This window comes from Chitinophaga sp. 22308 (genome assembly GCF_052045305.1).
Classification (GTDB): domain Bacteria; phylum Bacteroidota; class Bacteroidia; order Chitinophagales; family Chitinophagaceae; genus Chitinophaga; species Chitinophaga varians_A.
Genome location: NZ_JBQEOP010000007.1, coordinates 57,672 through 115,342 on the forward strand (window position 1 = coordinate 57,672; position 57,671 = coordinate 115,342).

Below are 57,671 nucleotides of genomic sequence, written 5' to 3' on the forward strand. Positions count from 1 at the left end.
ACAGTGTCAGTATCTGTAAGGGCGACAGCGTTACGTTACATGCTTATGTTCCAGATACAAATGTACCTTTAATACGATGGTATAATGCTCCCAGTGCCGGCAATTTATTATTTACCGGAAGTTACTACAAAGTGAGCCCAGCTGTTACTACGGCATATTATGTTACTTCCGCTTACGTATGTGATTATCCACAGCGAAAACTCGTGGAAGTAATCGTGAAAAATTGCCCGGCACCAGTCCTGTTACTTTCAAAAAAGAACGGCATTTCACCAGACATGACTTTTAAACAGATACAAATATTCCCGAACCCAAGCCATGGAAACATCTGGCTGTCCACTGGTGATAAGGATCTTACCGGCAGCCTGGTAATCGTAAGAGATATAAATGGCAGAGAAATACAACGGGAAACTTTAAGGAAAAATAGCTTTAGTTTTTCGAAGCAAATAGTTACAGGTTTGTATTTTGTTCAAGTTATTACCGTCGGAAAAGAAGTTTATTCAGGGAAGGTATCGCTACAACAATAATATGGATGTAGTTAAAAACAGGAAGTCGTTTCGAAAATAAAGAGACGACTTCCTGTTTAAATTTATGATAGCAGGTATGACAGCCAGTGAAACAATTGTTTCTGCCTGGAAATGGCTATTAGAACCAGATCGGTAGATAAAAATATGATCTTCCATTCCGATAGGGGGTACAGTACGCCTGTCTTGAGTTCAGGAAACATAATTGATCACTGCAATCTGCTTTCTGCCGATACAGCTTAGCTTCATATTCTATAGCTAAAATAGAATATTTTTAAGTCGAGGCGTTAATAACTGCGATTCTAACCTTAAACCCCTATGAATAACCTTTTATGAGTTTTCCGTTCAAGATTTATCTGTCTTTAGCGTTAACGTTGCTATCTTTTCCCATGCCCGGCAGGGGTCAGAGCGTTCCCTGCGATGCTGCAAAAAATCAAACTGTAGAAACAAGTGGACTGTGTGTTGGGTGTTATGCAGACAATCCGGAGTTCGCCGTCGATAATAACCAGGCGACATTCTCAACATTGCATGTGATACTAGGTTTGCTGGATGGTTATATACAACAGCAGCTCATTTTCCCGACAAAAAGCGGCACCGGTGATAGCGTAAAAATATTTCTTACCGCTCCGGTTGGGTTACTGGACCTTACTTTGTTAGGAAGTATATCAGTTGCTACCTATAACGGCGAAGTTTACAATCAGGATAGGATGCCTGTTAACAGTGGATTGCTACAGGCCCGCTTGATAAATGGCTATCAGATATTATTAACATGGGCGCCAACACGTCCATTTGATAAGGTTGAAGTGAGGCTCAATTCAGGCGTGTTACAACTATTAAATGCAATCAACATTAACTATGCCTACCGGATATCTCCGCAACCATTAGCTTTATTGTCAGAGGTGAAAGTATGTACCGGAACGACAGCGGCCCTGGGAGTAAAAAGTCTGGATGGCGTTACATATGACTGGTATAAACAGCCAACAGGTGGAAATCCGATATTTACAGGTATCAATTATAACTCCGGGCCTGTAACAGGAGATAGTCTCTATTATGTACAAGCAACACGTAATAGCTGCCCTAATTTGTCAAGAACACTGATCCGTGTTAGTCCTGCACCTCTTCCCCTGGCACCAGAAGTTAAACCACCTGTTGCTGATATATGTAGCGGAACGCAGGCCACTTTCATCACAGCATCAAGGAAAGGCTTGATACATCGATGGTTTAACCAACCAACGGCAGGGATTGCTTTAGCCGAACAAGATACCTTTACCACAACGATACTAACGGCCAACACCAACTTCTATGCAGAGACCATAGACACAATGGGTTGCGTCAGCCCAAATCGTACCTCCGTTGCCGTTAATATGCTGCCGCCAGGGCCAGGTGTTTCCATGAGCGGCGCCCAAACATTGGGTGGCACTGGAGGAGACCGGCTCTCTGCTATTGTCAAAGGAGTGGATGGAGGATTTTTGGCAGCCGGAAGTACTTCTTCCAATGATGGTGATATTAATGGACAGAATCATGGGCTATTAGACTTCTGGTTAGTAAAACTCGATTCAGTCAATAATAAAAAGTGGGTTAAAACAATAGGAACTTCAGGGCGAGACAGTCTCACAGGGATAGCAGCGACTAAAGACCTGAAATATATCATATGCGGCAACTATAATCTCGGAACGGCAGCAGCTTCCGGACAAATTATATGTATTAATAGCGCCGGTGATATCTTATGGAATAAGGCAACCAACTTACTCAATCAATTTGTAGACAATTTATCAGATGGAAGTAATTGTATCGTCATTGGAACATCTGTAAACAATTTACAGCTTACATTGCTAAACAGCGCAGGTAACGTATTAAAAACAGCTAATTACACTGGCAATTATTCAACTGATCAAATCCAGTTCGCACAAACGGACGATAAAGGATTATTAATTGCCGGAAGTACTTTCTCCGGTTCCATATATGGAAGAGATGCCTTTGTTACCAGAATTGATAGCAATCTGAACCGACAGTGGGAGCAGGTATTTTTAGCTGAAGGGGATGATATAAAAGTAGGCATTCGCCGCACAAGTGATAAATACTATGCGCTAACCAGTATAACCAGGAATAACACCGGGCAGCAGACTCAAGCGAGAGTCATACAACTTACTCCCAATGGAACAGTGCAATTTTCCAAGGTTTTCGGACCGTTTTCATCTGCCGGTATGAATGTAACTTCAGGGAATAGGAAAGACAGCGCTACAAATGCCAATACGAGAAATCTTTTATTATTGTTTGATCGCCCAACGGAACCTGTATTTCAGCCAAGGAAGGAAAATACGGTATTTGCGGTTCCCACAGACTTCCTGGGTGACCAATATGCCAAAGCACTGGGAATACCTGCCATAAGCAATGATGTACTCAACCTTATGGAATTAGACAGTACTGGCAAAATTGTTGCCTGGCAACAGGACACATCTCACTTTTTTATTCCGCAAAGCGCAGTTAGAACATCTGACGGGGGAGCGTTGATGGTCGGTGCCACAACCGGCGCGTCAGGAAAAGCGATTTTGGCCAAGGTAGATCCACCATCCTGTTTGCCAGGTAATCTTCAGTTACTGCCTCAGGACGCCAAGGCATTATTTGTTAAAGAGAACGTACCCGCAGGAAACCTCAATTTAACGGGAAATGATATCATACTGACAGTTTCACCTAACCCCTTTTCTCAAACACTTAACTGTCGTTATGAGGCCATGAAAACAGGAAGGATCGCATTGAAATTAATCAATGTCGCTTCAGGCCAATCCATAATACTGAAAAACGAAACAGCTACAAAAGGCATCTACCATCTACAGATAAATACAGGTCATTATCCGGCAGGTGTATACATTCTTCAGTTGGATCAAGACGGGAGAAAAGACATATCAAGAGTTGTTAAGATTAACTAAGTAGTGATCTCCTCCCGAAAAAATGAAGCGTGGCAAATTGGAAATTTCGGGGGAGGTCAGGGATGTCAGAACTTTCTCAGAAATTCTGATCTGGCATTGGATCGCCGTGTCCTGGTAACAGCTATTACCTCCTTTCCTTTTTTATTCTGGTATTACTAAGAAGGTACGCACCAGCAAAGGCACATAGACCTAAGAACAAATTGTTCCTGTTCAAAAATCAGCCTGGTAAGAGTGGTGGAGGTCTCCATTCTCTTGGTTCACGCGGAGGTTCGAGATGTTCCTGGATTTTATTAGGTGATTTGAGGTATTCCTGGATTTCCGTGTCGAGTTTGTCTTTAGGAATTATGCCGACGTGTTTGTAAACAGGTTTGCCATGTCTGAAGAACATGATCACAGGGAGGCTGGTGATATTGTATTCTTTAGTACGATAGAAATTCTGGTCCACATTTATTTTACCCATCTTTACCTTACCGGCATACTCATTGGCCAGCTCTTCGATGACCGGGCGCATTGCGGCACAAGGGCCACACCATTCTGACCAGAAGTCAATAACACAGAATTTGTCAGAGAACAGCACTTCATCATAGAAGCTGCTATCAGTCAATTCTAAAACCATATATTACTTATCTGATTTAATTGTTATAAGGATTGTATTGATTCTTTATCATCGTCTGTAGCATAGGCTATATAACAGCAAAGACTTATGTTTTGTTGTTTACAGGAATTATTTTTTTATAAAAGTAAGGTTAGTGACGAGTGGTGATGAAGAAGTTGTTGAAAATCCGGAGCTACAGCACGTGCCTATGTTATCAAAAAACATATGCGGAAATAGAATAGGAATAAAAAATATCTACAAATGGCTCAGGATACTATCAATTACAGGGACTAATTTTTCTTCGAAAATTAGGGAACTTGTCTCAGGATTTGAGCTGCCTCCCATGCTAATATAAGCAATGATGCCGGAAGTGTTCAAAATAATATTAGTCGGAAATCCATTTTTTAAGTTGAGCTCGTAACATGCCTCCCTGGATATATGTCTGGGCATAAATGGAAGATTGTATTTCTTTCTGAACGTATCGATAATTGAATCATTTTCAAATGTCAGCGATACGATCCTGAAATTTTTACCTGCGTATTTTTCACTTAGTTTGACAAGATCAGGAAATTCAGTTATACAAGGACGACAATTCGCGAACCAGAGGTTAATCAAACAAACGCCTTCGGGCATTTCTATGCCGGCATTCTTAAATATGGAATCGGCATTGGTTAATTTGAAATAATCCTTGCCGATAAACGGTTTAATACGATTTTCCCAGAGTTGTGATATCGTTAGTTTTCCTTTTTCGGCGGGAGGTTTGTTGTTGTTGACATTGCTTTGTGAATAAGCGGTTGATGTAAACAGGAAAAAAAGGATAATAGGGAGAATGACTTTCATAAACGGGATTAATAGTTATTTACAATAAATAATAACGACCTTTACTAATATACGAATACTTTGGTTTTTTTTCAACTAAACCAGAGTGCCAGACGCCAGCCATAGGAAAATGTCGTTTTTATACTATCCGGGAAAACAGGCATGCGGTACTTTTGCCTTATCAGATATTTTTTTACCCGCTGTAGTACAGGAACCCATGTATAACCCATCCTACCTCCGGCATTTAAATATGTAGAACAAAACGAGATCATCATGAAACACTCAAAAATGTTGAATCCGGTGATAGCCGGTGCCATGGCATTGCTATGCGCGCTCGGCTGTAAAAAATCCTCCACGGAAGTGCCGGTGCCGCCGCCTGCTGAAAAGCCGCAAATTAACGCTGAAGCGGAAGCTATCCGGTCGTTCATCGTTAACAAGTACCAGCTAAACGACGGTGACGTAGGCTACGATAAGAAAAATGGTTTCTTTTCCATCTACCAAATCAATGTGGTTAGTTACGACGATGCTTTAACTGATTACGAAGAAAATAAAAAATAAGCCATGAAGAAACTTCTAATGTTTGCAGCAATCTGCGTGACGGCTTTACAGGTAAAAGCCTCGTTCTTTATACAAGTCTTCAGTATACCCGCTAATCAAAATAGGAACCTGGTTGTTGATCCTTCAAAGGCTACCAATTTTAGGGCAGCATACAATCTGAGCTACGTACCAGATAACATGTTTAATACGATTGTTGTAGATGTGGTATATATTAGTTCTGCAGAAACACTGGTGATTGGCCCGGCAAAAACATACACCGCGACCTCCTCTGCCGGGATTGCTGATAATATAGACGCTACATTACCGGCAAACAAAATGACCGGAAGGATATCCCTAAGGATAAGGTCGTCTTCACCGCAGCCTATGACTATTTATAGCACGAACAGTTATGGCGTTGAAAATGCCATAGTATCACCAGAGGAACTATTAAAACGGAAAATGAACGAGTACCGGCAGTCTATTCTGCCCAGTAGCAAGAATATTTCACTTATTGATCCGCCGGCCGGTTTTGAAAATACTTCATTGGCTCCCGTGTATCTAACCATCACTGAAGATGGCGGGGCATATGATTTGTATGTTGACCAAACGCGTGCTCCCGGCATGCCTTTGTATGATAAGCAGGTAACCGCCGGATATTATGGGCTTAGAAAAGAATTTTTTGCTTTCGCCCAACAGCAGGCAGGAACGGTCCCTGTATACAGGTACGTGAAAAAGGCAAACAGAACTGCCGTGCTTTTTTCTATATATCCGCAGGATGAAACCATCTGGGACAAAACAGGTACTGCTTTTTATGCATACCCTTCACGGATACGGGATGTGCCAACCCCTCCGAAAGAAGTAAAGGGTGCTGTTCATGTTTTCCATGCTGATCCCAATATAGATCGTACTTTCTTTGCTATGTACTTCCCTGATGAAAACAATAAAAACTGGCGGCCTCCTTACATTATTACTCCGGAAGGAATCAAGTTGCGCCTGGGTATGTTTTATGCTGATTTCCTGGCGTTCCCTGCTTATAAAATCAACCCTTGATAAAAGGACCATTATATTTCATGATAAAGCCCGCAACGACGCGGGCTTTATCATGAAAATAATTTCATATTTACGCAGTTCCTGAGATAGTGTCTTAATATCATACAAAGACCGAAGCAGTCCTTCATCTGCTAAAAATGTTTGATCTCTATTCTGTCCATCGTTTCGCCCTTTCCATTGGGCGGAACAGCAAAACCATCAGGTTCATACCTTTTCGTGCCGCTTTGATAGTACCAGTTATTTAAACCACTGATCATTTGTTTGATGTAGTAAATAAACTCTTCTGTTTCTTTTTGATACGGACTGAAATCCGGCAGATGGTTTGATAACGTTACCAATTCATCTACAAATTCATCGTGGATCTTCATGCCTTCGGTGCAGGCTTCATCAAAAGATATTTTATGGTGGTGCTGCAGTAAGGTGATGATGTTGAAAATCTCTGATTCTATCGCAAGCTCCTTGCCGATAGTGGCAAAGTCATTCTGAAGCGCTACAATAATGGCCTGTATCAGAAGAATGCGCTGAATGACGGTATGCTTATAAATAAAGTCTGGTAAAGCAAAGCCCGTTGTGGGACAGATCAGGTCCGCAAATGGGATCATGCCAATTGAATTGGCACGGATTAAATGAAAGAGAGGGATAGGAGGGATGTTCTTACTGATCTTGTAGGGCGATTCTTCCATGATTCCGTCGTTAACAAAGCGGTACTTATAATTCTTTGCCATCCGCTCCAGCCAGAAGTCGGGCATGCCAAGCGCAATCCACTCTTTTCTGTTGGTTTGCATCTGCCGTAATATTCCTTTTTCTTCCGGCCGCGGCTCGTCTCCCATCATGACTTCAAAAATCCGGTCCCTGAACGCCGCAATTTCTTTTACCGGCAAAAGTTCTACATAATCATCAGTCATCGTCATATAAATCGCGAAGCGTGTTGCATGGCGGATTCTGTCTCTTTCGGTGGCAGCTGGTATCATAAAAGGCCCAACATCAAATAACCGCATCTTTCTATATCTTGCCATCGCCTCTTTTGACAGGAATTGGTAGTCGTTGTCATACCACTCGTTTTCTTCTTCATGAAAAGTTCCGGCAAAGGGGCTTTGAAGGGTTGCCCAGGGATATACTGGTTTGGGCACTTTGAATTCCTTGTTCATAAATAATATTGGTTTAAAATGAGGAAAAATTCAGGTTAATCACATAGTTCCTGAGGCATACTGAATAGCATTATCCTAAAGCCTGTTTTACTGTTTGGACGTCAGGAAATCCATGTAGGGAGTTGTATCTGTCGAGTTGGGATGAAATAGACTTCCACCCGTTTAAGGTTATGCTGACATAATGGATCCTGTTTACTACCGCATCCTGCCAGCTCCCGAAGTCAGGTAGAAAATCCTGCAGGTATTGAAATTCCCTCAGATATTCATTATGAATGTGCAGCGCCTCCAGACATGCGTCTTCCAGTGAGATGTTGCGGTTGTGTTGAATGGCTTTTACAACATTGTAGTAAATAGCACCGGTGGCTTCATCTTTAAGCACGGACTGGACCTCGTTAAAGCAGGTCATCATGCGGACGGCCAGTGCTTTCAGGCGTTTTATGCTACTGTGCTGATGTATGAATTCAGGAAGAACGACTTCCGTTTCAAGGTCCAGCAGTTCCAGGAACGGGTACAGGCAAAGCGAATCTTCCCGGATGGCCAGACATTGCTCTTCGGAAGGAAATTCTCTCCGGGCTTTGTAATAAAGCTCCTGTTGAAGACCATCAAAGTACAGCTGAATGCCATGGATGAACCGGTCCATGGATGTTTCGGGGAGAAACCGGACCAGTTCTTCTCTCAGCATGGATAATAATCCGGCAAGAGGAATCGCTGCATCATGGCTGCTGCGTGTACCTTTCAGTATTTCCAGGGTCTGGTCACGGACGTGGTACAATTCCTGAAGATCGCATTCCTCACATCTGTCGTCATTGTAAAGTGTCCATAACATAAGCCTGCACACGGGCTTCAGCCGCTCGGCACTGGCTGTCGGAAACCACTGGGAGGCGATGTGCGCCGTCTTGGTCATTTTGTACTTTTTCCTGGTAGAGGGGGCGTTTTGATAAATTCCCAGATACTCTCCATCTATCCAGTGCTGTTCAGTGATTTCCTGCATGACTTTGGCAAATGGATTTTTGAGCATGGGAAAAGGATAGTGGAACCGGGAGAGGATCGAGGAAATCGCTGTGTTCATACAAATTCGGGTTACTTTGAGGAGGATTGATGATATGCTTAATATCATTGCCATGCTGATAGTATCCTTTTAAAACTGAAGGTCAACTGCCGGTCTTTTACGTTTCGTTTGCGTTTTATTCAGGGACAATTAGTGATGCATATCAGGCACCAGAGTTAACTTTTAAACAGCCTGCCGGCAAGTAGCAGCGCTGGTTATTTTGGCCACCGTCCGGGCTTACAGGCCTGTTGATATAGGACTAACGTTATGAATTTACAAAAAAATACAAAATGCCGCCACTTTCTACAAAAATTTCAATTGACTAATATCCAGTCTCTTCCGGTGAATTGCTTTGTACCAGGCACAAAAAAAGAGGACCGTAGTCCTCTCTCTTTTTAAACTTTATAGTACTGTTCCCAGCCTTTCCTTGGTGGAGGGCCTACCAGCAGTTCGTTGGCGTGTTTGTTATTGGTAATGATTTTCTTTTCCCGGTCGAACTGTAGTTTCTCACCTGTCCACTGCGCCAGTACGCCGAGGCAGAACACCTGGCTGAGCGGACCGGCAATGGCGAATGGCGAACGTGTCTGCTCTTCACCTTTACATGCCAGCAGGAAGTTCTTAAAGTGGTTGGACGGGCTTGCGGGTACTACCGGCAGTTTGTCCGCCATTGCTTTTGCTTTTTCTTCAGGAATGATGGAGAGCGTACTGCCATGAGAGCCTCCTTTAAAGGTAAGTTCCTTACTGTAGATGATCTTACCGGGATTGAGTTTGGCAGGTGCAATAGCCCCGTTGCTTGGAGGTGGGATATTGGGATCGAGCCCTGAAACGCCGTATCCGGCGGGAATGGGCGGCAGGTTGTCCACGCCGTCATACCAGGTGATGTCCAGTGCGGGCATATTTCCTCTTTTCGGGAATTTGAAGGCCAGTGTGGAGGACATCGGGTAGAAGAAGTTATTGTGACCAGTGAGTTTGACCGGGTCAATTTCGTAGGGCAGGCCCAGATCGAGGAATTGATGGGCGGTATCGATGATATGCGCGCCCCAGTCGCCCAGTGCGCCCATGCCGAAGTCGAACCAGCAGCGCCATTGACCGTTTACGAAATCTTTATTATAGGAGTGACCCTGTGTCGCCATCTGCCAGATGTTCCAGTCGAGGGTAGCAGGCGCCTGCTCTGCGGCCGGGAACGAAGTGATATTAGGGTTCCAGCCATGCCAGCGCCGTGGGGAGTTCATATGGGCGGTAATGGCTGTTACATCTTTGATGATACCGGCTTCTGTCCAGGCTTTAAACTGGAAGTAATTGGCTTCCGAATGCCCCTGGTTGCCCATTTGTGTCACTACTTTCGGATGCTTGCGGGCGGCCTTCATCATCAGTTCCACTTCGTTGAAGGTGCGTGCCATTGGTTTTTCTACATACACGTGTTTGCCCAGGCCTATCGCCATCATCGTGATCGGGAAATGTGAGAAGTCAGGCACACCGATGGACACTGCATCAATCTGGTTGCCCATCTTGTCGAACATCTGACGGAAGTCCTGGAAGCGAGGCACATTAGGGAACATCTTCATGACCTCCAGGGTATGCGGCGCGCCCATGTCTACGTCACAAAGCGCCACAATGTTTGCCAGTCCGGTCTTGTAGAGCGCCTGGGCTATCTCTCCGCCTCTGTTGCCGATGCCAATGAAGGCAAGGTTGACTTTTTCATTAGGTCCTATTTTGCGTACATGCGGCTTCGCTGCAGCCATCAGCAGACCTGGTGTAGCGGTGGCCAGGGTGGCCAGCGCAGCTTGCTTCAGGAAACTCCGTCTTGAGTTATTGTGATTCATAGCGTGATTTGTTAAATGCTGGCCCCAAAATATAAAAAAGGTTTTGCAATCGATGGAAATTTTTCGCTCAACTTTATTTAATAGACAGAAAATAATCTTTAATACTTATATTACATAGATATAAATATAGTTAATATTTATACTGTGTAAAAAAAGAATCAACATCGATCAAAAAAGAACAGATAACCCCACCGGGATATGCAGGGCTGTTTAAGACCGGCAGGGCGTTGGGTCGTTCACGTTATAATTGGAAATAACATAACGGCAGGCAATGCCTAAGTTGTCTTATATAGCAGTGTTTTTCTCCGGCCATGCAAATCCTTTTCCTCCGGGTAAATATCTTTCTGTTTCCTGTACATAAAATGTATTCACCCCCTGAACGCCAAGCCCAAAATAGTAGACGAATTTGTCCACATGTTCCTGGTACTCTCCGAATTCCCGATACTCTTTGTGTAAAGTAAGCAGCTCGTCAAGGTCCGCATTATGAATCCGCAAGGTCTCTTTGCAGGCATCTTCCAGGGAAAGGCCATACTGCCTTTGAAGTACAAAAATTACATTAAAAACCTCTGTTCCTTTGGCCAACTCTTTGGGTAAGGAGTGAATATCATTTTGCCATATTATAATTCTCACCATCAGGGTCATCATTCGCTGAAAGACGCAATGGTCAATGATATGATCGGGTAAAACCAAGCCCGATTCAATCTCCCCGAGGACCAGGTAAGGGTACATCAGCACGGCATATTCGCGGATTGCTTTGTAAACAACGAAAGAGGGTGGGGGCTGATTGGCTGCTTTATAGGAATGTTCGACTTCAATTCCATACCTGAATGTCAGATAGAAGTATCGAATGAAACGCTGCATCCATGTTTCAGGCATAAACGCACGGAACTCGTCCCGGATAAGCGCCAGGTGCTGGTAAATTGCATTTTCCTCCGGCAACAGGGCGGCGCCGTTCAGAATTTCCATGCAACGGATACGCTGTTGTTGCTTTTCTTCAAGCGATAAATCTTCCAGCTGATCGTCGAGCACAACATACTGGAGCATAAACCTGTTACAGGGAATGGTTTGCTCGTACGTTAAATCAGGCCACATGCAGGCTGTGCAGGCATGTAGCCGCATTTTTTTGTACTTCAATACCTGTTCAGGTGTCAGGAAAGTATAGTCATTATCGATCCAGGATTCCATATCCCTGCCCATTTGTTCAAGATGTGGGTTGACCAGGTTGGGCCATGGATAGAAATTTAAAGGTAAATAGTCCCTTGGGTTAAATTGTGCTGGCTTCATTACAAATCGTTTTACGGGTTAGGAAAACAGGCGCGGGCTTCTCTGTGAAGGGAAGATATGGGTGTGATCGGAATGCAGTGGGTCTGTCATCATGCCGGTTACATTTTGAAAGGTTATTTTGAGCGTTGTTGACGGAATATTTGAGTATTGGAATTTACAAAAAAGAAACCACATTTTTTTTGACTTTTTTGCGGCATAGACGCAGAGATAATGTACGAAGTAAAACCGGATGCCACGCTGTGAAACCGGCCGGCCTGCTTATTTTACTGCGAAATAATTTCAGTGCTGCGCAAATTATATCGCAATCGTTAATCCAATTTTTTTTGTCTAGTTATGAAATTTATTTACCTTCATGCCGCAATTTTAGTGATAGACTAAATGCCTTGTTCGTGCCAATTCCGAAACCCGATTAAAATCGTATTAAAAAACTGCGGAACCTTGTTTAAAAGCCCTGGGCTTATGAGAAACTCTACCACTTTGACATGATTTTTTAATAGTGACCTGTTATTGTTTGACTTAAGAAGTCATGTGTGTTTAACAAAAAAATATCAGGCTGGCTGAGGTTTTTGCCGTATTGCAAATGCAATATCAGGACCTTCATGCAATGATTTTATGATATCATACACCAGATTGCCAGACACGATGTGTCATGACGTGTGTTTCCATGTTTATAGTCATGACTATAAGCAGGTAAAAATTTTTCCTATTATAAAATACCCTACAGACATGAACTCAAAATTACTATCCAGAAATTGTTTATCGCACCCGTTTCTCTGAGGGTGCCGGCAGTACAACGATTACCACATCAATAACGATATTCATTGATCATGTAATACGATTATCTGCACAAACATACTGACGCTTTTTAACCTGTTGCCAGCTGCTGTAGCCTGTTGGACAAGCATTGTCATTGCTTGTCATAACAGAGAAGGACAGCGTTTTCAGGTACACGCCTGATTTATTTCCTCATCAATTAATGACCGTTAGACCATGCCACTACACGCAACGCACATTCATCCTGCCCAGCGGGATATCCTGATGGATTTACTGATCAATGCAGAAAACTCGACCTACAACGTTGGAGGTGTAACCCGGATCACCGGGCCTCTCCACAAAGAAAAATTCATCGCCGCCGCCGAAACGTTGCCAGCCGTATTTGATGTATACCGGATGCGTTTTGACGTTAATGACCATACGCCACAAGCCTATGTGGACGACAGCTTCATCAGACAGGAAGTCGTATGTATGGATTTCACGGGTACACAGCCGGATGCCGTAGAAAAATGGATACGGGAACGCCTCGAAACACCTTTCATCCTTCAAAAAGAAAATGCGCTCTGCGAACAATACCTGTTGTCCATAGCGCCGGATGAACATTGGTATTTCTGTAAATATCATCACCTGATCATCGATGGTTACGGACTGGCCGCGAGCTACCAGTACGTAGCCAGCCAATACCGCTCCTTACTCCAGGGAACGAAGCTTGACTGGTCGCCGGTTTCCTATGTGTCAGCAGCGGGCGACGCTCTCGCTTACCAACAATCGCCGGCATACCAGGAAGACGCCGCCTACTGGAAAAAGATGATCGGTAAGAAGCCGGTCCAACTGCTGGAACACAGGTACCACCGCGCAGATGGGCATCCACGCCAATGCCGGACCTTCGTCCTGGAATTTACGGCTGAGGAAAAAGCCGCGCTGGAAAACGTGCAACAGGTCACTCAGGCCAATCTGCTCCGGCTGACGCTGGCGGCGCTCACCATTTATTTCGCGAAAACAACTGAACACGCTGCATTTGTATTCGGCACACCGGTACATCGCAGAAAGGATAAAGCATTGCAGCAAATCGCCGGTATGTTTTCCGGTATCACGCCGTTTCAGGGCATTTACCAACAGGAAGATACCGTAGCTGCGCTGCTGGAGAATATTGCCGTTGCCAGAAAAAACGACAACCAACATCAGCATTACCAGATAGCTGACCTGAGCCGTTGGCTGAAACTTAACGGTACAACGGAACAATTGGTAGACATCCTTGTCAACCATGCTAACCTCGACCTCCACCTGGATTTCGGGGAAGATGTTCAGGCTGTTACCCGGGAGCTGACAAGTGAGATCACCCGTTACCCGCTGGAGCTGCTCTGGCGCGATTACGGGAAAGGACAGCCACTGCAACTGAAAGCGGATTATTACCCGTCGCATTTCACAGAAACGGATATACGTTTATTGGTGAAGCGCTTGTTATATATCATGCAGCAATTAGGCGGCACACAGGAGCGGAAACTGGATGAGATAAGTATCCTACCGGAAGAGGAGCAAGCGCTGCTGGCTGCCTTTAACGATAACAATATAGCTGTTGCGCCTTATCATTCTATCCATGCGCTCATAGAAGAGCAGGTGCGGCTCCGTCCAACAGCCGAAGCACTGGTGTTTGAAAACCAAACGCTCACGTACCGGCAGCTGGATGACAAGGCCAACCAGCTGGCGCATTACCTCCGTGAAAAAGGCGTGCGGGAAAATACTTTTGTCCCGGTATGTATGGACCGTTCCGCAGAAATGATCATCGGAATATTGGCGGTGCTGAAAGCCGGCGGAGCCTATGTGCCGGTAGATCCTGCCTATCCGCAACACCGGATCACTTTCATGCTACAGGACACCCGGGCGGCAGTAGTGGTCAGCAATGTGACTGGCAATCTGCCACTGGAACAATACACCACCGCGGAAATTATTGATGTCCGCCAACTGGCGGATGTACTGTCACAGTACCCTGTAACACCGGTAGAAACGGCCCTGCAACCGCAACACGCTGCCTATGTGATTTATACGTCCGGTTCTACCGGCAATCCGAAAGGTGTCACCATAGCACACCAGCAATTGGTGGCTTCCACGCAGGCGAGAATAGCCTATTATGGCAGCACCGGCACAGCATTGCTGGTGCCCTCTTTCTCATTCGATTCCTCGGTAGCGGTCATATTCGGTACGTTGTGTACCGGTGGCAGACTGATCGTATGCCGGGAGGAGACGTTAAAAGACGCGGAGACCGTCAGGGAAATACTCACCCATACCGATATGGTGCTGTGTGTGCCTTCCTATTACCGGTTTCTCCTGGAAGAAGGACTGTTGCAGCATGCCGCCCTGTCCACCGTTATCCTGGCAGGCGAAGCGCTGGAAGTCTCCCTGGCACAGCGTCACTTCAGAGAGGTGAAAAAAGCGGCGCTGTATAACGAATACGGGCCTACGGAATGTACTGTATGGTCGTCTGTGGCACAAATACAACCGGAGGATAAACTGATCACCATCGGGAAACCCGTGGCCAATATGCGGATACATATACTGGATGCTCATCAGCGGGTACTGCCAGTGGGCGTGACCGGAGAATTGTATATAAGTGGCCCGCAGGTGGCAAATGGTTACCTGCACCTGCCGGCAATGACGGCAGAAAAATTTATTACCGATGCTGCAGGCAACCGGCTCTATAAAACCGGAGATACCGGCCGCTGGCTACCAGATGGCAATATCGAATACCTGGGCCGCATAGATGACCAGGTAAAGATCCGCGGCTACCGTATTGAATTAGGCGAAATCGGCCATGCTTTGCAGGAATGCGAAGGTGTTAAACACGCTGTGGCAGTCGCATGGACAGACGAACGGAACAACAAGCGCCTCGTGGGATATGTGACCACCAGCGCGGGTTATAATAAGATGGCCGTATTAAACCGGCTGAAAGAAAAACTGCCGGAATATATGGTGCCATCGGTACTCATTGAACTGGCACAGCTACCGCTGTCGGTCAACGGCAAGGTGGATAAAAAAGCGCTGCCGGCGCCCGAAGCAGGCGACCTTCAGCTGCAGGAATACGTGGCGCCGCGTAATGAAGCGGAGCGGCAGCTGGCGGCAATCTGGCAGGAACTGCTGGGACTGCAACGGGTAGGGATATACGATAACTTCATTGAGCTGGGAGGCGACTCCATCGTATCCATGCAGGTGGTGAGCCGTGCCAGGAGACTGGGACATGAGCTGAAAGCAAAAGACCTGTTCAAACACCAGACAGTAGCCGCGCTGGCGCAGTTGCTGTCCGTGAAAAAAACGGAACACGCCATCGGCGAACAAGGGCAACTGACAGGTACATGCGGGCTGCTGCCTATCCAGTACTGGTACTTCGAAGAAGAAGGCAACAGCCAACCGGCCTCATTTACGCAACAGCTGCTGCTGGAAACAGATAAGCAGCTGTCACCTGTAACACTGGAAGCCGCCCTCCGGCAACTGGTGCAATACCATGATGCACTTCGTTTTACCTATCATCAGGATGCTGATGGCTGGCAACAGTCCTATGGCGCAGCGGAGGCGGTCTTGCGTATTGAGGACTTGCGCGGCATGCCGGACAACTGGCAGCAGCATGTCCCCGTTTGCGTAGCTGAAAGCCAGGCACGCCTGGACATCTTCAATGGTGTGCTGTTGCAGGCCTCCCTGATCCAAACGCCGGCCAACGAGGCCAACAACCGGTTATTGCTGGTAGTACATCACCTGGCCATCGACGGCGTATCGTGGCGTATCCTTCTGGAAGATCTTAACCGCCTGCTGGAGCAACCCACCATGACGGCAGATGCCGTACTGGGCGCCAAGGGCAGTTCCTGCCGTCAGTGGCACGATGCGCTGACAGCCTATGCACAAAGTAGCCATGGTCAGCGGCAGCAACGTTATTGGGAAACGGTGGTGGCTAAATGCGCACCATTACATACCGATCTGACACATACCGGAAAGGTAACTGTATCGGATATACGCAGGGAAACAGTGCGCCTTGAGGCAACGGCTACACGCCGCCTGTTACAGGAAGTGCCTGCGGCCTATAAAACGGAAATCAATGACATCCTGTTGGCCGCGCTGGCCCTGACCCTGACGGCCTGGAACAAAGGCGCAGGCGTACTGGTAGGACTGGAAGGGCACGGCAGGGAGGAGATCGCGCCGGGCGTGGCGGTTAACCGCACCATCGGTTGGTTCACCAGCCAATATCCGGTATGGCTGGAAGCCGCTGCCGGCACGCCTGCCGGCCGGCTGATCAGAGACATAAAAGAGCAGTTGCGGCAGGTGCCTGACAAGGGCATCGGCTACGGCATCAGCAAATATATCGGCAAACAGGCAACCCTGCAAGGCGCTGTGCCCTGGGAAACAGGCTTTAACTACCTCGGCCAGGCAGACAACATGCCTGCGGGACAAGGGGCAGTTAAAACGTCATTGTCTTCCCTGGAAGCCGGCGGAGAGCCGCAACGTATCGTGCCGGAAAAACTGGCTGTCAACAGCATGATTCGTGACGGCGAGCTCGTTATGGAATGGAGCTATAGCCGGCTGCACTTCCATGCGGCCACAGTGGCAGCCATCGCGGCAGACTACCGTCATCACCTGGAAACACTCATCACACATTGTGCAGACCGCAGCCAGCAAGCGCCGGTCGCTTCGCCTTCTGATTACGGACTGGGTGATGTGATGACCAACGATGAGCTGGACCTGTTCCTCGATGCTACGGAAGCAGGCCTTTCCAGGAGATCTCAGGTAGCCGGATTGTACCGGCTCACCGGATTGCAGGAGGGGATGTTGTTCCACGGACTGTATGATGAAAAGGGCGGTGCCTACATCGAACAGTTTGGATGCGAGCTTCCCCATTTGCAGGTAGCGGCATTTCAACAAAGCTGGGAATACCTGTTACAGCATCATACTATTTTCCGCAGCGCGTTCTACGCAAAGATTTGCAGTATCCCGGTGCAATGCGTGTACCATCAGGTTACATTGCCTTTCACAGTGCTGGACTACCGCCACATGACGGAAGCGGCACAGCAGGAAGCACTTGACGCCTGGATGGCGGCAGACCGGAAACTGGGGCTGGACTTTGAAAAAGCGCCTCTGATGCGTATCACGTTATTCCGCCTGCAAGATGACAAATATCGTATGCAATGGACTTACCATCACCTGCTGCTGGACGGCTGGTCATTGCCGGTGCTGCTTGGCGAACTGGTGGAAACTTACGAAGCTATCGTTACCAATAAGCCCCTGCCATCACTGAAGACAGATGAATTCGCGGACTACGTCCATTTCCTGGCAGACAGGGACCTTTCTGCTGAGGAAACCTACTGGCGCGGCTATCTGAATGCGGTGACCGAAGGATGTTTCTTACCGTTTGTTACTACCACGGCTTCCCGTACAAAAGGGGAAGGGCGCTTCCGGGAAACCGGTTTGCATCTGGACGCTGTGGCCCGTCAGCAACTGGAAACGTATACACAACAGCAACGTATTACCCTCAACACGCTGGTGCAGGGCGTGTGGGCGTACCTGTTGTCCCGCTATACCGGCAAGCCTGCCGCCATGTTCGGCGTGACGGTCGCCGGCCGGCCGGATGAACTGCCTGGTGCAGATAAAAAAATCGGCTTGTATATCAACACGCTGCCACTGTACACCGCGTTGGCCAATGAGCAAACAATCGCCGGCTGGCTGCAGGAAATACAGGCGGCGCAGCTGCAAAGCCGTGAACACCAGTATGCGGCCTTGAATGACATCCAACGCTGGACAGGCATCCGCGAAGAGTTGTTTGACAGTCTCCTGGTTTTTGAAAACTATCCGGTGAACCCTGCTTTACAATCTCCCGACTGGAAACTGCAACTGCAACACTTCCAGGTACAGGAACAGGCCAACTATCCGCTAACGCTTCGTGTGATGATGGCTGAAGGGATTGATATCGGCCTGGTATATAACGAAACGCTGCTGGACGGCGCTTATGTCCGGATGATAGCCGCTCATTTTGAACAGGTGCTGATACAGATAGCTACCCGGCCTGTCAATACCATCGCGGATATTACCTTATTGACAGCGGCGGAGAAAACACAGCTGTTGTATGATTTTAATCAGACAACCATCCCTTATCCTGCGGATAGGAGCATCACCACGCTTTTTGAGGAACAGGCGGCCCAAACGCCGGATGCTATTGCCGTGGTATATGATACAACGTCATTTACGTATAAAGCGCTGGATGAAGCGGCTAACCGCCTTGCACACCAGTTGCGCAGTAAAGGATTGAGTGCAGGCACATATGTGCCCTTATGCATGAAACGCTCTGCCGGCCTGATGGTAACGGTGCTGGGGATTCTGAAAGCCGGGGGCGCCTATGTTCCCGTAAATCCGGAATACCCTGCAGAAAGGACCTTGCAGTTACTGGGTGATTGCGACAGCCCGCTGGTGATAAGCGACATGAATTGGAAGGACACCCTGAAAATCGTTGCTGATAAAGAGATACTGTATATAGATGATAATCCTGCCCTGTTGCAATATCCGGCGCATGCATTGGCAGAACAGCCCTCGCCGGAGACAGTGGCTTATGTCATGTATACCTCCGGTTCTACCGGTAAGCCCAAAGGCGTGGCAGTTACACATAAAAATGTGGTGAGCCTGGTGAAGTCGCAGGAGTATATGACGCTCACCAAAGACGATGTCATTCTTTCCGCCGGCTCTCTTTCCTTTGACGCTACCACTTTTGAATATTGGGGCGCCCTGTTGAACGGCGGTTGTGTGGTATTGAGCACGGAAAGCAGTCTGCTGGACATCGAATTACTACGGCAGGAGCTTTATCAGCGCCGCGTTACCAAAATGTTCTTTACCACCAGCTGGTTCAATCAGTTGATAGATATGGACATCACGGTATTTGCGGGGTTGCAGGAAGTGCTGACAGGAGGGGAGAAAATATCGGAAAAACATGCGGACAAATTCAGACGTGCCTGTCCGCATATCGCGCTGACTAACATATACGGCCCTACGGAGAACACGACTTTCTCCCTTTACTACCGTATCCATGAAGCGACAGTTAACGGCAACGTGCCTATCGGCCGTCCGTTGAACAACCGGACAGCGTATATCCTTGACAGTGCAGGGCAACCGGTGCCGGTTGGCGTAACAGGAGAACTTTATGTGGGCGGCGATGGTGTAGCCAAAGGATACCTGGACCCGGAACTGACCGCTGCCCGGTTTATACCGGATCCTTTCACGGATGACCCGGCCGCCAGAATGTACCGCACCGGCGACCTGGCCCGCTGGATGCCTGACGGTAACATCGTTTATATGGGCCGTGTGGATGAACAGGTGAAGATCCGCGGGTTCCGCATTGAACCCGGTGAAACAGAACGCGTGCTCGAAGGCTGCCCTGCCGTTAAACAGGCCGTGGTGACCGTCTGGACAGATAAACAACAAAATAAATACCTGACCGGCTATGTGGTCCCGGAAAACAACTTTGATAAAGAAGCCATACAGGCCTATCTCAAAGAAAGGTTACCGGATTATATGGTACCTTCTTTCCTGATAGCCGTGGAAGCATTGCCACTTACTCCTAATGGGAAAGTGGATAAAAAGGCCCTGCCGGCGCCGGATGACGCCGCGCTCTCAGATGCAGCGTATATGGCTCCCCGTAATGAACCGGAGATCATGCTGACAGCCATCTGGCAGCAATTGCTTGGCCGGGAGCGCATTGGCATACATGACCATTTCTTTGAGTCTGGCGGGCATTCCCTTTTGGCCATGCGCCTGCAATCCGCCATCAGAAAGCAGTTGAAGGCCGAGATACCGGTGAAGACCATCTTCAATTATCCTACCATAGCAGGCCTGGCCGCCTGTATCATGCAACAGACAGGGCCAGTGCAACAGGGAATTACGGCGGAAGCATATACCGGCCCGCAACCATTGTCCTTTGCACAGGAAAGGCTTTGGTTTATCGACCGGCTGAGCGGCAGTATTCAATATCATATCCCAATGGTATTCCGGCTGACGGGAGCGGTCAACGAACAGGCGCTGGAAAGGGCCATCCGGGAGATCGTCAACCGGCATACTGTACTACGTACTGTCATTACCGTTATTGACGAACAGCCGCATCAGCGGATAATGGACCGCGATGGCTGGCAACTGGAAATAATCAGCCGCCAGGAGCTCGTGGGAGATATTACCGATTTGCATGCCTTTGTGAAAGCCTTGATTGATAAGCCTTTCAATTTGTCTGCCGACCATATGTTACGCGGACAACTGATCACATTGGCAGCGGAGGAGCATATCCTCGCCCTGACGCTGCATCACATTGCCGGCGACGGATGGTCCGTCAGCATCTTTGTCAAAGAGCTGATGGAGCTGTACGCGGCATTGGACCAGCAACAAGTACCGGCTTTACTTCCACCGGACATCCAGTATACGGACTATGCCCGCTGGCAACGTGCTTATATGTCAGCAACAGTGCTGGAGCGGCAACAAGCCTATTGGGAGCGCCAGCTGGCGGATGCGCCCACGTTACAATTGCCGCTCGACTATACCCGTCCCGCAGTATTTTCCAACAGGGGCGCCATTATACAGTTCCATATCGACGATACCCTGCGACAACAGTTACAGGCATTGTCGCAGCAGGAGGGAACTACCCTGTTCATGACATTGCTGGCGGCTTTTAATGTGTTGCTTTACCGCTACAGCGGCCAGGAAGATATCACCATAGGCAGTCCTGTTTCAGGCCGTACCCGGCAGGAAACGGAGAGCCTGATCGGTTGTTTTGTCAATACGCTGGCACTGCGCACGCAGCTGCATGATAACCCAACCTTTGCCACTTTGTTGCAACAGGTGAAAAATATGACGCTGGATGCCTATGAGCACCAGGATGTGCCGTTTGAAAAAGTGGTGGAGGCAGTCGTGAAGGAACGTGATCTGAGTTACAGCCCGCTGTTCCAGGTGATCTTTACATTGCAGAACATGCCGGTGGCCACTGATCTCGCCTTGGGCGCCGCGTATTTGCAACCGGAAAGGATCGCGTATACCACGGCGCAGGTAGACCTTAATTTCACCGTAGAAGAAACTGCCGGAGGACTGACAGGCAGCGTGGAATACTGCACGGACCTCTTTAGGGAAGAGACGGTGCTGCAAATGATCAGGCACTTCAAACAACTGCTGGCGGCCATCGTTGGGAGCCCTTCCACAGCAGTAGGCTTTTTGCCGATGTTGTCGGCGGAGGAAGAAACGCAGTTGCTGAAAGGCTTTAACCAGACAGACAGCAGCTATCCAGCTGATAAAAACATCACAGCGCTCTTCACGGAACAGGTAGCGCTGACACCGGATGCCACAGCCCTGGTATTTGACGGTAGGGAAATAACCTACCTGGCGCTGGATACCGCTTCCACACAACTGGCGCAATACCTCGTGGAGGCAGGTGTAACATCCGGCATGCGGGTGCCCGTTTGCATGGAGCGGTCAGAATGGCTGATCACCGCTATCCTGGCGATATTAAAGGCAGGAGGCGCTTATGTGCCGGTAGATCCGCATTATCCGGCAGAACGTATCAGCTACATGTTGGCCGAAAGCGACAGTACGCTGCTACTCACTACCACCACGCATGTAGCAGCGCTGGAGCAGACAGGTAAGGGCATGAAGCTTGTCTGCCTGGACCAGCTGGCTGAAACGCTGGCGTCCATGACGATGTCAACGCCATTGCCAGTGGCGCTTCCGCAGGACCTGGCTTATGTCATTTATACCTCCGGTTCTACCGGTAAGCCCAAAGGGGTGATGGTAAGCCATCAGAATGTGGTGAGCCTTGTGAAAGGAGTGGACTATGTGTCCTTCAGCGCGGCGGATAGTTTATTGTCCACCGGCGCGCCTTCTTTCGATGCCGCTACATTTGAGTATTGGGGCATGTTGCTTAACGGCGGCCGCCTTATTCTCTGCCCGGAACAGCAGTTGCTGGACAACGAGGTACTGAAACGGGAAATTAGCGCTCACCACGTAAATATGATGTGGTTTACCGCCAGCTGGTTCAATCAGCTGATCGATACCGACATCAGTATTTTTGAACCCTTATCGGTAGTGCTGGCCGGTGGGGAGAAACTATCGGAAGAACATATCAGCAAATTAAAACAACGGTATCCCGCCCTCACCGTTATTAACGGTTACGGTCCTACGGAGAACACGACCTTCTCTATTACCTATACAGTAGAAACAGGTGAAGTGAAGGTACCGGTGCCGGTCGGCCGGCCGTTGAGCAACCGGAAAGTATATATCCTGGACAGCCGCCGCCAGATAGTTCCGGTGGGCGTTACCGGCGAAATCTATGTCGGTGGTGCCGGTCTTGCCATAGGTTACCTCAACTTACCGGAGCTGACAGCAGAACGGTTCATCTCCCATCAGTTTGATAACGGCCGCGTCGAACGGTTATATAAGACCGGGGACCTGGGATGCTGGCAGGCAGACGGCAACGTGCTTTGCCTGGGCCGTACAGACGACCAGGTGAAGATACGGGGCTACCGTATTGAACCGGGTGAAACGGAAAGGGTGCTGCAACAGTGTGAATGGGTGGAACAAGCGGTAGTGATGGCGCGTACGAATGCGCAGGGCAGTAAATACCTTGCTGGTTATATCGTGCCGGCAGGTGCCTTTGAAAGAGAGAAAATACAGACTTATCTCAAACAGCTGCTGCCGGACTATATGGTGCCCGCAGCCCTGGTGCCACTGGAAAAACTGCCGCTTACCAGCAACGGGAAGGTAAATAAGCGTGCCTTGCCTGAACCGGACCAGTCCCTGATGCCCGCAGCAGCGTATATGCCTCCGCGTAATGCCACGGAGCTGGCGTTGACAGGTATCTGGCAACAATTGCTGAAGGTGTCACGGGTAGGCATATATGATAACTTCTTTGAACTGGGCGGCCATTCACTATTGGTGACCCGTGTGGTATCTGCCGTACGGCGTGAGCTGAATGTTGAGGTCCCCATACGTGACCTCTTTACTCATCCGACAGTAGCTACATTGGCTGAGCATATCCGTGGTCAGCAACCAGGCGCCGTATTGCCGGCCGTGACCGCATCTCCGCGGGAAGGAAAGCTGCCGCTTTCTTCCGCGCAGGAAAGGTTGTGGTTTATAGACCGCATGGAAGGCAGCATTGCTTACCATATGCCAATGGTGTTAAAACTGGATGGCGATCTGGACGTGACAGCACTGGAAAACGCCCTGAAAACAATTATAGACAGACAAGAAGCGCTGCGTACCGTTTTCCTGGAAGAAGACGGAGAGCTAAGCCAGCATATCCTGCCTGCCGACGGATGGCAGCTGCAGGTGATGGACAGGACCGGGGAAGCTGACCGGGAGAAGGTATTGGAAGAAATTGAAAGGTATTGTAACCAGCCATTCAACCTGGCAACGGATTATATGTTGCGGGTACAGCTGGTGCAACTGGCTGCCCGTGAACACTTCCTTGTAGTGGTGCAGCACCATATCGCATCTGATGGCTGGTCTGTGTCAATATTGCTCAAGGAACTGATACGGCTGTACGAAGCGGAGCATCGGCATCAGCCGCACCAGCTGGAGCCTTTGCAGGTGCAGTATGCAGACTATGCGTTGTGGCACCGGCATCACCTGCAGGGCGCCCTGCTCGATCAGCAGTTGTCGTACTGGAAAGAAAAGCTGGATGATATCACAACACTGCAGCTGCCCACCGATTTCCCGCGCCCTGCCACGGTAAGCACCCGCGGCAACACCTTGTACTATGAGGTGGACGGCACGCTGACAGCCGGGTTAAACCAGCTGTCCAGGCAGCAGGGGGCCACGTTGTTTATGACGATGCTGGCCGCTTTTAAAGTGTTGCTGTACCGCTACAGCGGACAGGAAGACATCTGTGTGGGCAGCCCTATTGCCAACCGTACCCAGCAAACGATAGAACCGCTTATCGGTTTCTTTGTCAATACCATTGCGCTGCGCAGTAACCTGTCCGGTAACCCGGACTTCCTGTCGCTGCTCCGGCAGGTAAAGGCCACTTTGCTGGAGGCGTACCAATACCAGGACGCCCCGTTTGAGAAAATCGTGGAAGCCGTGGTGAGCGACCGTGATATAAGCCGTACGCCCTTGTTCCAGGTGATGTTTATTATGCAGAACCTGCCGGAGGTGCCGGATTTGCAGTTGGACGATGTGCAGGTAACGATACAGCCGGTGCCTAACACCACTTCCAAATTCGATCTGACGGTGGATGTTACCACTACCGCTACCGGGCTGCGTTTCCGGGTGGAGTATTGCAGCGATCTTTATGAGGAGGCTACCATCGCCAGGATGATGGAACATTACCTGGTACTCCTGGAAGCGGTGGTGACAGCGCCTTCCAGACATATAGGAACATTGCCGATGCTTACGGCGGCTGAAGAAAAACAATTAGTACAGACCTTTAATGATACGGCCAGTACCTATCCAGCCGGCATGGCGGTGATAGACCTGTTCGAAGCGCAGGCGCGGCAAACGCCGGACGCAGTGGCCGTTGTTTTTGGAACGGAACAGTATACTTACCGGCAGCTGAATGAAAGGGCCAATCAACTGGCCCATTATCTCCGGAAAAAAGGGGTGGTGGAAAATACACTGATACCCGTTTGTATGTCCCGCTCTCCGGAGATGATCACCGCCATTGTCGGCATCCTGAAGGCCGGCGCCACTTATGTGCCGGTAGATCCGGCTTATCCGGAAGTGCGTATCCGTTATATCCTGGCCGACACCGACTTCACCCTGATGATCACAGATGCGCGCAGCCAGACGGTTTTACCCGCAGACATCGCAACGGAACGGATACTGACATTATCAGCAACAGCCGGCGAAGCGGTACTATCGGGCCAGCCGGTGACGGACCCCGACCGGTATACTTCTCCGGACAAGCTGACTTACCTGATCTATACTTCTGGTTCCACCGGGCAACCGAAAGGCGTGGAAATGCCTGACAAGGCCTTGTTTAACCTGCTTTGCTGGCAACAACAGGAGATCGATACCCGGACGCCTAAATGTATATTGCAGTTCGCCAGTATCAATTTCGACGTGAGCTTCCAGGAGATATTCTTCACGCTCAGTTTTGGCGGCAGTCTTCACCTGGTGGACGAACAACGCCGGAAAGACATGGCCGTCCTGATGGAACAGATCAACTCAGAAAAAATCAATTGCCTCTTCCTGCCTTATGTGGTATTAAAAAACCTGGTGGAATACGCACAGGAAAGCGGTATCTACCCGCAATACCTGCAGGAGGTGGTTACAGCCGGTGAACAGCTCAAACTGAGCAATGACCTCCGGTTGTTCCTGGAAAAAGGCAATACCCGACTGCATAACCAGTACGGGCCTACGGAAGCGCACGTGGTGAGTGCCTACACGATACAGCCGGAAGACTATGCCCACCGGGTATTGCCGCCTATCGGTAAGCCGATTGCCAATACTAAACTATATATCCTGGATGCCAACGGTAATCCCTGTCCGGTTGGAGTGCCAGGGGAGCTGTTCATCGGCGGTGTACAGGTGGCCAAAGGGTACCTGCATCTGCCGGAGCTGACGGCCGAACGTTTTATGGCCGATCCGTTTGATGTGACCGGGGCAGGACGCTTGTACAAAACCGGCGATGTCTGCTGCTGGTTGCCCGACGGCAATATCAACTACCTGGCGCGTAAGGACGACCAGGTGAAGATCCGCGGTAACAGGGTAGAAATAGGCGAGGTGGAAAGCGTACTGGGTCAGTGTGACCTGGTGGCGCAATGTGTGGTGCTTGTAAAAAATGATCAATACGGCAATAAACGGCTGGTAGCCTATGTGGTGCCACAGCAGCACTTCGGCAAAGAGGAACTGCGCACATGGATGCAGTCCAGGCTGCCGGAGTATATGGTCCCATCTCTTTTCATCACTTTACCGGAACTGCCGTTGACCAATAACGGCAAGGTCAACAAACGCGCACTGCCCGAAGCTGACCTGAGCGCGCTCGGCGGCGCAGGGTACGTGGCGCCACGTAACCTAACGGAACAACAGCTGGCTGGTATCTGGAGTGCGCTGTTACAGGTGGAAAAAATAAGTGTGCACGATAACTTCTTTGAGCTGGGAGGCCATTCGTTGTTGGCCATGCGCCTGCAGTCTGCCCTGCGTAAGCAAATGGAAGTGGAAATGGCGGTGAAATCCATCTTTGCCAATCCTACCATCGCGAGGCTGGCGGCGTTTATCCGCCAGCACGGCAAGGGCTTGCTGCTGCCGGCGGTAACGCCACAGCAACGGCCGGAACTGATTCCGTTATCGTATAGCCAGGAACGTTTGTGGTTCATCGATCAGATGGAAGGCAGCGTGCAATACCATATGCCGGTAGTGTTGCGGATGGAAGGCGTCCTGGATAAAGCGGCGCTGGCAAACGCGTTCCGTGACCTGGTGGACCGGCACGAGGTGCTGCGGACTGTCATTGTACAGGTGGACGGGCATTCCGGTCAACAGGTATTGCCTGTGCAGCAATGGCAGCTGCAACAAATTGATCTGTGCGGCCGTCCGCAGGCAATAGCGGATTATCGTTCCCTTGTGCATAGTTTGATAAGGAAACCTTTTGACCTTACCAGGGAGCATATGTTACGGGTGCACCTGATCGCACTGGACGCCAATACGCATATCCTGGTGATGAACATGCACCATATTGCCTCAGATGGTTGGTCTATCGGTATTCTGTTCAGGGAATTGATTGCCCTTTACAAGGGGTATGCTGCCGGCGAAAAAGTGAAGTTGCCCGCACTCGACATACAATATGCGGACTACGCCATCTGGCAGCGGACGTATATGTCGGACGAGGTACTGGCGACGCAGCTGCTTTACTGGAAAGAAAACCTGAAAGGCGTACCGGCGCTGCAACTGCCGACAGACAAAACAAGGCCGGCGATAAAAGGCAAAAACGGCGCTGTGGAACACCTGCATTTCGACCGTGAACTGTCGGAACAGTTGCTGGCCCTGTCCCAACAGGAAGGGGTGACGCTTTTCATGACGTTGCTGACAGCCCTCAATGTGTTATTGTACCGTTACAGCGGGCAGGATGACATCTGCGTGGGCACGCCTATTTCCGGCCGTATCCGCCAGGAGGTGGAAGGCCTCGCCGGCTTCTTCATTAACACGTTGGCCTTGCGCAGCAATCTCGCCGGTAACCCGGAATTCCTTTCCCTGCTGCAACAGGTAAAACAAACGACGTTGAGCGCCTATGAATACCAGGAAGTGCCCCTGGAAAAGATAGTGGACGCTGTAGTGACGGAGCGCGATATGAGCCGCAGCCCGTTGTTCCAGGTGATGCTGGTGTTGCAGAATACGCCGGACATCCCCGAGCTGACATTGGGGGCCGTGCAGTTGTTGGAAGAACCGCTGGACCATATCACGTCTGTCTTTGACCTTAACTTCTGCCTGAAAGAGACGGCAGAAGGGCTTTCCCTGATCATTCAATACAGTACGGACCTGTTCTACGGGGATACCGTGAGAAGGATGGGTAAACATTTTGAGCATTTGTTGCGGTCCATTACCCTTCAACCCGCCACACGCATATGTGCGTTGCCGTTATTGGACGAAGCAGAAGAGCAACAGTTGCTGGAAGGCTTTAACAGCAATATCACCGACGTGCCGCAGGGCGCTTCCCTGGTGAGTTTGTTCTCGGATACGGCAGCGGCTGTGCCTGACGCAGTGGCGTTGATGTTTAAGGATGGTACATTGACTTATAAAGAACTGGACGAACGCTCTAACCAGATGGCCCACTACCTGCGGAGCAAAGGGGTGGTCAGGGACACGCTGGTGCCTTTGTGTATGGAGCGCTCACCGGAGATGATTATCAGTATATATGGTATTATGAAGGCAGGTGGTGCATATGTGCCTGTAGACCCGGAATATCCGGCTGAAAGGATACAGTACATCCTGGAGGATACCGCCGCGGGCATTATGGTCAGCAGCCCTGCTGCCAGCGACAGACTGGGCGCTGCAACAGCAGGTGTTACCCTCGTGATGGCCGCAGACACGGATTTGTTTGCCAATTATCCGGTAACAGCACTGCCGGACAGTCCGGCAGCCGGTGATCTGGCCTATGTGATATACACTTCCGGCTCTACAGGCAAACCCAAAGGCGTATTGGTGGAACATGGCGGCGTAGTGAACCTGGTTTGTCAGCAGGAGGTGCTGCAGATACAAACAGGCTCCCGTGTGTTACAGTTCGCGTCTATCGGTTTCGATGCCTCCTGCATGGAAATATTCAGCGCATTGTCTCATGGCGCCGTACTGGTGCTGCCGCGTAAAGAAGACCTGATGTCTTCCGCCGGATTTGCAACGCTGATCAACAAACGAAAAGTGGAGGTGTTGTTTTTACCGCCGTCCTACCTGCATAGCATGAAAGACCTGTTGGGCAGGGTGAAAACCATTGTGTCCTGTGGTGAGCCGTTAAACCGGGAAGACGGCAGGTTCCTGCAAGCCCGGGGCGTACGGTTTCTTAACGCCTACGGGCCTACGGAAAACAGTATCTGCACCACCTTGTCCGATGACCCTATCCGGGAAGACGGCGTAGTAGTGATCGGAAAGCCGGTGGCTAACATGCAGGTATATATCCAGGACGCGCATGGCGGACTATGCCCGGTAGGTGTGGCAGGTGAGATTTGTGTGAGTGGCGCCGGTCTGGCCCGCGGTTATCTCAACCGTCCGGAGCTTACCCTGGAAAAATTTGTTATCAATCCCTTTGCCGGTGACGGCGAAACCCGGATGTACCGTACCGGCGATCTGGGCCGCTGGCTGCCGGACGGAAATATCGAATACATGGGGCGGATCGATGAGCAGGTGAAAGTACGCGGATACCGTATTGAACTGGGTGAAATAGAAAACGTGCTGCAGGAATGTGAGCAGGTGAATGAAGCGGTGGTAGTAGTGAAAGGAGGAGAGCATGACAATAAACTGCTCGTGGCTTATGTGATACCACAGGAAGAATTCAATAAAGACGCTATTGTTGCCTATCTGAAGCGCAAGCTGCCCGACTTTATGGTGCCGCCGGTGATCATTCCGATGGAGTCGTTCCCGCTCACGCCTAACGGCAAGATTGACAGGAAAGGATTACCGTCGCCAACGTCCCAGATGCTCACCGGGCAACAGCAGGATACTGGTCCAGCCAACGAAATAGAAGAACGGCTGCTGGAAATATGGAAAGAGGTGCTGAACTTACCACGGTTAAGCATACACGACAATTTCTTTGCTGCCGGTGGTAACTCTATCACCGCGATCCGGTTGATCGCCAAGATGAAGGTGGATTTCCAGGTTTCCATCAATGACCTGTTCCAACATCCCACCATTGCCGGTATCTCTAAATATGTGATTTATGAAAAGAATCACTTTAAAAATAAACTGGCGGCATTGATGGCCAGGTTCGATCCGGCGCAGACGGACCACGAAGCCATGCAGGCACAGGCAGCGCAAATGCAGCATATGCTGGCAGAACAGCAACGGCCATACCTGGAAGAAGTGAAAGCATGGCAACAGCTGGACGTCAGCAGCACCACCACTTATCAGCAGATCTTACTGTTGGGCGCAACGGGCTACCTGGGCATTCATTTGTTATATGACCTGCTACAGCGCGATACGCCGGTATGCGTGCTGGTGCGCGCAGAAAGCGATGAAGCGGCCTTCAGCCGGTTGTCGGAGAAGTATGCTTTTTACTTTGGTAAGCCATTGCCCAAAGACCAGGCAAACCTGCGGGTATGGAAAGGAGATATCGCTTTACCGCAGCTGGGCATGGACGCTGCCGTGTTTGAGACGCTGATGTCCGAAACGGACTGTATCCTGAATACGGCCGCCAACGTAAAACACTATGGCAGCTACAGCGAGTTTGAAGCGGTGAACACGCGCTCAGTACAGACGATATTGGATTTTTGCAAAACAGGAAAGAAAAAGGTCATCCATCATATCTCCACTACCAGTGTGGCAGGTATGGCTGCGAAAGACAGTACCGACTACCTCTACACCGAAGCCGATTTGTTCAAGGGACAGGAAGTGCCTAACTTCTATGCCAAGAGCAAACTCGAAGCGGAACGCTTGCTGGACAAGGCCAGGGAAGAGGGAATTGATGTGAACATCTATCGCGTGGGCCACCTGTCATTTCATTCTGCCACGGGCAAGTTCCAGGAGAATATCGATAACAATGCCTTCTATAACCAGATCAAAGGGTTTATTTCCTTCCAGGTGATGCCGGAAGAATTCAATGAGGTGGAATTGTCTAACATCGACCAGGTGTCTGCGGCGATACTGCAGATTTTTGACAAGCCCGCATTGCTGAACAGGAATTACCATGTCCGTAATCCGCACCTGCTCTCTGCTGCTGAGTTTGTGGCTTATCTGAACAGTTACGGGTACGATCTGGAATTGGCCAACACCTATACTTACCTGGAGAAAATGCTGCAATCGTACAATACCAAAAAAGACCTGATAGACCGTTTGTTCCTGCAGGCTGACCTCTTTGGCGATGACAGGCAGGATATCGGGCATCCGTACCAGGTATGTTATGAAGCCACAAATGCCATCCTGAAGAAAATGAAATTCAGATGGGCGCGCTTCGATGAGGAAAAAGTACACCTGATGATTCAGTATGCTGTGGAAGTTGGTTTCTTTGAGCCTGTTCGCAAGAAAATGGCTTCTTTGAGAGATTACTGATGCGTTCAGCGTGACGAGATGGAATATTACAAGGCCTGCGCAAGTCGCAGGTCTTGTTTTTTAGCGGGATGAAATAGGTTGGTGTGTATTAATAATCTTTAACTTGCAGCACGTTATATTTGACGCAACATTACATCTCAAAAGAATATGAAAATAATTGACAAGCTGGCCTGGATAGAAATTAAAAATAAATCTATATTATCTACAAAGTCTTTCGGAAAACAAAAGTATTATATCCCCGGGGGTAAAAGAGAGCAGGGGGAAAATGATGAGCAGGCGTTGTGCCGCGAGGTATTGGAGGAACTTACAGTGGAACTTAAAACGGAAACGCTGAAATTCGTCGGAACGTTTGAAGCGCAGGCAGACAGCCATCCGGACGGTGTTTTGGTGAAGATGACCTGTTACACCGCAGATTATACCGGAACATTAAAAGAATCCGCAGAGATAGAGGAACTCAGGTGGTTAAAGTATGCCGACAAAGATAAAATTTCAGAAGTTGATAAATTGATTTTTGATTTTTTAAAAGACCAACATTTGATTGACTAATGACATAAATAACAAAGGCTTCAAAACTACTTGTTTTGAAGCCTTTGTTATTTATGTCATGTTATGGCTTCACATCTTTGCCTTCTACGAGGAACTTGTGGAGGTTTTCCAGTAAAACATCTGAAGTATTGGAGTTGGTAAAAATAGCATATCCCATTTTGAGGTCTTTGTACACTTCAAACCTGCAGGTGAAATCGCCATTGTTGCCACCATGGCTGAAGGTCTTGCCAAAAGGAGTTTCCCTGATCTGAAGGCTCATGCCCATGTATGCAATATCTTTCGGATTGTGGGGCCTGTCTTCCGGGGGGAAGTCTGAATGTTTCGACATAATGGCGTCATACGTTTCCGGTTTAAGGCCTTTCCGTTCCAGCAAATATAACATGAACCGCGTGAATACTTTTGCTTCTGTATACATGGAATAAGCCATGCCAGGGGTTTCCGGCAGCTCATTTTTACTTGGAATCTTATCGTAGTGGCCATATGCTGCCATCCACTGTAAGGAGTCATTTTTTGAAAAGAATGTATGGTAGAGCCCTATTGGTTCAATTACTTCTTCGTGCAGTACCTGTTCCACTTTCTTGCCGGTAATTTTTTCCACCACCATCTTTAAGTATTCAAAACCCTCACCTGAATAGTTATACGCTGTTCCGGGAGTAAATTTCAGGTCCAGTTTTCCGTCATTATTCATCCAGCGCCAGTTGGGAAAGCCCGTTCTGTGTGTCAGCACGTGTCTGGCGGTAATCAGCTTATAACGCTCGTCATATTCGATGTCTTTGTAAGGAAGATATTCATATAGTGGTTTGTCGAGATCTATCACCCCGCGGTCTGCCAGCCGTTCAACCGCAAAGGCAAATACGGGCTTTGTGATGGAGGCTGCCTCGAACAGCGTATTGTCATTTACTTTTTCTCCCGTCATCGTGTTACTGACACCATAGGTTTTGTGGTAAATCAACCGGCCGTCATTAATTAAGGCCAGCGACACGCCGGGTATGCCATAATACGCTTGATAGGTTTCGATAAAATGATCTATCTGGCTGGCACTGGACGCGGAAAAGTTGAATAATACACCTTTGTCGGGAATCAGGTCAGGGACCGGGGCAGATGATATACGAAATGCAGGCGCCACAGTTTTCCTTCCCGACCGCGCAATAATAGTAATGGGAACTTTCTGCCCGGTAGCGTACACCTGGCCGTTGAACTTATAGTAGGGATCAGGCAGCGCGAGCTGGTATTTTCCTGGTGGCACCGCTATGGTATAATTTCCAAGGCTGTCTACTGCGGCGGTCGTCCAAAACGGGGGATTGTCCAGGGAGATGAACCGAATTACGTCCGGTAGCTTTACGGCTTGTGGTTGGCTCCAGCTGAGTTGTCCGGAAACAGTGGACAGTTCTTTGCCGGCAGGCAGGAAAATAATGTCACCGAGACTGTTGGCGTTCATGTATTTGGATTTTCCCTTTCCCCAGGCAGACCAGGAGATGCTGCCATCGCTGTCTTTGTCGTACACATGAAAATCGAAGCCTATAGATTTGCCTACGGCCAGCTCATTTCCCAGGTGCATACGCCATTCATAGATACGGGTATTGCCCCTGCGGGTCATCGCCACCTCCATCATGTCCCAGCCGGCTTTGCTGGCAAAAGGATCGTAGAAGGCATTGTTGATGGTATGAAGCGTTCTGCTGTACATAAACGACGCCACTCCGGAGCCGGAAAGCAGATGACGGGCATCAATGCTCACCTCCAGCCCGTCCTGGCTGTTCCACCGCACATTTTTGGAGGTGTCTTCCACGAAGTCGTCATCTGTAATGGTAAAAGCGACATACAGTGACTGATTGCCAAGGTCGTAACCCAGTTGGAAATAGCCGGAAAAATCGGAGTCGTCCCGGGGCCTGGTGTCCGACGGGCTTATGGCGATCTTATACCTGACAGCATCTTTGGGCCAGTCAGACAGGTCTCCGTCCACTACGATCTTACCAAGCGGATATGCGTAAGCAACACTCCCGTTGTGGGCGGACAGGCACTTACAAAAAAGCATGCATAAGGCAAATATGCAAATTGGTTTTAGCGATGATAGTGACATGTGTAATAGATTCGGGCCAGGGTTTAAGTGAATTCATAGATAAAGACACCGCTGCCGTGAAAAAGTTGCATAAACCGTGTACTGCCGGCCCGAAATGAACTTATGAAAACCGGGAGGTCACTTCAATTGATCGACCCTGTCAAAAAACTCATTTTGCAGTTCGATGGTTTTAGTATCGGCCTTTACTGCTTTCAGTGCCTTAATGAACTGCGCTATTTCATGATCGCTGATGAACTTCCCCAGTTCAGCGCCGGATTTTGAAGCATCGCCGGCGTAATGGTTAGGGTAGGAGGAATACCACCAGATAGGCGTGTATAGGCCCGGTAATTGTGACCGTTGCTGGTTTACGCCGCTTTCGCCGGAGGCACGGGACATGCGCATTAAATCAGGGCGATAGTGCAGTAAAAGAGATGTTTCGCTTTCGCCACCATGCAGATCGGTGGTTACATCGGTGACGTGTTTTTTTTGGTACGCTTTGACGAATTCCGGGTCGCTTTCCGGCCGGTACAGGTAAACAGCATAGTTGTGGCGCTTGTTCAGCAAGCCCTGCATAAAGAATTCCAGGAATTCAGGGTTGCCGCCATGCCCGTTCAAAATGATGATCTTATCGAAGCCGTTCCGCGCTATCTCGTCGCAGGTGGCTTCCAGTAGTTCCAGTATCAGTTTGTTGGGAAGCGAGAATGTGCCTGGCTGATGCCTGGCTTCGTTGATCTGCCCATAAAAATAATCCGGGAACACAACGGCGTATTCTGATTTCACGGCACGGGCAGCCCATTCGCGTACATGGATCAAGTCGGTGCCAAGCGGTGAATGCAGACCGTGTTTTTCGAGTATGCCGATAGGGAGGATACAGGTCTTTGAAGACTTTTGCAGTGCTGCGGGGAAATCACTGGCTACAAGTTCGTCCCAGCGGGCAGGCAGCTCCTGTGCAAAAAGGCAGTTGAATGCAAGTAAGGCGGCAAGTGTCAGGAAATAGCGTTTCATGTGATTTAAGGTGGTTGACTGTTGATGAATGGTTATCTGATGCGTATAAGATTTACATGAAGATAGTAGATTAATATGTAGTTATTAATGAAATTAATTCATGTATGATTCTTTAATAATGAGTAATAACGGAGCATGAAGCGGGTAGCAGTTTACAGGAATAACCTAATTTTATGGAAAGCGCACCACATGGAAATACCCACCGCACAATACAGAAGACATCGCGTCGGCTATTCGGTGTCAGCAATAATTGGCTTTTTGGCTGCATGGCAGGGCTATTACTGGCTGGCGACGGGTAGCGCCCTTGCATTTTTCGGATGGCTGTTTTTGATCATTGGCATCGTCGCCTGTGTCGGCTGCACCTGGACGGCTATTCGACATTCCCTGGTGCTGGAACTGAACCAGGAAGGGGTCTGGTATAAAGAGCATACATATGACTGGCGTTCCTTGCGCAGCTATGCCATCAGGAAAGAGGTGGGTGAAGGCAGTTTGTTCGTCTACCTGATATTATTTTTTACTGACGGCAGAGAACCTCTGGAGATTCAACTGGATTGGCTGGAGAACAGCGAGTTGATACCGGAACAAATGGAAGTCTACGCAAAACAGTTCGGGGTTCCCTTTGATGGGATTGAGAGGAAAGAGGTATAGGCATTAAACATATTGAATAAAAAAAGCTGTCTCATATTAAAATGAGACAGCTTTTTTATGTTAGTTTGATTTCTAGTGTTTCACCACTTTTATCATTTTGGTTTTGGTGCCTTGTCTGATATTGATGTAATAAATCCCGGGGTCGAGCTGTTGACCTACCTGATAATACTCACCGGTGTTTATCCTCGTGGTATAGATGATGTTGCCGGCATTATTGACAATCGTCAGCAGTGCTGGTGTTTTCGCGGAAGAAGTCATTCTTACATTAAACACACTGCTTGAAGGATTGGGATATACTTCGGTTGTGAAGTCCAGCTCACTGTGTGGATTTAACTTTCCGCCGCCAGGCGCCACCATGGTGGTATTGGCGGTCAGGCTTTGCAGGGTGTCCCCGGGTGAGGTGGTCCGTACTTCAATGGCCGCAATGGCGCCACTATAAGGATCATACAAGCCTTTTTTAGGGTAGAAGAAAACCATGATCAAACCGCTGGCATCTGCTTTTGCGCGGATGGTCCTGGTAATGGCGGTGTTCAGTTTGTTGCCTGCGGCCTGGTATACATTGAAGTCGGTGAGACTGTCCAGTCCATTGGTGGCTTTGACGCTGAACACGCGGTTGTTTTTTTGTGCGTCCTGTGGTTCCACAAAGTGCATACGGACAGCATACACATTGTTGGGCGTGAGGTTGCGCAGGTAATACCGCATCTGGGTCACATTGTCTTTGAATATGCGGATATACTCGTAGACTTGTGGCGGAGCGGGATCGGTCACCTTCGATACGTCCACAGGGCCGTCCACTTTTTGCACCCAGGTATAACCGGCATGCCACAGTTTATCCGTGCCGGTAGGGCCTTCCGGAACATATTGCGCGAAGGTGGTATTGGCATATGGCCCGGCAGGCGTGTTGGTGGTGCCTGCGTTGATGCCCAGTACGGCCGATTTATTTGTCTTTAAAACTTCTATGCAATAATCGTCCACCCATACGGTGCCGGGGCCAGTTTTAGCGATCCAGTACGTCAGTCCTGTTGCGCTGTCAGGCACATTGATGGTATCTCTTATCTGCGCCCAGTTGTCGAGGTAAGCGGGCACATTGTACACGTCTTTTGCATAAGAGGCGTTGCCGATGGCGGCGCCTGTACTGTCTATGAAACCAACGCCATATCCTGCCCACCACGGATAACCATTGGCGTCTTTTTCTACCTTGATCCATTTGGTGAATACGATAATACTGCCGCCTCTTACGGGGATGGCATTTTGCATGTTCAACGCGGTCTTTACGGGACCATATCCCAGTGTGGCGGCTTTGTCGCCGGAATGGCCCTTGCCGCTGACGGCATATACAGCGCCCGGGGTAAGCGCGGTATCTTTATAGGACAGCCAGTTCACCATGCCGCTCTCAAAGCCGTAGTTGGGTATTCCGCCGCAGGAATCAAACGGTACTACCGTTACCGGCAGCGTCGCGGAAATGCCTGAGCCATCGTGGGTATTGGCGGTAATGGTCAGCGTACCCTGTCTGACGGCGGAGATCAGGCCGGTGCTGTCGATGGTGGCCAATGCGGGATTGGAGCTGCTCCAGGTTACTTTTTTTATGGAAGTGTTGGCCGGTATATAGGTAATATTTACCCGGATGGTGTCTTTTTCTCCGATGGTGACCGGCGACGGCTGGAATGTTAAGCCGGTGGCCAGCACATTCGCAATGTGGACATTGGCTTGCGCCACTATGGCCGCGTTGTCTGCTGCTATGGCCCTGATGACAACATCACCCTGTTTGATGCCGGTGATGGTCCCGTTGTTGCTGACAGTAGCAATGGTGCTGTCGGACGTGGTCCAGGTCACGCCTTTGTTGCTGGCTTTGGACGGACTGATAGTCGCGTTCAGCTGCAAGGTGGCGCCCACAGATACGGTGGCGACGGTGGTGTCTAACGTTAACGCTGCTACGGGAATATAGATGACCGTATAGGTTTTGCTGGCGGTGAAACCGCTTTCCACGGATTTGGCGGTGATAGTCACGGTGCCGGCAGCTTTTCCGGTAACGATGCCGTTCATGTCTACGGTGGCTATGGCGTCGTTGGACGACTTGTACACTACGTTCCGGTTGGTGGCGTTGGCCGGGGTGGTGGTCAGCTTCAGCGTGTCTTTATAGTTCACATAGAGGTTGCTGCTGTCTGAGGTGATACTGATTCCCTGAAGCAGGATGATACGCGCCTCGAGGGCCGCTATAGACGCAGTATAAGGGCCGTTAAGGGTACCATTGGGAAAGAAGTATACGACGATGGTGCCATCATTGTCGGATTTTGCTTCCAGGGTGCGCGTGATCACAGTGTTCAGCTTATTGCCGGCGGCCTGGTATACGTTGAAGTTGATGAGGCTGTCGCCGCTGGTCTTCACGCTGAATGTCCGGTTGGCTTTGTCGGCATCGACAGGCTCAACAAAATGCAGGCGCAGTGAGTAGTTGGCGTTGGCGATCAGGTTACGGAAATAATAACGCATCGGTGTTTGGTTGTACCTGGAGATGCGCATGTACTCATATACCTGGCGTGACGCCGGCGATGTTACCTGGCTGAGGTCCACGGTGGCCGTGATTTTGACGTTTCCGGTATAACCTGCATGCCATAGTTTGTCTGTGCCGGCCGGGCCTTCGGGCACATACTGGCCGATTGCCGTAGTCTGGTAGGGTGTGGCGGGGTTGCCGGTACTGCCTGCATTAATGGCTATCACCGTGGTGTTTACGACCAGCTGTACGGTTTTGGTGAAACCTCCGTCTGCGGCTGAAATAGTGAGGGTGGTACTGCCTTGTTTCAGGCCTGTCAGGGTGCCGTTGGCATCCACGCTGGCAACAGTGCTGTCTGCCACCGACCAGTTCAGCATTTTATTGGTAGTGTTGGCCGGTATAACGGCAACGGCTATCTGCCGCGGCGTATTCATGGTGCCATAAACAATGCTGTCTATGGTAACGCCTGTGGATATCACGGGCGGAATGATGGTGATCTGCCGGCTGTTGGTTTTCCCGCCATCGACCGATGTCAGCGTAATTGTGACGACGCCTGTATTGATGGCACTGAGGTTGCCGAAGGCGTCCACTTTGGCTATGCTGGTGTCGGAAGAACGCCAGGTGACGGCCGGATTGGTAGGGTAGGCAGGTGTCAGCTTTGCTGTCAGTTTAATGGAATATCCTTTTACAACCGTGTCTGAGGCGGCATTGATAATTTCCACGGCCTGCACCGGTCCTGCTACCGGCGTACCGAAGTACATGCCATTTCCGTGCACGGAAACGACCATCCGGCCCCTGTTATCGGCAGTAATACTGGGTGCTACGCCCGGCAGGCGGTCCAGGATGGTGGACCAGGTGCGGCCGGTGTCATCTGAACGGAAGGCGCCGTAGGCAATGCCGTTAATGGGAATGGCCTGGCTGGTAACATACAGCGCCAGGTGCGCATTGGGTGTCGTATCAGACAGGGCCACGGCCACCCATTTAGGCTTAAAGGTGTCTCCGCCTACCTTCACGAATGTTTTGCCGGTATCTGTAGTGTGATAAAGACCGCTGTTTTGCGGATAAGCCTCGTTGTGGTAGGCGATCCATACGTCGCCTGTTTTGCCGGGCGTTGTTTCCACATTGGAGGTGGTGGCATAAGCGGAACCATTGGAGTTGTTGCCGCCATTGGCGGTAAGGCCGGCGGCGGCTGTTTTCACGAACGACTTCCCACCATCGGAGCTAACGAAAAACGAACCGCGGTCCCATATGTAGAAATAGTCGCCGTTTACTTTATCCGACGCCAGGTGGTTTTCCCCGGGGTATACCATCCACTGTCCGCCTGCAGGCAATATTCCTGCTGAAAGGCCGGTGGATTTTGTCCAGCTGCTGCCCAGGTCGGACGACCAGTAAACGTTGCCCAGGTTGTTGCCGTCCATTTGCGTGAGCCAGACGATGTTTCTGCGGTTAGCAGATACGGATATGCGTCCACGTAAGCCCGGTGATTTAGGGAAGAGCGTATAGGTATCGCCGCCATCGATGGAATAACCTGAGCGCGAGTCGCTGATGTTGGAAGTGCCGGCGCCGTCGGAACCTACGCGCACAATGAAATTAGGATCGGTGTACTGGAAGGCCACCCCATTCATATTGAAAGCGCTGAAGACGTTGTTATGCAGCGCGGTATTGGACACCGCACCCTCGAATAAAGGCTCCGACAGGGAACGGTGATGGCCGCCGCCCACGTCCGCCGTGGCCGTGAGCAGTACGCTCTTGCCGCTGGGAGGCGCCACCATAGGGCCTGTTACCATGATCTCTTCCAGTCCGACCACACGGATCTTCCAGTCATTGGCGGAAGCGGAAATGTTATCAGTCGACAGTATGTCCAAAAGGTCATTGATCCATACTCTGTCGGGATGAAAAGGGTCCCAGGTGAAGGTATATGGGTTATGGCCGGGCGCATTGTACGATAAACCGTCATTGGCGGAATGCGGGGCTTCTGAATTATCACGGGTGTTGATTTTTCCCTGTGTATAGTAGCCCGGGGCACCGCCTTTATGGGAAATAAAATAGGGATCTTTTTGCCAGCTGCCGCGGGTGCTTACAATGATGTCTTCTGAGTTGGCGGGGTTGACCGCTACTTTGGCAAAAGATCTTTTCTCTTTCGTGGAATCAGGATCTAAATAAATAGGGGAGATGTCCTGCCATCCGCCGCCTTTATATTTGAATACGCCTTTTTTAATACCGTTGAACCTGCCGGCAGAAACGTACAGCGTTCCGTCTGCATGAAGCGTAGCTCGTGTGCCATACACGGGGCTGTTGGGCATCAGGGTGAACGAACCGCCGCCGTCTTCAGATACGTATACGCCGGGTGAGCGGCCGATATAAATCCGCTTAGTGACATTGACGCCGTTGATGTTGATGGTGCCGGCGCTTTTGTCGAAAAGCAGGAAAGAAGAGGTGCCGGCGGTAGGGATGGCGCTTACCTGCGACCAGCTGGCGCCGGCATCTTCTGATTTCCAGGCGCCGGTCTTATCTGTTATCACCCATACCCGGTTGCTGTTGGAAGGGTCTACCTGTATACGGTCCCCGTAAGTCTGTGAGCCGTTGGGATCTACCAGGATGGGCACATGTAAATCGGTCCAGGTATCTCCTCTGTCGGTACTCTTCATTACGGTGCCTGCGCTGGTCCCTCTGCCGGGCGAGGGGCCGGCCACGTGTTCTACAGTGGCATACAGAATGTTGCCGGTGGCATCGTTCGGATCCACGCCGATACTGCCGCAACGTTGACTGAATTCCCAGCTCCAGTATTCGACAGGCATCTTTTTGAACAGCATTAAATATTCCCATTTTTGCAGGTCTTTATTCCACCGGTAAGGAGTGCCCACATCAGTGGTGATGAAATAAAGGTCCGGGACTTTAGGATGCGGCACAAAGTTAGGAAGGGCGCCGGAACCGCCTATCCGCACGGGGTTCCAGATGTACGTTTGTGCCTGTGTGTGCCGCGGTGCGGTCAGACAGACCATCGTTAACAATAGGAGGTGGTAAATCTTTTTCATGTTCATAGTGGAATTTTTAAGGGTCCGGGTGTCTTATAATGTCTGAAGTTCCTGATACGGTGGAACGTAAGGTAGTTGGCGTTATGCTGGTTGTCCGCTCCGCCATCGGCATCGTCAAAGGCTGTTCGTGATACCGCAATAATGTCTTTGTCGTCGAACTGAAAATCGAGGTATTGAAACCCGTGTTTGGCCACATCCGGATGATGCAGCACAATACCGCGTACCCGCCAGTTTTTCAGGTCGGACGACGACATCAGGGCGGCGGTGTTCCTTGTTCTTTCAGGGTTTCCGCCTTTGAAGGCGGTAGGCACATAATTGCTGATGGTCCAGTACTGCCTGCTTACCGGATCATACCTGACGGTAAATTTTTTGCAGCCACCAGGGAAGTCAATGAACCCGGTGGCCGGTGTGAATGATATCTGTTTGCCGGTGCTGTCCACGTCGATGATGGCTGCTTTCTCATCGCCGTTCACACGATAGTCGGTCCGTAACATTGTTACCACGTGCCCATCCGGTGCTGCTACGGCATTGCCTTCCAGCCATCCGCCGAAGTGGCCGCCGAGATAGGTGGAGTCGTATCCGAGCGCGTTGGAGACGGTCCAGTTGCCGGCATCGAGGAGGTCCGCGCCTGCCGGCGCGGAGATGATAAAGGAGTGAAAGCCGCGGCCCCACTGGCCACCGGGGCCGTTAAGATCTTCCAGCGCTTTCCAGATACGTTTTTTGTAGATAAGCACCGGCGTTGCAGCGGCATGGAATTTTCCTTCCAGCAGCCTTCCATGTTGCCTGGTGTCCGGCTGTGTCCAGGTATGGCCACCATCGGATGATTTCCGTATAACGACGTCACCACCGGCAGTTTCAGGCCCTATAATATAGGCTTCCCCGTTATAGACAAATAACTGCGACCATTCCTGGCCGTCTATCTCTGCTATTTTTTGCCAGGATTTTCCTTTGTCCGCGGAACTGAATATCTGTGCCCTGCTCTTGCCTGTGCGGCCCGGACCAAAATATTCATGACTGGCGAGGTAGTGTCCATCGGGCAGTATGCAGATGCTGGGAGAACCTATGTATAGTTTCTCCCTTGCAGAAATGTGCTGAATGACCACTCCCGGTACTTTAGCAGAAGGGTAATCCTGTGCGGAAGAGAAAACGGCCAGTGGCAACAAAGCGATGAAGCCTATCCGCTTTATATGAAGGAGGGCATTAATTCCAGCCATTGCGAATGTCTTTGGCCACATTGGCATTATAGTTTTTCTCCACGTCCGGAATAGGGAACAGCAGGTGTTTGTCCTGGAAAGGCTGCATGCCGCTTCCCGGCTCTGCGGCTTTTTCCGCGTTGATCGTTTGTTTGATAATGCCCCATCTCAGCAGATCGAAATACCGGCACTGCTCTCCGCATAATTCCAGCTGGCGTTCGCGCATCAGTATTTTCATGGCGTTGTCCCTGTCGCCCAGCGTGGCGTACAGTACGGCCTGAGAACGGGAACGAACGCTGTCTATCAGTGCCAGCGGCGCGTTGCCGGTATTGCCTTGCTGGATATACGCTTCCGCCAGCATTAGCATTACATCTGCCAGGCGGATCACCTGCCCGTTGATAGGACTTTTCGGATCACCGTACTTTTCCACGAGGTTGTAATACTCATATTTTTTCCAGCGATAGTCGCCCTGCGGATCGGTGGCGTCAAAAGGGAATGGTTTGGCGCCGGTGGCACATTGCTGGCAATACATAGTTTCTCCGCCTGAAGCGGCGGTGCCATAGAAGGTGGATTTGGCACGGGGATCGGTATACGGGTCACCGGTGGTGGGATGGGGATACGTGAACGCTTTCACGGCGGCATTACTGATGTACACGTTTTTCCAGTCGTTCCAGCCGTATTCCATGGCGCGGCCGGTATGTGTTTGTTTACCTACCTGCTCGGCGCCGTTGCCAAACATATAGTAGGGAGAACCAACGCCCCAGTCGGTCCACTGTTGGTCCATGATTTGAAAAATGTTTTCCGGCGTGTTCTGGTTGGTGGTGCTGAAAACATTATCGAACGAAGGATCGAGTTTGTAGGTATATGGTGCGCCCATCAGTTTTTCGAAAGATGTTTGCGCCTGCGCCCATTTTTTCTGGTACAGGTACACTTTCCCAAGAAGGGCTATCACGGCGCCTTTGGTCACCCTCCCTAATTCTGCGGCGGGATATACGGTGGGCAGTTCTGCGGTGGCCTCAGCTTCTGTCAGATCTTTTTCTACCTGCTTCCACACTTCGGCGGCAGGGCTTCGGGATAAATAGTTATTGTGCAGCGTGGTTTGATAGTCGGTGTAGAGAGGTACATCACCCCATAAGGTCACTAAATGAAAATAGGCGTAGGCCCGCAGGAATTTAACTTCTGCGAGGTATTGATTCAGTTTGGCGCGGTCTGCGGTGGCGGTGGGGTTCCAGGCGGCGGCCCTGTCCAGCACCAGGTTGGTGCGGAAGATCATCCGGTAGAGAGAGCTCCATAAAGCGCTCTGGTCGGCGTTGTTGGTACCGAAGCTGTAATCGCCCAGTTCCTGTTCAGCGCCCAGCAAAAAGCTGGCGCGCTTGGCTTCATTGCCCATCAGGTCAAAGATGTAATAATACTCCCTGGCCCATAGTCCCGGGTGTAATAACGTGGCGTAACTGGCGATGGTGGCCTGGTTCATCGCGCCGATGTTGGTGAAATAGGTATCGTAAGCGTAGGCGCTCTGGTCTACCAGGTCGAGGCGCGATTTTTTACATCCGGAGGAAACCATCGTCAGCCCGGTTATCAGCAGTAATTGGTATATATACTTCTTCATAAAATCACATTTAAAAATTAAAACCCTAATTGAACACCTGCGAGGAACGTTCTTGGCTGCGGCACCTGGCCCTGGTCTATACCGCGTGCAAACAGATAATCCCCCGCCACCTCCGGATCATAACCGGAATACCTGGTGATGGTGATCAGGTTCTGGGCTGCGATATAAACGCGCAGTGATTTAAGCGTGCCTTTGGTGGTGCTGGTTAACGTTGATGCGGGAACGTTATATCCAACAGTGATGTTCCTTAAACGAAGGTAGCTGCCGTTTTCCAGCCACCAGTCGGACGGGCGCAGGTTGCCGTTGCCGGTCACGTTCTGACCTATCCTGGGCAGCGCGGCCACGTCGCCGGGCTTGCGCCACCTGTCGAGGATGTCGGTGCCGGCGTTATGCCCGGTAGACATGAAGCTGGTGTATAGTTTTAAGCCGTTCAGGAGTTTTGATCCGCTGACGCCTGATAATACCAGGTTCAGGTCGAAGTTTTTATAGGTGACGCCTGCATTGATACCGTAGATATATTTGGGGATGGCGCTGCCCAATATCTCCTGGTCTTTGGCGGTGACTACGCCATCGCCGTCGATGTCTTTGTAAATAAAATCACCGGGCAGCAGACCGTCCTGGTACTTTGCGTCCGGTTTGCCTGTTCTTTTGGCTGCTTCAAGGTTGAGCGTATTTATTTCGTCGGCATCCCTGGCCACATGGTCCAGCCGGTAGCCGTAGAAGGCGCCAATGGCGCTGCCGGCGGCGGTATAGGTGGTGGCAGGTACGGGCGTAAAGGCGCCGGCCTGGATAGGTGCGGAAAACTGATCGCCTAATGACAATACTTCGTTGTGGTTAAGAGAACCATTGACGCTTATATTGAAGCTTAGGTTTTTGTTGATCTTTTCCCTGTAACCGATCGTTAACTCAAACCCGCTGTTACGTGCGTCCGCTGCGTTTACTGTTTTTCGTGGCTGCGTGCCCGTTGGGCTCACACCAATGCTGGCAGGCAGCAGGGTGGTGACCAGCAGGCCGCTGCTTTTGCGGTCGTACCAGTCGGCTTCAATGGTGAGGCGGTTATTGAAGAATGCCAGTGCCATGCCTATGTCGATCTGGTTGGTTTGCTCCCATTTTAAGTCCGGGTTGCTGAGCGTGGTGAGCGTGGTGCCGGACACAAATGTTTCCGTACTGCCCAGGGAATATACCAACGCGCCACCAGGCGTGCCCTGGTAGGTTTTGGCGGTATTGAGGAAGTTGGGAATATTGTTGTTGCCGGTCTGTCCCCAGTTGACACTCAGCTTGCCGTCCGACAGCACCGGGATGGAATTTTTAATGAATGTTTCTTCCGAAAAACGCCATGACACGCCGCCGCCGAAGAAATTACCGTAACGGTTGTTGGGGCCGAAGTTGGATGCGCCATCCCGGCGGTAGCTGGAAGTCAGTATGTATTTATCGTCATAGGTATAGTTCAACCGGCCATAATAGGAGATCACGGAAGGGCGCGCATAGTTGGAATAACTGTTGGTGACAGACTGGGAAGAGGCTACGCCTACATTGGGGATATTGTCGTTAGGTTGCCCGGTACCCCTGACAGATGAACCGTTGGTGATGCCCGGGTCTATGTAGCTCTGTCCGGCGATTGCGGAAAACTGGTGTTTGCCCAGCAGCTTGTCGTACGAGAGATAGTTTTCCAGCATGTAGTAGGAATTCTCCGTAAAAGTCAGCATGGATTGGCGCGCCTGGTTCAGGAAATTGGACGACTGGTACTGTTGCTGATAACTGTTGCTGCGGCTGGAGTTGACTTCTGCCGCGAACTGTGAGCGGAGTTTTAATCCGTCAAGGAGCCTTACCTCACCTGACAGCTGCGGGAAAAAAGCCATGGATTTAGTCGTTTGACTTTTCATGGCTATCTCCTGCAGGGGGTTAACGGCATTGCTGAAATCATCGATGTTGGAGAGGATAGAATATCCGCCCTGGATGGATGGGTCCAGAATGGGCTTATAGGGAGCGTATTGTATGGCGTTGATGATATTGGCATAGTTGCCTTTGCTGACATACTGCCGGACGATGATATTTTGTGTGAACCGGAAGCGGCCCAGCGTTTCCTCCAGGCCTACGCGTGCCTGGAACCTTTTGTTGGTGGCGTCGGTCAGGATAGCCTGTTGATCTATATAGGAAGCAGATACGCTATAGTTTACCTTTTCACCGCCGCCGCTGATATTGAGGTCATTTTCGGATACCAGGGCGTTGCGAAAAACAGCGTCCTGCCAGTCGGTGCTGTCTTGCAATACCGCCGCGGTGCCGAATTTGGCCGGTAGCACGGTGTTTTTAGTCGCAGCGAGGTCTTTCAGCGCGTCCACATATTGTGCCGCATTGAGCAGGTGAAGTTGTTTCCAGGCTTTGGCTGTGCCCCATTGGGAAGTGAAACTGACGCGGGGCGGACCGGTCTTCCCTTTTTTGGTGGTGATGATCACCACGCCGTTGGCAGCTGCAGAGCCGTAGATGGCGGTGGAAGCCGCATCTTTGAGGATGGTGATGCTTTCTATGTCTTGTGGATTGAGCGTGTTAAAAAGGTTTTTGGTGCCCTGGATGCCGTCCACTACATACAGTGGATTGATGTCGGTGAAGCTGCCGGTCCCTCTGATGATGATCTGGGCATCTGCGCCGGCGCTGCCGCTGCTTTGCAACACCTGTACGCCGGCAGCTTTACCAATGAGCAACTGTGAAGGGTTGGTGGCGTTGACGGCACCGGCTTCTTTCACCGTTACTACGTTGAACGCGCCTACTACGTTCTTCTTTTTGGCGGTGCCGTAGCCGATCACCACAATGTCGCTCAGGGCCGCTATTGTTTTGACGAGGCGTACCGACAAAGTGAGCGTGGCGCCCGGTTTCAGGGATATGTTGTCGAGCCGCTGCGTTTCAAAGCCCATGTAGGAAATGCTGAAGGAATATTTTCCTTCGGGAGGCAGTCCGGAGAAACGGAACACTCCGTTGCTGTCCGTCATGACACCTGCGGTATACTTTGTTTTTTCATTAAGCGCTACCACCGAGGCATTGGGAAGAAGATCACCCAGGTCGGTGCGCACGGTGCCGGTCACCTGCATGCGGCCCTGGGCCCAGGTGGTCGTTGAAAGGCCTGATATCAGCATGACTGGCAGCAGAAACAGAAACCATTTTGGTTGATAGAACATCTTCATAACTGGAACGTGTTTTTAAATACAGGGCATAGCAGGCCCGGAGCGCTAAAGGCGCCCGCTTGTGGACAGAACTATATGGGTGAATTATTTCCTCTTGATTATAAATCCGCTATCATTCCGGATCAGCGTCAGGTTATTGGGCAGCGTTAAATCAGTCAGTATTTTCTCCAGGGAATCTGTTTTTTCAAATTTACCATCGAAATAAATCGATATCACGTCTGAAGGATAATAGTAGATAGCTACGCCATAATAATTACTCAACTGGTCCAATACCTGCGACATTGGTTGATTATTAAATTTATACCAGTCCGGTTTCGTGTACCCGGCGCCGTTGTTGCCGGCTTTTACCGGCAGGTCCGCGCTCCTGGTGTTGAAGTCTGTCACCAGCGCTTTGCCTGTTTTACGGTAGTAGTTAAGCGCTTTGCCAGGGGTCAGTACTACGTCACTGATGATTTTTTTGTTGTTGACGGCCCCCTGCACCATTACTTTCCCGCTGTTGAGCCTGATGCTGATGATGTCTTCCCCGGGGATGGCTTTAACATGAAAAAAGGTGCCCAGTGCGGTCGTATATAGTTCACCGCTATACACGACGAAGGGGTGTAGTTTATCGGCCGCCACCGTGAATCCGGCTTCTCCGGCCAGGTAGATGTTCCTGTTGTCTGTGAATTGTTTGTCGTACACGATGGAAGCTGCCGGAAGCAACTGTACGACCGAGCCGTCCGGCAATGTAATGGCCATGGTTTTATGGCCCGTGTTGATAGTCTGTTGTTGTCGTTCAGGCGGTACCGTTACCGTTATGCCTGGATTAATGGCCGTTATTTTGGGGGGGTCCTGGCGGAAGAGAAGCAATGTCCCGCCGGCCAGCACGCCGGCCGTTACTGCCGCGATGGCCAGTCGTGCAGCCCATTTCCTGCGATTATTGCCTGGCACCGTTTGCTGATGAATATTCTTCAGCCACTGCCGGGAAACGGCTTCCGGAAAGTGGCTGCCTTCCTGCAGTTGCAGGAATTCCTCTTCCGGCAGGTATTTCTCCAGCATATCAGGATGCTCCTGCAGGTAATTGGCTACGCTGCGGGCTTCTTCCGGTGTGCATTGATTGCTGAAAAACCGTATCAGTAATTCATCATTGATCATATGATATTTGGCTGATAGTAAGTAATACGTTTGTGACAGGCAAACTACGTAGTCCCGTCAAAAAAAATTAAAACCGGCTAAGCCATGCCAGGAGGGAGATGAGCACCCCAAGGGCGTGTTTTATCTGTTTGATGGCCTGGAAAATATGTGTTTCCACTGTTCGGGGCGACAAGGAAAGTTCGTGTGCGATCTGCTGGTAGCTCATACCATTAAAGCGGCTCATTTCGAATACTTTACGCCGCATGGGAGGCATTTCCTTTAATATGTTGGCCAGCTTTGCCTGTAGTTCCTTTTCCGCCAGCTTGCCCCAAAGGTCGTCTACCGGCAGGGTGTACCTATCTATAACGTGGACCACCTTTTCCTGGTAAACAGTTTCCTTCCGGAGGAAGTCGATCAGCGTGGTACGGGCAATGCGGAACAGCTGTGACTCTATCTGCAGATCGTCAGCAAGGCTTTCCCGGTAGTTCCAGCATTTGATGAATGTAAGCTGCGTCACCTCTTCTGCAATGAAGGATGACTTGGTTTTCTGGAGAATAAAATAATATACCCTTTTGTGCCAGGAATAATAGACTTCGTTAAAAGCCAAAAGGTTACCTTGTTTCAAAGCAGCTATAATATTCAAAACGCGGTCATTTATCACAGCAATTTAAATAAATAAATGTGGAAATTCCTAGCGGGCGATCAGCAGTTCCACAACGGAAAACGGGAAGGTTTTTGGTCCCGAAAAAAAATCCGAAGGTACGGCTTCCGGATTTTTTGTTATGCCTTCTGAAAAAAATTATAATAGTCAAAATGACATTTATTTATTATTTTTGAGAACACCACGTTTCGGACCGTTTCAAAAACGGCTTATATATTTATAGTTATGAAAAGCGCAAACATCATCCTGGCCATCTTATTCTTATCGCTAACGCACGCACGGGCGCAGTCAAAGGAAGTCCTGATCTTTAGCCCTGATCACCACATACAGGTAGCTGTATGGAGCGGGAGGGAAGGGGAAATCCGTTACCAGGTGAAGCATCATGAAACAATAGTGATAGATTCTTCCATGCTGGGAATGGAACTGGCAGATGCTGATATGTCGCATCAGCTCCGCTTTGTAGCCGCCTCCGACAACCGTCAGGTGAATGACAACTACCGGATGATCTATTATAAAAAATCTGCGGTCAGCTATCAGGCGAACCAGCGGGTGCTGCATTATGTGAATGCGAAGAAAGCCGGGATAGACATCGTATTTCAGGTGTCCAATGATGCTGTGGCGTTTAAGTATTTGCTGACAGGCAAGTCCGCCGGAATGAAACAGGTACTGAAAGAAAATACCGCCTTTAATTTCCCCGCAGGCACTACTACCTGGCTGCAGCCCATGCAGGTGGCCAGGTCTGGCTGGGAAAGCGTAAACCCGGCCTATGAGGAACATTATCGTACAGCCGTTCCCGTAGAAAATGTGGAAGCGAATAAAACCGGCTGGGTATACCCGGCATTGTTTAAAGTAAAAGACAGTTGGGTACTGTTGACAGAAGCCGCAATGGACGGCAACTACTGCGCTACCCGGTTGTTGTCTTCCGGTACGCCCGGCAGCTTTACGGTTGGGTTCCCCGATCCGAAGGAGGTCATCACCGGCAAAGGTTATCTGCCGCAGGCGACCTTGCCATTTGCATCACCATGGCGGGTCATCACCATCGGGTCGCTGGAAACGATCATTACCTCTACCGCAGGCACTGACGTGGCCAGGCCTGCTGTTATACAAAACACATCGTTTGTTAAACCAGGAAAGGCTTCCTGGAGCTGGATCAACTCCAAAGACGATTTCATTACCTATGAAGAACAGCTGCGGTACATCGATTTTGCTGCGGACATGCATTGGCAGTATTGCCTGATTGATGTTGACTGGGACCGTAAGATCGGCTACGAGCGGATGCAGCAGCTGGCAGACTATGCGAAGAAAAAAAACGTGTCCCTGTTGCTGTGGTACAATTCTGCGGGCGACTGGAACACGGTAAAGTATACGCCTAAAAACCTGTTGCTCACACATGAAGGCCGCATGAAAGAGTTTGCGCGGATCAGTAAAATGGGCATCAAAGGTGTAAAAATAGATTTCTTTGCCGGCGACGGCCAGTCCGTCATTCAATACTACATCGATATCCTGAAAGACGCGGCAGCCAACGGGCTGATGGTGAATTTTCACGGCGCCACGCTGCCGAGAGGTTGGGCACGTACCTATCCCCATCTGGTGACGGCAGAGGCGGTGAGAGGTTTCGAAAACGTGACCTTTGGCCAGGGCGACGCCGACAGGGAAGCGGAAATCTGTACCATGCTGCCTTTTACCAGGAATGCATTTGATCCTATGGACTACACTCCGATGAACTTATATAAAGTACAGTCCTATACGCAACGGAAGACCAGCAACGCGTTTCAACTGGCACTGTCAGTGCTGTTCCTCTCCGGGATACAACACTATGCTGAATCCCCGGAAGGAATGGCAAAAGTGGACCCACAGGTAAAAACGGTGCTGCGTGAACTGCCCTCCGCCTGGGACGATGTGAAATTCCTGGCGGGCTATCCCGGGAAGTACGTGGTATTGGCCAGAAGAGCAGGTCCAAAATGGTATGTCGCCGGTATCAATGCACAATCGGGCCCGCAACAGGTCCAGGTGGACCTTGCGGCTTTCGGTAAAACGAAAGGGCAGCTCATCACAGAGGGAAACGATGCGTTTTCTTTTAATATAACAAATGCAACATCCGGTCAAACAGTTGAAATGAAACCCTCCGGCGGATTTTTAATGATACTGGAATAATATCACAACAATAGTATCTCAGAGAAGTGTGTCAGTTATTTTTATTTGTATATTAGACAATTATTAATATAGGTTTGCAATCTGGCCTATGCAATTTGTTATAAGTCACGCCTGGACCGGGCTGGTGACGGGTTTCACGTTGATACTAATTCCCCATATATGAGTGATGTGCATCTTCAACAATTTGCAGACGGTATGCTGTTAAATTTACTGAGGGAAGATAACAGCGAGGCATTTAATGTGATTTATGCAAGGTACCGGGAACGGCTCTACGGCTATCTGGTGAAGGTCATTAAAGACACCGCAGAGGCAGAAGATATCCTCCAGGAGGTATTTGTTTCCCTGTGGAAACGCCGCGGCGACCTGCATCATATTGAATCCCTGTATACCTATCTTTTTTCCTGCGTGCGGTATGGCGGTTTCAGGTATATGCGTAACGAAGCAAGGAAGCATCATTTCAGGGCCTCCTGGCGCCTGCTCTTCGGGGAGGAAGACGACCTGTTTGAGCAGCAGCTGGCCGCTGACGAACTATCGAGAATACTGAACCGGGAGGTAGACAAACTCCCCCTGAAAATGCGGCAGGTATTTATTCTCAGCAGGAAAGAAGAACTGTCCCACCGGGAAATAAGCCACAAATTAAATATCTCCGATAAAACGGTAAAGAAGCAAATAAACAACGCACTGAAATATCTACACCTGAAGCTGAACGCATAAATACACTGTACCGGATTTTTTTTATTGCTTCTACTACCACACCCTGTTTTTGAACACTTCATTAATGTGCCGTAGCGATCAAAGCCAAAATTGATAAAGTAGCCTGTTCCACGAAGGCTATACTGTGATGACTGATTCCACAGAATATGAACTGAAAAATCGATAATCAAAGCAACCACGTGTATGAAAAAAATCAATGGGCATCATCTCTGTCCCGTCAGAGAGCCATGTAGCTATGCCATTAATTGTCAACCAGACTGATATGAACTATTGACCTATTCAAAATTCAAATTCCATGATGAAAAAAATTCCGCCTGCCCTTTTGTGGCTGGTGATGATATCCTGCGCCCTGTTTTTCCTGCCTGGTCTGGGCTTTGGACAGCAGCCGGCATCCACGAAAACTATTACAGGCACTGTCCGCAGTGAAAAAGGTGAGCCGCTGGCCGGCGTGACCGTACGTGTGAAAGACGGCACAGCCTCCACTCACACTGATGCCAACGGCCGGTACAGCCTCTCTGCCGCCGCTGGCAACGTGCTCATTTTTTCCTCCATCGGCTTCAAGCCACAGGAAAGACCGGTGCCGGCCGAAGGCTCGGCGATAAACCTGGTATTGTCCGATGAGTTTTCCACGCTCAACGATGTGATCGTGGTAGGCTATACGTCGCAAAAGAAAGCCACGGTTACCGGCGCTACCAGCAGCATCAATTCGGTTGACCTGGTGAGAACGCCGGCAGTAGCCGCTACCAGCGCGCTGGTAGGCAAAGTGGCGGGCGTTACTTTCCGCGCTACTGATTCCAGGCCGGGCAATGGTACCTCGCTGCAGATCAGGAACCTCGGTGATCCGCTGTATGTGATAGACGGCGTGCCTTACAGCACCAACAACGGCAGCACTGCCTTCGGCTTTAACACAGGCATCTCCGGGCAGAACCTCTTTAACAACCTCACCATAGAAGATATTGAGAGCATCACCGTGCTGAAAGACGCATCTGCCTCTATATATGGTTTACGTGCATCCAATGGCGTAGTGCTCGTGACCACAAAAAAAGGCAAACGGCGGGAACAAACGTCCATCAATTTCTCCAGTTATTACGGGCTGCAGAATTTTACACGTTATCCGCGTCCGGCCAATGCAGGGCAGTATGTGCGCGGACAGCTCGAAGCCGCTCAGAACGCCGGCAATGCCGCGCCTTCAGACATAGCATTGATCTATACGCCGGAGCAACTGGCCAAATGGGAGGCCGGTACCGAAAAAGGATATAAAAGTTATGATCACTTTAAATCCGTGACACGGCCTAACGTGCCACAGTATTATATGAGCATGAACGCTTCCGGAGGGTCGCAACGTTCCAACTACTACCTGTCACTGAGCCACATGCGGCAGGACGCCATCATCAAAGACTTTAACTTCCAACGCACCAATCTCCAGGCCAATCTCAACGGCAGCGTGGCCAAAGGGCTGGAAGTAGGCACGGAAATCAGCGCCCGCATTGAAAAAAGACATAACGTCGGCGTGCCCGGACTGGATGATTATTTCAACCCGCTGCTGAGTATTTCCAGTATGTGGCCCACAGAACCGCTCTATGCCAACGACAATCCCAACTACATCAATACCGGCCATAGCGTCAATATCAATCCGGCCACGTACAAAGACAATATAACCGGCTACATCGATGAACTGTTCCGTGCGGTGAATGTGAATGTCAATGCGCAATATACTTTCAAATGGGGCATGGTGCTCAAAGGCCTGTATTCCTACAATTTTACCAATGAAGACTTTGATGGCTTCGAATACACGTACAATTCCTATACATATGACCCTGCCACCGACAGTTATCGTATTACCGGCGGCAACCAGAATCCCTGGCGCGAAAAGCACAAGCGGAATATCGTATCCCGCTTTGCACAATTACAGCTGAGCTACAACAAGCAGCTGGGAGCGCATGCTGTTTCCGCCGTGGCAGCCTATGAACGTTCGGACATGGAGAACGATTACCTCGCCCTGCATACCGTTCCGCCGAATGATTATATTCCGGTAATGCAGCTGGCCAACCTGGACTATCTCGACGATTCATGGGCTACGGAGGCGCGTGCCGGTTATGTAGGCCGTATCAACTACAACTACAAACAGAAATACCTGCTGGAGATGCTGGGCCGCTATGACGGCTCTTTCCTCTATGCACCGGACAAACGATGGGGATTTTTTCCCGGCGTGTCCCTGGGATGGCGTATTTCCCAGGAACCTTTCTTCCAGAACAGCAGACTGAATTCTGTGGTGACAGACCTCAAGATAAGGGCCTCCTACGGGCAAACGGGCAGCGAACTGGGACTGGGCACGCCACCTACCATGTTCACCTACCTGAGCGGATATAACTTCAACCAGGGCAGCGCAGTGTTCAACGGTAGTTATGTCAACGGTATCCGTCCGCGCGGCCTGCCCATCACTAACCTGTCATGGGTGGTGAACCATTCAAAAAATATAGGCATTGACGTTACACTGCTGCGGGGCAGGATCACCGGTCAGTTTGACGTGTTTGAGCGGCTGCGCACCGGTCTGCCTGCCGCCCGGTACGATGTGCTGCTGCCTAATGAAGTAGGGTACGGGCTGCCCCTGGAAAATCTCAATAAAGATGCTACCCGCGGTATGGACGGTATGATCACCTACCAGGACAAAGCCGGCGATCTTAATTATTCCATCGGCATCAACGGTACCATCGCCCGTCGCAGGGACATCAGCAGCTACAAACCGCGTTTTGGCAGTTCCTGGGATGAATACCGCAATTCCTACGAAAACCGCTGGGGCAATATCAACTGGGGATACGAAGTGATCGGCCGGTTCCAGTCCCAGCAGGAAATCGACAATTACAAGGTGAATAACGATGAACAAGGCAACAGGACACAGCTGCCCGGTGACTTCATTTACAAAGACGTGAACGGCGACGGCATCATCAACTATTTGGATGAAAGGCCAATCGGCTATGCGGAGGGCGCACTCCCGTATTTTACCTACGGCATCAATGGCAATCTGCAATGGAAAGGTTTTAACCTGGCGTTTGATTTCGCAGGAGCAGGCATGCAGTCCTATTTTCGCGATTGGGAGCTGCGTTATCCTTTCCAGAACAATGGTAACTCTCCCGCCTATATGCTGAGCGACCGCTGGCACCGGGCAGACCCGTACAATCCTTTCAGTGAATGGATTCCCGGCAAGTTCCCCGCTACCCGTAAAGGTGGTAACAATAATACGCGGCGCAACGATTTCTGGGTCACGAACGTACGGTACCTGCGGCTGAAAACACTGGAGCTGGGGTACAGCTTCCCGCAAAAGCTGTTGAAACGTACCGGTATTTCAAAACTGCGTGTATATGCCTCTGCGTCTAATCTTTTTTCGATAGACAATCTCAGCGCCTATCAGATAGACCCCGAGGTGGCCAGCTCCAACGGACTGATTTACCCACAGCAGAAGCTTTATCTTTTTGGTTTTAATCTCTCACTATAAAACAGTCCGCTGATGAAAAATACTGCCTATTACATGATGATGCTCCTGTTGTTGCTGTTCGGGGCGGCCTGTAAAAAAGACTGGTTGGAACGGAAACCCAAGACCATCCTGCTGGAAGAACAGGTGTGGAACGATCCTAAACAGATACTGGCATTGCTGGCGAATTATTATGACCGTCTCCCTACCGATATGGGCATGACCGGCAACTGGGCCAATATGGCCGATTATGACGATGCCATGTGGTCCGGCTATTCCGGCAACGATGGCCGCAACAATATCACCACCTATCCGTATAACCGCTGGGCGCTGTGGGAATATGAACTGATCAGGGACATTAACCTGGCCCTTGAAGGTATTGACCGCTACAGTGTCAGTCTGCCTGCTGACCAGAAAAAACAATTTTCGGCGGAGCTGCGGTTCCTGCGGGCGTATGTTTATTTCGAAATGGTCAAAAGAATGGGCGGCGTGCCGCTGATCACCAAACAGCTGATATATGACTATAGCGGCGATCCTACGCCGCTGCAGATGCCCCGTGCCAAAGAAAGTGAAGTGTATGATTTTATTGCCGCCGAGATGGACGCCATCCAGGGCGACCTGGGCAATATTATTAGTAACACAGGCTCCAACAAGTCGGCCAGCAATACCCGCGCCAACAAATATACCGCGCTGGCCCTGAAAAGCCGGGCGATGTTATACGCCGGTTCGCTCGCCAAATACAATAACATCGCCGGCAATGTCAATATCACGTTGCCCAATGGCGAGGTGGGCATCCCGGCATCGAAGGCGGATGCTTACTACCAGCAGTCGCTGAGCGCTTCCAAAGAAATTATCAGCAGCGGTTTTTATTCGCTGTACCGTAACAATCCCAATAAGGGCGAGAATTTCTATGAGGCGGTGGTCAATAAAATCGCCAACCGGGAAGCCATTTTTGTGCAGGACTTTTTAAATCCTACCAAAAGACACTTGTTCTCTTACGACAATATTGTTCGCAATATCCGGGAAGATAACCTGTCCTCTTCCGGTATTACGCCGTCTTTGGGACTGGTAGAGAGTTTTGAGTATCTCGATGGTACGCCCGGCACCTTAAAAACGCGGACAGCGGACAATTCCGACTACATTTATTACGATAAGCCGCAAGACATTTTTGCCAATAAAGATGCGCGCCTGTATGGCACAGTGATCTATCCCGGCGCCGGCTTCAAGGGGCAGACCATTGAAATGCAGGCTGGTGTAAAAGCCTGGGATGCCGCTGCCAACCGGTTTAATACCATCGAAGGGGCGGACTTAAGTTCGAACTGGACGGACGGCAAACTGCTGGTAGGAAGCGCCGGTCCCCACCGCGACATCCAGGAAGTAAGCACCACGGGTTTTTATCTCCGTAAGTTCATTGATGCCGGCACGGGCACGAGTACACGCGGTATTCAAAGTACGGTTTGGTGGGTACGTTTCCGGTTGGGAGAAATATATCTCAATGCCGCAGAAGCCGCGCTGGAACTGGGACAGATGTCTGAAGCGCTCACTTATGTCAATGAGCTGCGGGAGAGGGCGGGTTTCCCGGCCAACAGCCTGGCGATGCTGACGATCGACAAACTGAGGAACGAACGCCGGGTAGAACTGGCATTTGAAGACCACCGCGTTTGGGACCTGAAACGCTGGCGCATAGCAGACAAACTCTGGAATGGCGATGCCGGTAACCCCAACGATATGGTGTACGGCCTGTATCCCTATCGCGTGGTGAAGCCCGGAGACCCGGCCAGAGACGGTAAGTACGTTTTCGATAAAGTGCTGCCGCCCCGTTTCCGGGCGCCGCGTTTCTTCCGCATCGGCAACTACTATTCACAGATAGATCAATCGTGGATCAACAACAATCCTAAACTGGTACCCAATCCCAATCACTAATCTTATGATCATGTTACTGAGAAATATAGTCACGCTGCTGGCCCTGTTAGCCATACTGGCCGGCTGCAAAAAAGACAATTATGATCCTCCTTCCTCCATCCTCAAAGGCCGTGTAGTGTATAACAAGGAAGCCCTGGGCCTTCGTTCCAACGGGGTACAGGTGGAGCTGTGGCAGCACGGGTACCAGCTGTTTAATAAGATACCCGTGTACATCGACCAGGACGGCCGTTTCCAGGCCGTGTTGTTTAACGGGCAGTACAAGCTGACATTACTGCGGGGCAACGGTCCATGGCAGGACAATACCGATTCCATTGATGTGAACGTGAACGGCAGTACGGAGATTGACCTGGCGGTGACCCCGTTTTTCACCGTAGGAGGGACTACATTCAGTTATCAGCCGGCAGACAGCAGTGTTACCGCCACGTTTACTATCAGCCAGGTGGTCAGTGGTAAAACACTGGAATCTGCCACGCTGTATGTGGGAGCCACACAATTTGTGGACGCCATCAACCAGATAGAACTGACCGATGTATCGCCCCTGGCCACCGGAACACAGCTGACCGCCAAAGTCAGTTTAAAGGCGTCCAAATATAGCAGCAGTGCCGACAGGGTAAAGCAGTTGAACCTGCTCAGTTTGTATAACAAAAAATACTGTTACGCACGGATCGGCG

Annotated in this window: 26 protein-coding genes (2 of these 26 cut by a window edge); 12 read left to right on the forward strand and 14 right to left on the reverse strand. The window is 50.1% G+C overall.

Annotation, left to right across the window (positions count from 1 at the left end; translation table 11 throughout):
* Both ACTJJS_RS26290 and ACTJJS_RS26295 read left to right on the forward strand, forming a co-directional pair.
* Positions 1-524, forward strand: the 3' portion of a protein-coding gene (locus ACTJJS_RS26290) for a T9SS type A sorting domain-containing protein (RefSeq protein ID WP_440666298.1). 1,645 nt of this gene lie to the left of the window's left edge; only the last 524 of its 2,169 coding nucleotides appear in the window; its start codon lies off the left edge, out of view; its stop codon occupies positions 522-524.
* A gap of 329 nt (positions 525-853) precedes the next feature.
* The gene (locus tag ACTJJS_RS26295; RefSeq protein WP_440666300.1) at positions 854-3,448 is read left to right on the forward strand and encodes a T9SS type A sorting domain-containing protein; all 2,595 of its coding nucleotides are present in this window, start codon (positions 854-856) and stop codon (positions 3,446-3,448) included.
* Positions 3,449-3,665: 217 nt separating this feature from the next.
* Here the strand turns inward: ACTJJS_RS26295 and trxA are convergent, their stop codons facing one another.
* Positions 3,666-4,064 carry a thioredoxin gene (gene trxA, locus ACTJJS_RS26300; RefSeq protein WP_440666301.1) on the reverse strand — a complete coding sequence of 133 codons (399 nt, stop codon included), beginning with the start codon at positions 4,062-4,064 and terminating at the stop codon, positions 3,666-3,668.
* A 234-nt stretch (positions 4,065-4,298) separates the two neighbouring features.
* Positions 4,299-4,883 carry a peroxiredoxin family protein gene (locus ACTJJS_RS26305; RefSeq protein WP_440666303.1) on the reverse strand — a complete coding sequence of 195 codons (585 nt, stop codon included), beginning with the start codon at positions 4,881-4,883 and terminating at the stop codon, positions 4,299-4,301.
* A gap of 252 nt (positions 4,884-5,135) precedes the next feature.
* Here ACTJJS_RS26305 and ACTJJS_RS26310 point away from each other — a divergent pair, with 252 nt between their 5' ends.
* Positions 5,136-5,420, forward strand: coding sequence for a hypothetical protein (locus tag ACTJJS_RS26310; RefSeq protein ID WP_440666305.1), 285 nt, complete (start codon positions 5,136-5,138; stop codon positions 5,418-5,420).
* A gap of 3 nt (positions 5,421-5,423) precedes the next feature.
* Entirely contained in the window at positions 5,424-6,449 is a 1,026-nt protein-coding gene (locus tag ACTJJS_RS26315; RefSeq protein WP_440666306.1) for a hypothetical protein, read from the forward strand.
* 131 nt (positions 6,450-6,580) lie between these two features.
* Here ACTJJS_RS26315 and ACTJJS_RS26320 read toward each other — a convergent pair whose 3' ends face one another.
* The 4 genes from ACTJJS_RS26320 to ACTJJS_RS26335 form a co-directional block, all read right to left on the reverse strand.
* Positions 6,581-7,597: a terpene synthase family protein gene (locus ACTJJS_RS26320; protein WP_440666308.1), complete on the reverse strand. Its 1,017-nt coding sequence runs from the start codon at positions 7,595-7,597 to the stop codon at positions 6,581-6,583.
* A gap of 70 nt (positions 7,598-7,667) precedes the next feature.
* Complete coding sequence (locus ACTJJS_RS26325; protein WP_440666310.1) at positions 7,668-8,666, reverse strand: terpene synthase family protein; 999 nt, start codon at positions 8,664-8,666, stop codon at positions 7,668-7,670.
* A gap of 374 nt (positions 8,667-9,040) precedes the next feature.
* Positions 9,041-10,468 carry a Gfo/Idh/MocA family oxidoreductase gene (locus tag ACTJJS_RS26330; RefSeq protein ID WP_440666312.1) on the reverse strand — a complete coding sequence of 476 codons (1,428 nt, stop codon included), beginning with the start codon at positions 10,466-10,468 and terminating at the stop codon, positions 9,041-9,043.
* A gap of 285 nt (positions 10,469-10,753) precedes the next feature.
* Positions 10,754-11,752 (reverse strand): terpene synthase family protein, encoded by a 999-nt coding sequence (locus ACTJJS_RS26335; RefSeq protein ID WP_168874001.1) that lies wholly within the window; start codon positions 11,750-11,752, stop codon positions 10,754-10,756.
* A 990-nt stretch (positions 11,753-12,742) separates the two neighbouring features.
* Between ACTJJS_RS26335 and ACTJJS_RS26340 the strand changes: the two genes are divergently transcribed.
* Both ACTJJS_RS26340 and ACTJJS_RS26345 read left to right on the forward strand, forming a co-directional pair.
* Complete coding sequence (locus ACTJJS_RS26340) at positions 12,743-31,210, forward strand: non-ribosomal peptide synthase/polyketide synthase (protein ID WP_440666314.1); 18,468 nt, start codon at positions 12,743-12,745, stop codon at positions 31,208-31,210.
* Positions 31,211-31,357: 147 nt separating this feature from the next.
* Positions 31,358-31,756, forward strand: a complete 399-nt coding sequence (locus ACTJJS_RS26345; protein ID WP_168874003.1) for an NUDIX hydrolase — start codon at positions 31,358-31,360, stop codon at positions 31,754-31,756.
* Positions 31,757-31,817: 61 nt separating this feature from the next.
* Here ACTJJS_RS26345 and ACTJJS_RS26350 read toward each other — a convergent pair whose 3' ends face one another.
* Entirely contained in the window at positions 31,818-33,788 is a 1,971-nt protein-coding gene (locus tag ACTJJS_RS26350; protein WP_440666316.1) for a serine hydrolase, read from the reverse strand.
* A gap of 162 nt (positions 33,789-33,950) precedes the next feature.
* Positions 33,951-34,817, reverse strand: coding sequence for a creatininase family protein (locus ACTJJS_RS26355; RefSeq protein ID WP_440666317.1), 867 nt, complete (start codon positions 34,815-34,817; stop codon positions 33,951-33,953).
* Between the two features lie 189 nt (positions 34,818-35,006).
* On the opposite strand from ACTJJS_RS26355, the gene ACTJJS_RS26360 reads away from it, so the two are divergent.
* Complete coding sequence (locus tag ACTJJS_RS26360) at positions 35,007-35,465, forward strand: hypothetical protein (protein ID WP_440666319.1); 459 nt, start codon at positions 35,007-35,009, stop codon at positions 35,463-35,465.
* A 72-nt stretch (positions 35,466-35,537) separates the two neighbouring features.
* Here the strand turns inward: ACTJJS_RS26360 and ACTJJS_RS26365 are convergent, their stop codons facing one another.
* From ACTJJS_RS26365 to ACTJJS_RS26390, 6 genes are all read right to left on the reverse strand, one after another.
* Positions 35,538-40,988 carry an Ig-like domain-containing protein gene (locus ACTJJS_RS26365; RefSeq protein ID WP_440666321.1) on the reverse strand — a complete coding sequence of 1,817 codons (5,451 nt, stop codon included), beginning with the start codon at positions 40,986-40,988 and terminating at the stop codon, positions 35,538-35,540.
* A 2-nt stretch (positions 40,989-40,990) separates the two neighbouring features.
* The gene (locus tag ACTJJS_RS26370; RefSeq protein ID WP_440666323.1) at positions 40,991-42,202 is read right to left on the reverse strand and encodes a sialidase family protein; all 1,212 of its coding nucleotides are present in this window, start codon (positions 42,200-42,202) and stop codon (positions 40,991-40,993) included.
* Positions 42,189-43,790: a RagB/SusD family nutrient uptake outer membrane protein gene (locus ACTJJS_RS26375; protein ID WP_440666324.1), complete on the reverse strand. Its 1,602-nt coding sequence runs from the start codon at positions 43,788-43,790 to the stop codon at positions 42,189-42,191. The genes ACTJJS_RS26370 and ACTJJS_RS26375 overlap by 14 nt, the downstream gene beginning before the upstream one ends.
* 17 nt (positions 43,791-43,807) lie before the next feature.
* Entirely contained in the window at positions 43,808-46,966 is a 3,159-nt protein-coding gene (locus ACTJJS_RS26380) for a SusC/RagA family TonB-linked outer membrane protein (RefSeq protein ID WP_440666325.1), read from the reverse strand.
* Positions 46,967-47,050: 84 nt separating this feature from the next.
* A complete protein-coding gene (locus ACTJJS_RS26385) occupies positions 47,051-48,100 on the reverse strand; it encodes a FecR domain-containing protein (RefSeq protein ID WP_440666327.1) in 1,050 nt (349 codons plus the stop codon).
* Between the two features lie 67 nt (positions 48,101-48,167).
* Positions 48,168-48,686: a sigma-70 family RNA polymerase sigma factor gene (locus ACTJJS_RS26390; protein WP_343746574.1), complete on the reverse strand. Its 519-nt coding sequence runs from the start codon at positions 48,684-48,686 to the stop codon at positions 48,168-48,170.
* A 279-nt stretch (positions 48,687-48,965) separates the two neighbouring features.
* Here ACTJJS_RS26390 and ACTJJS_RS26395 point away from each other — a divergent pair, with 279 nt between their 5' ends.
* The 5 genes from ACTJJS_RS26395 to ACTJJS_RS26415 form a co-directional block, all read left to right on the forward strand.
* Positions 48,966-50,894, forward strand: a complete 1,929-nt coding sequence (locus ACTJJS_RS26395) for a glycoside hydrolase family 97 catalytic domain-containing protein (protein ID WP_440666329.1) — start codon at positions 48,966-48,968, stop codon at positions 50,892-50,894.
* Between the two features lie 159 nt (positions 50,895-51,053).
* The gene (locus ACTJJS_RS26400; protein WP_440666331.1) at positions 51,054-51,608 is read left to right on the forward strand and encodes an RNA polymerase sigma-70 factor; all 555 of its coding nucleotides are present in this window, start codon (positions 51,054-51,056) and stop codon (positions 51,606-51,608) included.
* A 295-nt stretch (positions 51,609-51,903) separates the two neighbouring features.
* Complete coding sequence (locus tag ACTJJS_RS26405; RefSeq protein ID WP_440666333.1) at positions 51,904-55,101, forward strand: SusC/RagA family TonB-linked outer membrane protein; 3,198 nt, start codon at positions 51,904-51,906, stop codon at positions 55,099-55,101.
* Positions 55,102-55,113: 12 nt separating this feature from the next.
* A complete protein-coding gene (locus ACTJJS_RS26410; RefSeq protein ID WP_440666335.1) occupies positions 55,114-57,000 on the forward strand; it encodes a RagB/SusD family nutrient uptake outer membrane protein in 1,887 nt (628 codons plus the stop codon).
* A gap of 10 nt (positions 57,001-57,010) precedes the next feature.
* Positions 57,011-57,671: the 5' portion of a DUF3823 domain-containing protein gene (locus ACTJJS_RS26415; protein ID WP_440666336.1), read on the forward strand. 62 nt of this gene lie beyond the right edge of the window; 661 of the gene's 723 nt are visible here — the first part of the coding sequence; its start codon is at positions 57,011-57,013; its stop codon lies beyond the right edge, outside the window.

Coding starts and splice junctions, on each gene's coding strand:
- ACTJJS_RS26295 (WP_440666300.1), top strand. CDS start 854: ATGAGTTTTCCGTTCAAGATTTATCTGTCTTTAGCGTTAACGTTGCTA.
- trxA (WP_440666301.1), bottom strand. CDS start 4,064: ATGGTTTTAGAATTGACTGATAGCAGCTTCTATGATGAAGTGCTGTTC.
- ACTJJS_RS26305 (WP_440666303.1), bottom strand. CDS start 4,883: ATGAAAGTCATTCTCCCTATTATCCTTTTTTTCCTGTTTACATCAACC.
- ACTJJS_RS26310 (WP_440666305.1), top strand. CDS start 5,136: ATGAAACACTCAAAAATGTTGAATCCGGTGATAGCCGGTGCCATGGCA.
- ACTJJS_RS26315 (WP_440666306.1), top strand. CDS start 5,424: ATGAAGAAACTTCTAATGTTTGCAGCAATCTGCGTGACGGCTTTACAG.
- ACTJJS_RS26320 (WP_440666308.1), bottom strand. CDS start 7,597: ATGAACAAGGAATTCAAAGTGCCCAAACCAGTATATCCCTGGGCAACC.
- ACTJJS_RS26325 (WP_440666310.1), bottom strand. CDS start 8,666: ATGAACACAGCGATTTCCTCGATCCTCTCCCGGTTCCACTATCCTTTT.
- ACTJJS_RS26330 (WP_440666312.1), bottom strand. CDS start 10,468: ATGAATCACAATAACTCAAGACGGAGTTTCCTGAAGCAAGCTGCGCTG.
- ACTJJS_RS26335 (WP_168874001.1), bottom strand. CDS start 11,752: ATGAAGCCAGCACAATTTAACCCAAGGGACTATTTACCTTTAAATTTC.
- ACTJJS_RS26340 (WP_440666314.1), top strand. CDS start 12,743: ATGCCACTACACGCAACGCACATTCATCCTGCCCAGCGGGATATCCTG.
- ACTJJS_RS26345 (WP_168874003.1), top strand. CDS start 31,358: ATGAAAATAATTGACAAGCTGGCCTGGATAGAAATTAAAAATAAATCT.
- ACTJJS_RS26350 (WP_440666316.1), bottom strand. CDS start 33,788: ATGCTTTTTTGTAAGTGCCTGTCCGCCCACAACGGGAGTGTTGCTTAC.
- ACTJJS_RS26355 (WP_440666317.1), bottom strand. CDS start 34,817: ATGAAACGCTATTTCCTGACACTTGCCGCCTTACTTGCATTCAACTGC.
- ACTJJS_RS26360 (WP_440666319.1), top strand. CDS start 35,007: ATGGAAATACCCACCGCACAATACAGAAGACATCGCGTCGGCTATTCG.
- ACTJJS_RS26365 (WP_440666321.1), bottom strand. CDS start 40,988: ATGAAAAAGATTTACCACCTCCTATTGTTAACGATGGTCTGTCTGACC.
- ACTJJS_RS26370 (WP_440666323.1), bottom strand. CDS start 42,202: ATGGCTGGAATTAATGCCCTCCTTCATATAAAGCGGATAGGCTTCATC.
- ACTJJS_RS26375 (WP_440666324.1), bottom strand. CDS start 43,790: ATGAAGAAGTATATATACCAATTACTGCTGATAACCGGGCTGACGATG.
- ACTJJS_RS26380 (WP_440666325.1), bottom strand. CDS start 46,966: ATGAAGATGTTCTATCAACCAAAATGGTTTCTGTTTCTGCTGCCAGTC.
- ACTJJS_RS26385 (WP_440666327.1), bottom strand. CDS start 48,100: ATGATCAATGATGAATTACTGATACGGTTTTTCAGCAATCAATGCACA.
- ACTJJS_RS26395 (WP_440666329.1), top strand. CDS start 48,966: ATGAAAAGCGCAAACATCATCCTGGCCATCTTATTCTTATCGCTAACG.
- ACTJJS_RS26400 (WP_440666331.1), top strand. CDS start 51,054: ATGAGTGATGTGCATCTTCAACAATTTGCAGACGGTATGCTGTTAAAT.
- ACTJJS_RS26405 (WP_440666333.1), top strand. CDS start 51,904: ATGATGAAAAAAATTCCGCCTGCCCTTTTGTGGCTGGTGATGATATCC.
- ACTJJS_RS26410 (WP_440666335.1), top strand. CDS start 55,114: ATGAAAAATACTGCCTATTACATGATGATGCTCCTGTTGTTGCTGTTC.